The organism is Ruegeria sp. CG1, assembly GCF_056537265.1.
Genome location: NZ_JBQFRF010000005.1, coordinates 337,295 through 394,035 on the forward strand (window position 1 = coordinate 337,295; position 56,741 = coordinate 394,035).

Consider the following 56,741-nt stretch of genomic DNA (forward strand, 5'->3'; position numbering starts at 1 on the left):
CATCTGGCCGTAAATACCTCGGAGCGCGAGGCAGAGCCTCGCAAAATTCCTCGGGCTACAAAAAGCCCTTTCCAAACCAACTGAATCAAGCTAAGGACGCGGCTTCACGCGGGCATACAGCCTTGGAGGATGCCCGCCCTAACATTGGAGAATTATCATGGCTGGAGAGATTCCTGATCTCGTAGCTCTGGAACGGACGGGGACAGGCAAGGGCGCCGCTCGTCAAGCACGCCGCGATGGCATGGTTCCGGGCATTGTTTTTGGTGGCGATAAAGAGCCGCTGCCGATCCAGATCCCGTTCAACGTACTGTTCAAGCGCCTGAAAGCAGGCCGGTTCAAGTCGACCCTGTGGAACCTGAAAGTCGAAGGTCACGAAGACGTGCGCGTCATCTGCCGCGATGTCCAGCGTGACGTTGTCAAAGACCTGCCGACCCACCTGGACCTGATGCGCCTGCGTCGGACCACCAAGATCGCGCTGTTCATCCCCGTTGAATTCATCAACGAAGAAGAAGCCCCCGGTATCAAAAAGGGTGGCGTTCTGACCGTTGTCCGCCCCGAGGTTGAACTGCTCTGCACCGCCGGTGACATTCCTGAGAAGATCACTGTTGATCTTACTGGCATGGAAATCAACGACGTTGTCACCATCTCTTCGGTTGTGCTGCCCGAAGGCACCAAGCCCACCATCGATCGTGACTTCGTGATCGCCAACGTCTCGGCACCCACCGGTCTGTCGACCAGCGACGACGAAGAGGGTGATGAGGAAGAAGTGGCTGCAGATGAAGTTGAAGTCATCGGCCAGGAAGAAGAATAAATCCGGATCAAATCCAGATTTGAAACGGGGCGCCATCTGGGGCCCCGTTTTCTTTTGCGTGTACGGGGCTGGAAAACATCCCCTGATCCATGCAATGAGATAACGACGCGAGACTGTAAGGGACAAAGCGATGAAACTGTTTGTCGGTTTGGGAAATCCGGGATCAAAATACGCTCGCAACCGGCACAATATCGGCTTCATGGCGTTAGAGCGAATTGCCGAAGATCACAACTTTGGTCCATGGAAGTCCAAGTTCCAGGCTGAAATTGCCGAAGGACGTCTAGGCAGCCAGAAAGTGCTGCTAGTCAAGCCGCAAACCTTCATGAACCGCTCTGGCCAGTCAGTAGGAGAGGCAATGCGCTTCTACAAGCTCGACTCGACGGACGTGACCGTCTTTCATGATGAGCTGGACTTGGCACCCGGTAAAGTGCGCGTTAAGGCAGGCGGTGGCCACGCAGGCCATAACGGGTTGCGGTCGATCCACGACCATATCAGCCCGGCCTATGATCGCGTGCGGCTGGGTATCGGCCATCCGGGCCGCAAAGAAATGGTCTCGCCTTATGTTCTAAGCGACTTTGCAAAGGCGGATGCGGACTGGCTGGATGACGTGCTGCGCGGCGTCTCGGACGGTGCCACTTATCTTGCCGATGACGAAAGCGGGAAATTCATGAATGCCGTTGCCCTGCGCACTGCTCCGCCCAGATCATCGAAGCAGCCCACTAAACCTGATACGCCCCCCAAAGCTGCCGCCGAAGCCGTTTCAGCGCCCGATGAGCGTTCGGCCATGCAAAAGCTGCTGGATAAATTCAGATAATCATTCCGCAACGTTGCGCTTGCGCAAAGCCTCAGGCCAAAGTCCAATGTCAGAGGAAAAGAGAGGTGTCGAATGAAAACAGCGCTCAGATGGCTGCTGCGTATCCTGTTGACCTTGGCATTGGCAGCGGCGGTTGTCGGATTTTGGAAACGCGAGGAAATCCAGCGCCTGATGGCGGTGAATTCGCTGTTTTCAGAAGAAAAGATCGTCCACAACTTTTCGCATATGGACGAAGCCTTTCTTACGGTCACTCTGTCGCGTGGCAATGGCCCGACCTGGGAGCTGCCGTATGGGCCTGGTTTCGATCTTCCCGATGGAACAGACCAGTGGATCGAAGATCGCTCGGTAACATCCCTGTTGGTGATGCAGGACGGAGAAATTCGCTTCGAAGAATACTATCTGGACACCGGGCCGGATGATCGCAGGATCTCGTGGTCAATTGCTAAAAGCTATCTGTCTGCCTTGTTCGGTATTTTGCTGGATGAAGGCGCGATCAACTCGCTCGACGATCCGGTTGTGCAATACGCACCTGACCTCAAGGGCAGCGCCTATGAGACCGCCACGATCCGCAACGTGTTGAACATGGCCAGCGGCGTGACCTTTGACGAGGATTATTTGGACTATAATTCCGACATCAATCGCATGGGCCGCGTCGTGGCGCTGGGAGGTGAACTGGACGACTTCGCGGCTTCGTTGAAGGACAGTTTCGTCGCGCCGGGTGAAACATGGCAATATGTGTCGATCGATACTCATGTGATCGGAATGGTCATCCGGGGGGCAACAGGACGCAGCGTTGCAGAGTTACTGACCGAGAAAGTGATCGCACCGCTGGGGTTGGAGCGAGAAGGTTATTACATCACCGATGGAGCAGGCGTTGCATTTGTTCTGGGTGGTCTCAACTTCACAACGCGCGATTTTGCCCGGTTCGGGCAGTTGATTTTGCAGGATGGCGAACGCGATGGACGGCAGATTGTACCCGCGGATTGGATCGACGCAGCTACTTGGCCAAGCGCACCGACCGAACCGGGCAAGATAGGGTATGGCTATCAATGGTGGATTCCGATCGGTGCCCATGAAGGTGAATTCATGGCGCGGGGCGTGTATGGGCAGTACATTTACTTCGACCAGCCACGTGGGGTTTTGATTGTCACGACGGGCGCAGACCGAAAGTTCCGCGATCCCGGTGTCGGTGAGCAGAACATAGAAATGTTCCGCAAAATTGCGCGAAGCCTGTAAGATACCATCATGCAGAAGCAAGACAGCATCAATGTTCTGGGCGGCGTGCTCGCGCCTTGCTCGCGCAAACCATTAACCGGTTTCTTTCGCGACGGTGCCTGCAACACCTGCCCCGAGGATCAGGGAAGCCATACGGTCTGCGCCGTGATGACGGCAGAGTTTCTGGCTTATTCGAAATATGTCGGAAATGACCTGAGCACACCCCGGCCTGAATTCGATTTTCCTGGGCTCAAGCCTGGTGATCGCTGGTGCTTGTGTGCGGGGCGCTTTTTGCAAGCCCATGACGAGGGATGCGCGCCCAAGGTGCACCTTGAAGCCACGCACCAGAGGGCGCTGGATATCGTACCTCTCCATATTCTAAAAATGCAGCGCGCTGAAGACGAGCACTAGATGGCGATCGCCCGATATCCGCGAGACGTGCGCGACGGCGGCCCGGTTGGAAAGCCATGCTCGGCCTGCAGATCCCAGCCCGAACGCGCGAGCATCTCCGCCACAATATCCGGTCGATAGGTTCGGTGCCGCCATTGGAACCAGATGATCGCATTACACCAATGTGGCTTGCTGACTACCAACCAAAGCGTTGCACCCGGTTCAGCCAGATCGCGCATGCGGCGCAAAGCATCTATCGGATCAACGCAATGCTCCAGAACATGCGCAGCCAACAGGCAGTCAAAACGGGATGCCGGATGGAACTCTTCCAAGCGCGATTGGACAGTCTCGGCGTTTCCACCGCGCCGTTGCAACGCTGACCCTGCCAGTTGCAGCATTCGGGCCGAAGGTTCCAAAAGCGTCACATGCCCTTCGCGCCGAATCACGGCGCGTGCTTCGGCAAAGGCTCCCGTACCGCACCCGATATCCAGTGCGTTACGGCCCAATTCGACCTGCGGGTCCGAGGATAGAAAACCCAGATAGGCATCGAAATACCCCAGCAGACGCATCTTGTCTGCCCAGCCCGGGGCGGCCTGATCGTATTTCTGGTCAAGTCGGTCGGGTCCGGCCTTTGAGGAAACACTGCACATGCAATGCAAACTGGCACAGTTCCTCAAAGGCGCAAAGCCTGTTGGGCCTGATCAGTCCGCTGCGCGACCTTCGGTATCCGACATATCAAAGTTCAGGTACCGTGCGACGGTCTGCACATCCTTATCCCCCCGGCCACACATATTCATGCAGATCAGGTGGTCCTTGGGCAATTCCGGCGCGATTTTCATAACATGCGCCAGCGCATGGCAGGGCTCCAGCGCAGGGATGATACCTTCGGTGGCGCAGCACAACTGGAACGCTTCAAGCGCTTCTTTATCCGTGATCGAGACATAGTTGGCGCGACCGATGTCGTGCAGCCAGGAATGCTCGGGGCCAATGCCAGGATAGTCCAGACCGGCCGAGATCGAATAGCCTTCGAGAATCTGCCCGTCATCATCCTGCAGCAGATAAGTGCGGTTGCCGTGCAGCACGCCCGGACGACCTCCGGTCAATGAGGCGCAATGCTCCATCTTCTCGTTCACGCCCTTGCCGCCCGCTTCAACACCGATGATATTCACATCCTTGTCGTCGAGGAACGGGTAGAACAGGCCCATCGCATTCGAACCACCTCCGATGGCGGCGATGATGGTGTCGGGCAAACGGCCCTCGGCCTTTTGCATCTGTTCCTTGGCTTCCTTGCCGATGATCGACTGGAAGTCGCGTACCATCGCCGGGTAAGGATGCGGGCCAGCAACGGTGCCGATGCAGTAAAAGGTATCGCGCACATTGGTCACCCAGTCGCGCAGAGCGTCGTTCATCGCATCTTTCAGCGTACCCCTGCCGGATGTCACCGGGATCACTTCGGCTCCCAGCAGGCGCATACGGAACACGTTCGGGGCCTGGCGCTGAACGTCATGGGCACCCATGTAGACAATGCACTTCAGGCCGAATTTGGCGCAGACGGTGGCTGTGGCCACGCCGTGCTGCCCTGCCCCGGTCTCGGCGATGATCCGGGTCTTTCCCATGCGCCGCGCCAGAATGATCTGGCCCAGCACATTGTTGATCTTATGCGCGCCGGTGTGGTTCAGTTCGTCACGCTTCAAGTAAATCTTTGCGCCGCCCAGATGTTCGGTCAGGCGTTCCGCGTAGTAGAGCGGCGAAGGGCGACCCACGTAGTTTGCCCACAGATCGTCCATCTCGGCCCAAAATGTGGGGTCATCCTTGGCTTTGTCATATTCCTCTTCCAGTGACAGGATCAGCGGCATCAGCGTTTCGCTGACAAAGCGCCCGCCGAAGATGCCAAAGCGGCCTTGTTCATCGGGGCCGGACATGAAGGAATTAAAAAGATCGTTGGCCATGGAAGTCTCCCTCGTCGTACCCGATGTTCATAGGAGGTGATGGAGTGATTTGCCATCGCAAAACGTATCATTCCGCCGCCTGAGCGCGCTGTTCCCACACCTGAAGTGCCTGAACTCGACTTGGAACAGCAATGCAGGGAAATTGACAGAACACATTGATATCGGCCAGACGGGTCGACGCGCGTACTACACGGCGATGAGGGCCGGAATATGCGAATGTCAGCATAGCTTCGACATCATGCCAGACTGTGTATGAAAAATAACAGCCTTGACGCACAAATACCTCGGCATGCAGGCACAGCGCGTCACCGCGTGCCTGCCGCAAGGATTGATGAGCGCGCCAGAAGAACTCGGGCCCGTGATACCATCGTTTAAGTGAAACTCCGCCGATCACTGCCAGCATGCTCTCCCCCATTTTGAGGAGATACGCAGGTTCGCGCAGATCAGATCAACTTGCCGCGTCGATAAAGGCGCGGATCAGCCCGGCATCCTTTACACCCGGAGAGCTTTCGACGCCGGATGAGACATCCACCTGCTGTGCGCCGGTCATTCGCACCGCTTCTGCGACATTGTCAGGGGTCAGACCTCCGGCCAGCATCCATGGCCTACGCCAGTATTTACGACCTGCCAGCAGGCGCCAATCAAAAGACAAACCGTTACCACCAGGCAGCTCCGCGTTTCGCGGTGGCTTTGCGTCGATCAACAGCTGATCCGCCACATCTGAATAGAGATCGATGGCCGCGAGGTCTTCGGCCTCGGCCACACCAATGGCCTTCATTACCGGCAGGCCGAAGCGGTCACGCACTTGCTGCACACGCTCAGGACTTTCTTTGCCATGCAGTTGCAACATATCCAGAGGCACGATCGAAAGAATGTGGTCCAGATCCTCGTCCGTCGCATTCACTGTCAGCGCCACCTTGGCGACGCCCGCAGGCACCTGCTGTGCCAATGTCGCAGCTGTCTGGGGCTCAACATGGCGCGGGGATTTGGGGAAAAACACAAAACCAACATATCCCGCACCCGCATCCACAGCAGCGCGCACGTGGTCAGGGGCGGTCAGGCCGCAGATTTTAACTCGGATATCAGCGGGCATCGTAGGGCCTCAGCTTGCCTCATCCAGAATGGCCAGCACATCATCCTGACCTTCATTCTGCTTTTTCTTGAGCTTCTTAACTTCACGCTCAAGCTTGCGCACTTCGCCTTGCTTCACGGTCACATCCTTGCGGTGTTTATGCTCGCGCAGCCATTCCCACAGGAAGCCGATGACCAGGCCGGCAACAACCCCACCCAGCACGACCAGAAACAGCGGCAAGGAGGTTGACAGGTTGAACCCCAGCAACTCGGACAAAGCATCCGGCATAAGCTTAAGTTCAACAATTTGGCGATTGGCCAGCGAAACCGAGACCAGAACGATCCCCAATGCAGCCAGAAAAGCATAACGAATGTAGCGCATCATGAGGCTAGGCTTTACCGTTCAAACGGTCCCTTAGCAACTTGCCAGTTTTGAAAAATGGAACACATTTTTCTTCAACCTGCACAGTCTCACCAGTGCGAGGATTGCGGCCTACACGTGCGTCACGCTTTTTCACCGAAAACGCGCCGAAACCGCGCAGCTCTACGCGGTCGCCGCGTGCCATGGCGTCGGTCACTTCTTCAAAAACGGTATTCACGATCCGCTCGACGTCGCGTTGATAGAGATGCGGGTTTTCGTCGGCAATTTTCTGAATCAATTCTGAACGGATCATACGCAATACCCTCCCAGGCGGACGATGTGACAAGCCTATTGTTCTGACAGTATAGGAAAAAACCCGGATCGGGGGAACGGATACTCTGCCAGCAAAGGCGGCATTTTGCGACAATCTCACGCGAATTTTTGCCCGTTGGCCTGATTTCCACACTTCATGCGCGAACGATAGGCAAATTAAGCCGACTATTTGGAAGATATTGATTCGCAACAAAAACGGCCCCGCACCATGGTGCGAGGCCGAATTTCATGTTTGGGATACGCCCCGGAATTAGTCGCCCGACTTCAGTGCTGCACCCAGGATATCGCCCAGCGACGCGCCCGAGTCGGAAGAACCGTACTGTTCCACGGCCTCTTTCTCTTCGGCGATCTCGCGTGCCTTGATCGACAGGCCCAGACGACGGGTCTTGCTGTCGACGTTGGTGACGCGGACGTCGACCTTGTCGCCGACCGAGAAACGCTCGGGGCGCTGCTCAGCACGGTCACGCGACAGGTCCGAACGACGGATGAACGACTTCATGCCTTCGTACTCGACCTCGATGCCGCCATCTTCGATCGCGGTCACTTCGACGGTGATGACCGAACCACGCTTCACGCCGCCCACGGCTTCAGCGAACTTGTCACCGCCCAGGGCTTTGATCGACAGCGAGATACGCTCTTTCTCAACGTCAACTTCCGAGACGACGGCCGAAACCATGTCGCCTTTGCGGTAGTTCTGGATCGCATCTTCGCCACGCTCGTCCCAGGACAGGTCGGACAGGTGAACCATGCCGTCGATGTCGCCTTCGAGGCCAATGAACAGACCGAATTCGGTGATGTTCTTGACTTCGCCTTCGACCTCGGTGCCCTCGGGGTGCGTTTCTGCAAACACTTCCCATGGGTTGCGCTGGGTCTGCTTCAGGCCCAGAGACACGCGACGCTTGGCGCCGTCGATTTCCAGAACCATGACGTCGACTTCCTGGCTGGTCGAAACGATCTTGCCGGGGTGGACGTTTTTCTTGGTCCAGGACATCTCGGACACGTGAACCAGACCTTCGACACCGGCTTCCAGCTCGACGAACGCGCCGTAGTCGGTGATGTTGGTGACGCGACCCTGATGGACCGAGCCCAGCGGGTATTTCGCAGCAACCAGATCCCACGGATCTTCCTGCAGCTGCTTCATGCCCAGGCTGATGCGGTGGGTCTCTTTGTTGATCTTGATGACCTGAACCTTGATGGTTTCGCCGATCGTCAGGATCTCGGACGGGTGGTTCACACGGCGCCATGCCATGTCGGTGACGTGCAGCAGGCCGTCAACGCCGCCCAGATCAACGAATGCACCGTATTCGGTGATGTTCTTGACGACACCCTCGACGGTCTGACCTTCGGACAGGTTGCCGATGACTTCGGCACGCTGTTCGGCACGCGATTCTTCCAGGATAGCGCGACGCGAAACAACGATGTTGCCACGGCGGCGGTCCATTTTCAGAATCTGGAACGGCTGCTTCAGACCCATCAGCGGGCCAGCGTCGCGCACGGGGCGAACGTCAACCTGCGAGCCGGGCAGGAACGCAACTGCGCCACCCAGATCGACGGTGAAGCCACCTTTGACGCGACCAAAGATTGCACCTTCGACGCGCTGGTCGTCGGCATATGCTTTTTCCAGACGGTCCCATGCCTCTTCACGGCGGGCCATCTCGCGCGAGATGACGGCTTCGCCACGGGCGTTTTCTGCGGCGCGCAGGTACACTTCGACCTCGTCGCCTACAGCGATTTCAGGGGCTTCGCCGGGATTTGCGAATTCTTTCAGATCAACGCGGCCTTCCATTTTGTAGCCTACGTCGATGATGGCTTGGCCGGCTTCGATCGCCAGAACCTTGCCTTTGACAACAGAACCCTCTTCGGGCGTGTCCATTTCGAAGCTTTCATTCAGGAGGGCTTCGAATTCCTCCATGGATGCGTTAGCCATGTGGCGTTGTTTTCCTTTACATAACGTTTTTGCTGGCCGAGCGGTTGTCTCCGCCGGTCTTGTTTCATGGTGCCTGAATGCGTGATCCAGAACGCGCCCGAGCTAACAAACACAAAGGGCCGAGGTAACCCGGCCCTGCTCAGATACGTCATCCGGACGTTAACCGCCCTTGTTCAGACAGCGCGCGTATAGGCGGATTCCGTGTCATGTGCAAGAGCAAAGCCCTTAAACACTGGCCAATCCCACAAAATCCGAACATCGGGTCCGGGCATCGAAGCAAACGCGATCCGATCCCCGGCCTTCTTTGTCAGTTCTGCCGAATGATACCATGCGGCGCTAGAACAGTTGCAGATCCTTCTTGCCGCTTTGAATCTCAGCGAGGTTTGGCATGTTCTCGATCACCACGGGTGCCGGTTTCGCGCCCGGCATTGCGACAGTCGGCTGCCCCATTGCGGCCTTGCCAAAGGCAGGCTTCTCCAACTCGCCCCGGATATCTCGCAGCAGGGTTTTGTGATCCGGCATGGTCTTGAGGATCTGCGCAAGGTCCATTTTTGCCCCCTTCCACCACTGGAACCAAATCGGTTTCTTCAGCGGTCGCAGACGATCACGGATACCTTCGCCATAGCCCGTATCATACACCTGTTTGCCCAGAAGAACCGTCTGATAGACGCGGAAATTGAACAGCGTCGCAAACTCGATATCGTGTTCCATCGGCAGACGATGCTGCCACAGCTCAAGGTTCTCGGCCAACCGATCCGGAATCTTCATCTCGGTGCGGGCGTCGATCCAATATTGATCATCGGTGCGGTTACCCAACCGGTAGTGCAGGCAGATAAAATCCAGTACCTCGTCATAAAGCTTGTTCATCTGCCGGTTATATCGGTTGCGCAGCGCGGGCTCGATATCGCGGGTCGGCAGATGCTCGGCAAACCAGCGGATCGCGTGATCGATCATGTGGATCGCGGTACTTTCAAGCGGTTCGATAAATCCACCAGACAAACCGATCGCCAAGCAGTTCTTAACCCAGGCATTGCGGACACGACCAACACGCATGGGGATCACGCGCGGTGTCAGCCCCTTGCCGCTGTCGCCCAACCAGTCAAGATATTCGTCCGCCGCCTGATCATCGGTCCGATGCGCGGATGAATACACATATCCCGTACCTACACGATTGTAGAGCGGCACACGCCACGTCCAACCCGCACCAAGCGCGGTCGAGCGTGTAACGCTTTCGATCTTTTCGGGGTTAGGGTGCTCGATCTGCAAGGCCATGGCACGGTCGTTGGGCAAGTAGTCCGAGTAATCCATGAACGGCTCGCCCAACGCTTGATTGATGATCAACCCCCGGAAGCCGGTGCAATCTATGACCATCTCAATGTCATGGCGTCCCTTGCGCTCTAACATCAGGTGACTGACATTGCCCTGCTCGTCCAATTCGACCGATTGCACTTCGTCTTGAATATGCTCTACGCCGCGCTTGGCGCAGACCTTTGTTAGCATGCCCGCAAACTTCACGGCATCCAGATGATAAGCATAGCCAAACCGCTGCTCGAATTCAGGTGCACCCAAAGGACGCGCACCCTTGCACAACCGGGCCAGATCATCATGCGGTGAGATTGACTGCGTGAAATCCCGATCCCCGTTACCAAAACGCAGAAAATACTCGGCAGCCTCCAACCCCTCCAGCAATTGACCATGGGCAAACGGGTTTACGTAGTCGATCCGATTGCCCTTGGCGTCGTTGTTCCAATTGCAGAACTTAACTCCCAACTTGAACGATGCGTTGGTTTCGCGGAAGAAATCCCGCTCTGATATGCCCGCCTGACGGAGCGTGACCGGCATACGCGGCACCGTCGCTTCACCGACACCCACAGTCGAGATGTTGGGGCTTTCGATCAAGCAAATGCGTGGGCGATCCTTGGGTGCTGACGTGCGGGAGAACACCATGTCCAGGATGAGCGCAGTCATCCAACCCGCCGTACCACCACCCACGATGGTGATCTTACGCAAACGATTATTCATATTTTTTGTCCCTGTTGGCTTGGGATTTTGTAGCTGCCTCCCCTTTTTTTTGAGTGTTGGGGATTTAACAGCAGCTTTCCCTTATTTAGCTGTGGGAAGACTATAACAGCTTTCAAGCATCCAGCTAGAGCCTATGACACCCATGGTCGCAGGCACATTCGTCATCAGAATTCAGGCTATGCGCCTACTTTGGACAAGTGTCAGATTTCCTCACCCTTCTTCAGAAGTTCTTCGATCAGCTCACGCTGCAGATCATGGCTGTCGCCCCCTCCGAATTCCGCCGCGCCACCGGTGTACAATGTGCCATAGGTGTTGGCGATATTCACAGTCTGGGCCAGCCCCGAGATCAACTGATCCCTTTGCAACAGCGAAAGCGGGTGAATGAACGCTGCCCATAAGGTGCCATTTGCGATCGCATAGCGCGCATCCAGCGTGCTGTCGAAATTTGCCTGCATCATCCGTTGCAAATCGGCTGGCGACAAATCCGCAGCACTGCCAATCGCGACCATCGCCCGCATGCGATCAGCATTGGTATCGGTGACAACCAGCACCGTCACATCAGATATCGTCAACTCAAACCCCGGCCCGATCGGTTGCGCCTCGGGATCTAGCGCAAAGATGATTTTTCCCAGACGCTCGTAAGTCATCGGAGGTTCGGCCTCGGGCACCGGCGTATCTGATTGCTGCGCAGCTACGCTACCTGCAAGAAAGAACAAAAACAGGGCTAGTCTGATCATGGGCCACTCCTACGGTTGTCCAACAAGCTTAGGCGGCCATCGGACAGGTGGCCAAACAAAGCTATGTGATCAGTTTTGCGAAACGCCCTGATCTACGAACGATCTGCAAAGTATTGCGGCCTATCTGCGATTACCCGTCCGAGGAGCCTTTCCTAACTTAGTGACATTGGCTTGGGGCGGACCCGAGCCTTGAACCAAAATGGAAAGGATTCCTGCTATGAAATCGCTCGCACTTACTGCATTAGCCGCAACTCTGGCCCTGGCAGCTCCGGCTTTTGCCGCAGACGAAATCAACGTCTCCAAAGGCCTGTCGGCGGCTGGTGCACCCCTGGCAGCCCATGGCGTCGATCTGGTCGCGCTTGTCAACAATGGCAATCCGGTAGAAGGCTTCGCCAATCATTCGGCGACTTATGATGGCGCATCCTATTACTTCACCAGCGCGGAAAACCTTGAAGCGTTCGAGGCCAATCCGGCGGCTTACTTGCCCCAGCACGGTGGCTATTGTTCGTTCGGGGTGTCTGTTGGCAAAAAGTTCGACGGCGACCCGGATCAGTACCTGATCGCAGACGGCAAGCTGTATCTGTTCCTGAATGCTGATACCCGCGCTGCTTTCCTGAAAGACGTCACCAGCACCGCTAAAACCGCAGATGACCAGTGGGCCAATATCAAGAGCATCGCAGTTGGTGAATTGTAACTGACGGACCCTTGTCCGCAGCCACTTCAGGCTGCGGGCAGGTTCTGTTCTATCGTTTCGAGCGCCCGTGCCAACGCGGCCTCGATGCTCAGGTTTGACGTATCAAGCTGCACGGCGTCATCTGCAGGTTTCATCGGTGCAGTGCTGCGATCCGCGTCACGTGAGTCACGCTCTTTGACATCCGCAAGCACCTGTTCGCGTGACACGTCCGAACCTTTGGCCGAAAGCTCAAGATATCGCCGTTCCGCCCGGACTTCGGGACTGGCGGTGACAAACAGTTTGACCTCAGCGTTTGGGCAAATCACGGTTCCAATATCGCGCCCGTCCAGCACGGCGCCTCCGGCGCGACGGGCAAACGCCCGCTGAAAATCAACGAGTGCGCTTCGGACTTCAGGAATGACCGCAACTTTCGAGGCCGCCTGTGCGATCTCAGCCGTACGCAGATCGCCCTGCTGCAATTCTTCTGCTGTCAGGGACCCAGCCGCTGCAACCGGTTCGTCACCTTGCAGCATACGACGCCCCACTGCGCGATAGAGAAGACCGGTATCCAGATGCGCAAACCCGAAATGCGCGGCAACGCCCTTGGAAATCGTCCCCTTGCCCGCCGCCGCAGGGCCGTCGATAGCTACGGTGAATCTCATGTACGCTCGACCTTGGCACCGAGCGCGGCCATCAAAGGCTCAAAAATCGGGAACGACGTTGCGATCGGTCCGCCGTCATCCACCGAAACCGCCTTTTTAGCTCCCATCCCCATGACCATGAACGACATGGCAATGCGGTGGTCCAAGAAGCTTTCGCAGGTCCCACCACCGGGCACACCGCCGATGCCGAGACCGTCGACTGACCACCATTCGTCACCCTCGTTCACGGTCACACCGTTGGCGCGCAGGCCACGGGCCATTGCGTCGATCCGGTCACTTTCCTTGACGCGCAGCTCTTTCACGCCGCCCATCAATGTTGTGCCGGTCGCATTTGCGGCCACAACAGACAGCACCGGGTATTCATCGATCATCGACGCCGCGCGTTCGGGCGGGACGTTGATCCCCTTCATGTTGGGCGAGTATTTTGCACGCAGATCGGCAACCGGTTCACCCCCCTCTTCGCGCTCGTTTTCGTAGGTCAGATCGGCACCCATTTCGCGCAGCGTGGTGAACAGGCCTGCGCGGGTCGGGTTCAGGCCGATACCGGGGACCAACACGTCCGAGCCCGGTGTGATCAGTGCGGCACAGACGGGGAAGGCCGCACTGGACGGGTCGCGCGGCACGGCGATGACTTGTGGCTTCAGCTCGGGCCGACCGGTCAGCGTAATAACGCGCCCTTCATCCGTGTCCTCGACCGTGATTTCTGCGCCGAAGCCCGCAAGCATCCGTTCGGAATGATCGCGAGTCGCTTCTTTCTCAATCACGATGGTCTTGCCGGGGGCGTTAAGCCCTGCCAGCAGAACGGCGGATTTCACCTGCGCCGACGGCACGGGCACCTCATAGCGCACCGGGGTGGGGTCCGCAGCACCGATAATGGTCATCGGCAGACGTCCACCGTCTCGGCCGACAGATTGGGTTCCGAACAGCGCCAGCGGATCGGTGACGCGCGCCATCGGACGTTTGTTCAGGCTCGCATCTCCGGTGAAGGTCGCTGTGATCGGAGAAGTCGCCATCGCCCCCATGATCAGGCGCACGCCAGTGCCCGAATTGCCACAATCGATTACCTGATCTGGTTCGGAAAAACCACCAACGCCCACGCCATGCACCGACCATTCACCACCGCCATGATCCGTTACTTCGGCCCCAAAGGCACGCATGGCCTTAGCGGTGTCCAATACGTCCTCGCCTTCCAGCAGGCCCGATATCTTGGTTTCTCCCACAGCCATTGCCCCCAGGATCAGGGACCGGTGCGAGATCGACTTGTCCCCGGGCACCTCTGCGGTGCCTGTCAGCGGGCCGCAAGGCTGCGACGTCATCGGGATGGGCGTGCCGTGTCCGGACATGGGGGCTCCTGTTTTCGCTATCAGTCCTCAGGCCGATTAGCGAATTGGGGCCGGTTGGTCCAGCGACAATCAGTCTTTGCGGCGGAAGGTCAGGTAATGGGGTGTACGGCCTTCGCGCAGCGCCTTCTGTTCGTAGCGCGTGGAAATCCAGTCATCCCACGGCTCACGCCAGTCGGCGGGACGCTCGGCCAACCATTCGAAGCCTGCCCGCGGCACCTCTTCCAGCGTTTGGCGCACATAGTCAGGGATGTCTGTGGCAACGCGAAAGATTGAGCCTGGCTTCAACGCGCGCGCCAAAGGCTCCAGATGTTCAGGTGTGACAAACCGACGGCGGTGATGCCGTGTTTTGGGCCATGGATCGGGATAGAGCAGAAAAGCGCGCGATATGCTGGCTTCAGGCAAAACGTCGAACAAGTCTCGCGCGTCCCCGGGATGTACGGCAAGGTTTTCAACACCGGCCTGACGGATTTTACCCAACAGCATCGCAACACCATTGATATAGGGTTCGGCTCCGATGATGCCGATATCCGGGTTTTGCTGAGCCTGATGCACCAGATGCTCGCCGCCGCCAAAGCCGACCTCAAGCCAGACAGGCTTGCCTCTGAATAGACCGTCGAGATCGAGCGGATCGCGCTCAGGATTACCGTCCCAATCCACCGTACCGGGGGACAAGGCAGCAAGATCTTCCGACAGATAAGTCTTTTGACTGGGCTTCAGGGTTTTGCCCTTAAAGCGGCCATAAAAATTTCTGCGCGGGCGTTGTGGGGTCTCTGTACTCATGGCGCAGCCCTTACTGCGGGGCTGAAATTGTTGCAAGTGGTCGCCGACTTGCAAAAAAACGCGCCGAAACCGGCGCGTTTTTCTAATTGTTGATCAGACCGCCTGTTTCAGCGCGTCCACCAGATCGGTGCGCTCCCAGCTAAATCCGCCGTCCGCATCGGGTTCACGACCAAAGTGGCCATAAGCAGCGGTCCTCTGATAAATCGGCTTGTTGAGTTGCAGATGTTGGCGAATTCCGCGCGGAGTCAGGTCCATCACCTGCCCAACTGCTTTTTCGATCACTGCATCGGCAATCTGGCCAGTTCCATGCGTGTCGGCATAGATCGAGAGGGGCTTTGACACCCCAATCGCATAGCTCAACTGAATGGTGCAGCGCTCTGCCATCCCTGCAGCAACGACATTCTTGGCCAGATAACGCGCTGCATAAGCCGCCGAGCGGTCCACCTTGGTTGGGTCTTTGCCCGAGAATGCGCCACCACCGTGAGGTGCTGCACCGCCATAAGTGTCGACGATGATCTTGCGACCGGTCAGACCCGCATCACCATCCGGACCGCCGATGACGAACTTGCCGGTGGGATTCACGTGCCATTCGGTTTCGGCGGTCAGCCAGCCGTCAGGGAGGGTTTCACGGATATAGGGCTCGACAATGGCGCGAATATCACCCGAGGTCAGCGCCTCATCCATGTGCTGCGTCGACAGCACGATTGAGCTGACACCGACTGGCGTGCCGTCGCGATAGATAACAGACAACTGTGATTTTGCATCCGGGCCAAGGGCGGGTTCACTGCCATTTTTGCGAACTTCAGCGAGACGGCGAAGGATAGCATGCGAGTATTGGATCGGCGCAGGCATAAGCGCTGGCGTCTCGGTCGTGGCATAGCCGAACATGATGCCCTGATCGCCTGCACCTTCGTCTTTGTTATCGGCAGCATCCACGCCTTGCGCGATATGGGCCGACTGCTCGTGCAACAGGTTCGTCACTTCGACGGTTTCGTGGTGAAACTTGTCCTGCTCGTAGCCGATATCTTTGATACATGCCCGCGCGATATCGTCGATATGCGCCATATAATCATGCAGCTTGTCCTGATCCGACAGACCCACTTCACCGCCGATTACCACGCGATCCGTGGTGGCAAAAGTTTCGCAGGCAACGCGGGCCTCGGGTTCTTCGCGCAGGAATGCGTCTAGTACTGCATCGGAAATACGATCGCAGACCTTATCCGGGTGTCCTTCGGAAACGGACTCCGAAGTAAAAGTATAATTCTGTCGGGACATGAATGTGCTCCATTAAGTTTACCCCACCACGTCAGGAAGCCGTTGTGACAGGCGTGCGACCGAATACGCTTAGCGTTTGACAGGGTCAATCGGAATTTGGTCGTTTACGCGCCGGGCGTGCCGACATAGCAGCGCAAATAGCACCAACAAAGCTAAAAGTACCGGACTGTCTCCAATTCGAGAATAAACGGTCGGGGCATGAGGACGCGGCAATTCGGCGTCGATAAACCCCGCTTGCCCAAGCGCCAGCGCCTCGGTGATCCGCCCCAATGGGTCAATCATTGCCGAAACTCCGGTATTGGCCGAGCGCAACATCGGCAGGCCTTGTTCGATTGCACGCATCTGCGCCTGGGCGAGGTGCTGATACGGGCCGGAACGCGTTCCGAACCAAGCGTCGTTTGTAATCTGCAAAAGAAAATCCGCACGATCCGGCGCGGATAAAATATCCTGCGTGAATACCGCCTCGTAGCAGATCAGCGGCAGCGCCTTGCCAAGCACGCCTACATCCATCAATGCGGCACCTGGCCCCGCGCTAAAGCCATTCCCTGTGGTTGCGGCCATCCCGTAGATACCGAAACGTGCCATCACTTCACCAAATGGCACGTATTCCCCAAAGGGCACCAGGTGATGTTTATCGTATAGCCCGTCTTGCTGACCCTCCTCATTTAGATAGATCATCGAGTTATAGATCTGCTGCCCATCGGCACGCTGAATGCCCAGGACTACCGGGGCGCCCTGTGCCGCTTCGCCAATTGCTGAAAGATAGGGCTGCGCGCTGCCCAACCATGCCGGGACCGAGGTTTCCGGCCAGACGATTAGGTCCGGGCGGGGCTCGGCCGCTGTGAATTCAAGTTGGCGTGCAAAAAACACTGACGCATATGCAGGATCCCATTTCTGGTCCTGGGGTGCATTGGGTTGAATCAGCCGCACGATATGACCAGAGGGCATGACTGGAGGTCGGTTCGCTGCATAGATCAAAGCCAATACCGCACAGCCTGCGGTCAACGCGATCGGTACAACGATGCCGCTTCGGGTCCGATCACTGAACAAGGCTGCGCCCAATGGCACAGTGGCGAACAGTGTCAGCGTCCCCAAACCATAGGGGCCGACAAGCGACAGGATCTGGGCAAATGGCGTATCCACCCAAATCTGCGCGATGCCAGCCCAAGGGAACCCGGTCAGAATGTAGCCGCGCGCAAACTCGACCAGTGCCAGCGTCACAGACAGCAAAGCCGCCTGCAAGACGGGTGCTCCACCGATGCGTTTCGTAACTCCAAAGGCCAACGCCCAGAACAGGGCTAACCCGCCGGATAAAAAGATCAGCGCAAAAGGGGCCATCCACGCATGGCGTTGGGCATCAACCAGAAACGGCTCGATAATCCAGCTTAACGCGTGTGCGAAATAGCCCGTTGCGAAGACCCAACCCAGCAAAGCCGCCCGGCGAATTGTCTCAGCGCTCAGAAACAACGGCGCTATTAGCACCAGCGACAGCACGGTTACCGGCCAATACCCTAATGGAGCAAGACCACAGGCCGCTGCAACACCCAACAGCGCCGCCAGCACCAACCGCAGCCAAAAGGGCCACCCATCGGCAGGGTTCATGCAACAATATCCGGCAGCATGACACGCAGCCGTTTTATCCGGCGCGGGTCTGCATCAATGACCTCGAACTCGGGCCCTTCGGGGTGGCATACAACCTCACCACGCGCCGGGACCCGCCCCGAGAGCATGAAGACCAGACCGCCCAAAGTGTCGATCTCTTCTTCATCTACATCTTCGTGGCTGGTCAGTGAGCGGCCAATCTCGGCCTCGAATTCTTCAAGCGGCACGCGCGCCTGCACGACGTAGCAGCCGGGTTTCTCTTGTATCCATAGCTGATCTTCGTCGGCATCATGTTCGTCGGCGATCTCACCCACAACCTGTTCAATCAGGTCCTCGATGGTCAGCAAACCATCGACCCCACCGTATTCATCGATCACCAAAGCCATATGGCGACGCTCGGTCTGCATCTTGGTCAACAACACGCCAATTGGCATCGATGGCGGCACGAACAGCAAAGTCCGCAGCATCGACTTCAGATCAAAATCGGACGAGTTGCCGTTAAAGCCATGGGTCAGCGCGAAGTCCCTGAGATGCACAAACCCCAGTGGCGTATCCAGCGTGCCATCGTAAACCGGGATGCGAGACAAGCCGCTGTCGCGGAAAATCTGCACAAGCTCGTCTTTTGGGGTTGTCGAGGGGACCGAGACGATCTCGGCTGTCGGGATCGCAACATCTTCGACCCGCATTCTGCGCAGGTTGATCATGCCCCTTGGCTGAGCGCTGACGACCTCGGCCCCGTTTAGCTGGCTGGTCTCTTCGCCCTGAGAAGAAAATGCGTCGATGAGTCGAGAAAAAAGCCCGCCTCTTTCGTCGCTGTCATTGTTGCTGTTCTGAGAATGCGCGCCATGCGCCGCCCTAGAACTGCCGTCTGTTTCGCCCATTATCCTGTTCCAAATGATCGGGCAAAGGTGCCCATGTCATACATTATATGGGTCATCTATACCCAGTTTGCCAAGTATCTCGACCTCGACCCTTTCCATCAAAGTGGCGTCGAGGTCACGAATGTGATCATACCCCAGCAAATGTAGTGTACCGTGAACGATCAGATGCGTCACGTGATCGTCGGTGCTTTTGCCGGCTTCAGCTGCTTCGCGCGCGCAGGTGTCATAAGAGATCGCAATGTCGCCCAGCACGATTTCGCCAGTAAAGTCAGGTTGCGGAGCCGGCGGAGTGTCTCCCGCCCGATCCGGGGCCAGTTCTTCGGCAGGCCAGCTGAGGACGTTGGTCGGCGTGGATTTTTCACGAAATTCAGCATTCAATTCAGCGATCCGTGCATCATCGCAGCCCAGCAAGCTGATTTCGCATTGATCCGCCTCAAGATCGCAATACTCCAGAACAGCAGCAATTGCGCGCGTGGCCAAAGGCTCCAGCCCGCGCCAGCGATCATCCTCAAGCGTGATTTCCAGATTCATACCTTTGGCTCCGAGCCCAGCTTCAATCGGCGCCTTGAAAGTTATCCGGTTTCGCGCCCCGCATCGGCCTCATACGCCTCGATAATGGCGGCGACAAGCGGATGGCGGACGACATCTTTCGAGGTGAAATAGTTGAAGCTGATATTCGGGATCGTTTTCAGCAACCGTTCGGCATCCTTGAGACCCGACTGCACACCGCGCGGCAGATCAACCTGAGACCGGTCGCCGGTGATAACCATCCGGCTACCTTCACCAAGCCGAGTCAGGAACATCTTCATCTGCATCGTTGTGGCATTCTGCGCTTCGTCCAGCACCACAAATGCATTTGCCAGCGTACGACCGCGCATGAAGGCAAGCGGAGCAATCTCGATCCGCTTTTCTTCGATCAGCTTGGCAAGTTGTTTTCCGGGCAGGAAATCATTCAGCGCGTCATAAAGCGGCTGCATGTAGGGATCGACCTTATCCTTCATGTCACCGGGCAGGTAACCGAGCTTTTCACCGGCCTCGACCGCCGGACGGCTGAGAATGATGCGGTCAACGTGCCCGCCAATGAACATGGACACCCCGACCGCAACGGCCAGATAGGTTTTGCCGGTGCCCGCGGGACCAATGCCAAAGGCCAGTTCGTTGTTGAACAGCGACTGTACATAGGCCTTCTGGGCGTCGGTGCGCGGTTCGACCAGTTTTTTGCGTGTCTTGATCTCGACCGTGCCACCCTTGAACATCTCAAGCTGGTCACCATCGCGCGTGCCAGTTCCGACCTCGGAATTGCCCATGCGCAACTCGCGGTCGACATCTGCGGCTTCCACATCACGCCCACCTTCGAGCCGTGTATAGAGGGCCTGTAGAACCTCAATCGCCTGCTTTTGCGAATCCTCGTCGCCCAGCACGACAAGCTGATTGCCGCGTCGCACAATCTGCACCGAGAGCTTCTGTTCGATATCGGTCAGGTTGCGGTCATATTCACCGCATAAATCGATCAATAATCTGTTGTCGGGGAATTCAACAAGCGCCTCACGCTGGGGCATGTCATCTTGCGGTGGGGTCAGGGCACCGATGGCCAATCCGTTCTCCTGTCTTGGCGTTTCATCTTGAGCGTAGACAAACTGTAGAGGTAGACGCAAGCGGCAGTTTCAAAATTTGCACACCGCATGACAAATGCGCCGATGAACGCTGAAACAGCCATCTATGAACGCCAATCGCACGGGTATCAGAATGTATAATTCAACCCGATCCGTAGTCCGCGATAGCTTGGCGTCGATTTGGTCGAGAATGACGGACCCAGTTCGACCGTTTTTGATTCGAACTGCAGATACTCGATCTCGCCGGTGATCGACCAATTTTCGTTCAGTTTGTGTTCAGCGCCCAAGCTGGCCGAGAAACCTTGTCGGCGGTCCTCGCTCTCAAATCGGCTGGTCCCGCTCGCATCAGTTAGTGAGCCTGACGTGGTGATATCGCCGCGGACATAACCCACAGTCACGAAATATAGGACACTGCCGCTGCGGTTCGTCAGCCCGTTCCGTAAGCGGATGGACAATACATCCGAGATCGCGGATCTGCCGCTGACCTCTGCCCCACCGGATCGGGACGAGGTGATGTCATCGAGCGTGCCAAAGTCATAGCCGACTTCCAGCCCATACACATAGTCGCGCCCACCTCTGGCTGGCAGAATGCCGCGCCAGCCACCGCGAAAACCTGCGAAATTTCCGCTTGGCTTAAGGTCGCCCGCAGCAAACGTGTCTCCGTCGTTCACGCGCAGGCCAAACTCGTCCGAACCGCCCGAGGCATGTCCGGCGCTGACCCCCAGATAGAACGCATTGACGTCGCGCGCGAAACGCTGAGACGAGATTACGTCGGGCTCAGTGACTTCCCCGACGACATCGCCGGCCAAAGTCGGGGCAGCGCAAGATAGAAACACGACAGTCGCCGACAAAACACGGGAAAGGTTTACACTCGGAAAACGTATCCAGCTCACTACTCGTACCCTCCGCAAAGGCGGGCCGTCAGGCGGGGTCGGTGCGTTTGTCGACACCCAAAATTCGGCCCAGAAAAATCTAGCCTTCCTCGGAACATAGTTCCAAGCCATAAATCAAGGGTTAAATTTCAAGGCGAAAACCCTTTGCGGGCCAGCCACAAGGGATCAGACCAACTCACCACCCAGCGAGTTCGCGCCAGACGATTTTATCCTTACCTTACGTAAGTCGCCGCTCGCGATATCAGCGTCCGCGACGTGAACCGCATGCAGATACTCGGATTTTCCAACCATCTGGCCCGGTTGCCGCCCAGGCTTTTCAAACAGGACATTAACTGTCTTTCCGACCATCGAGTCCTGAATCTCGCGCTGGTGGCGCGTGATCAACCCTTGCAAGCGCTGCAGGCGTGCATCCGCCACTTCGGCCTCGACCTGTGGCCGTTCTGCTGCAGGTGTGCCGGGTCGCGTCGAGTATTTGAAGGAATAGGCGTAGCCGTATTTGACCTCTTCGACCAAATCCAGAGTAGCCTGAAAATCCTCTTCCGTTTCTTCCGGAAAGCCCACGATGAAATCGCCGGACATCAGAATATCGGGGCGCGCTTCTCGGATACGCTCGATCAATCGCAGATAGCTTTCAGCCGTATGGCTGCGGTTCATCCGCTTTAGAATTTTGTCCGACCCCGACTGCACCGGCAAATGCAGATATGGCATCAACTTCTCACAGGTGCCATGCGCTTCGATCAGCGCATCATCCATGTCGTTCGGGTGCGAGGTGGTAAAGCGTATGCGCTCTAGCCCGTCGACCTTGTTCAATTCCCAGATCAGACCGGCAAGGGTCATGTCTCCGTCCGGTCCAGCCCCGTGATAGGCATTTACGTTCTGCCCCAGCAGCGTGATCTCACGCACACCGCGTTCAACCAGATCGCGGGCCTCACGCAGGATGCGATCTGCCGGGCGGCTGACCTCGGCCCCGCGTGTATAGGGCACAACGCAGAAGGCACAGAACTTGTCACACCCCTCCTGCACGGTCAGAAATGCCGTCGGTCCGCGCTTGGCCTTGGGGCGGTTCTTGAGCTTTTCGAATTTGTCTTCTTCGGGGAACTCGGTATCCAGCGCCTTTTCACCCGCGCGCGTCTTCGCCTCCATCTCGGGCAGGCGATGATAGCTTTGCGGCCCCACCACCAGATCGACAAGCGGCTGGCGGCGGATGATTTCCTCGCCTTCGGCCTGAGCGACGCAACCTGCGACACCGATTTTAAGGTCCGGCTTTTCCGCCTTGAGGCCCTTGAAACGGCCCAGTTCGGAATAGACTTTCTCAGCTGCCTTTTCTCGAATGTGGCAGGTATTTAGCAGGATCATATCCGCATCATCGGGCGATTTGGTCTCGACATAGCCCTGTCCGCCCAGCGCTTCGGCCATGCGTTCGCTGTCATAGACGTTCATCTGACAGCCATAGGTCTTGATAAACAGCTTTTTCGGTTCAGACATGGGTTGGCCTTTGCAGTCGCTGGGTCGGCGTCGTCTATACGTATCGAACGCCGCTTGCAATGCTGGCGCAATTACCCGAATTTGGCGAGAATTTCCAGCAAGGCGGCAACGAAACCAACGATGCAGTACGAATCCCTTGATCACCTTCTGAAATCCGATCGGTCGATCCTGAGCAAGGGACCCGTGGCACTGATATTTGCCGAAGATAATGTCGAGCTAGAAGGGACGCTGCACCATCATTTGAAGCTGGGGTTCAAATCCGTGATCACATTCCTGCCCCAAGAATTCACGCTGGATGAAGCGCTGGAGGAAAGGGTTCATCGAGTGACGATGACCTGCGCGCCCAGAACCGTCGTATTTGAGGCCGTCAATCGGATCATTCAGGCGGCTCAGGGTGCATGGGTATACTACTGCTACAACTCTGAATATCTGTTCTACCCTTTCTGCGAGACCCGCTCGGTCGGAGAGTTACTGGCCTTCCATTCTGAAGAACGGCGCCAGGCCATGCTGACCCATGTGATCGATCTGTATGCGAATGATCTGACGGCCTATCCAAACGGAGTGGCCCCCAATCACGCAATGCTGGACAAGACCGGATACTACGCCCACACGCGGCATGACGCATCTGGCAAGCCGCTAGAGCGGCAACTGGATATGTCCGGTGGTCTGCGCTGGCGGTTCGAAGATCATATCCCGTATGAACGACGCCGGATCGATCGGATTTCGCTGTTCAAAGCAAAACCCGATCTGAGACTTCTGCCTGATCACACTTTCAATGAGCCGGAATATAACACCTACGCCTGCCCGTGGCACAACAACCTGACCGCGGCGATCTGTTCGTTCCGGGCGGCCAAAGCATTGAAGACGAACGCCGGATCGACGTTCGATATCTCCAACTTCTGCTGGAACCATTCAACTCCGTTCGAGTGGGATTCGCGCCAATTGCTGGATCTGGGCCTGATCGAATCGGGCCAGTGGTTCTAGGTTCTAACGCTGTAGCAGAACTGGGAACCAGTCCTCACGCAGCCTTTGCCCAGGCACCATTTCATGTCCCGGAAATGGCGGCGAAGTCCGGCCTGGACGCTCGACATAACGTGCATCATCACCAACCAATCGCAGCGAAAATGCCCTGCGTCGGCTATCGGAAGTATTGCCTCGGGCCCCGTGTAGCGTGCGATAGTTGAAGGCCACTGCATCACCGGGCTCCATTTCAAATTCTACAATCTTCATCCTTTCGGCATCTGGGTCCGGAATCGGCATGTACTGGCCCTCGTCAGGGAAGAAACCTTCTTCCGAGACCCAGCGGGTAGGTAGCACTTCTTTTTCCCAGCGGTGCGAACCGGCAACGCAGCGCAAGGTCGCTTGTTTCACCGGATCCAACGGTGACCAGAAGCTGATATTCTGTTGACCATCCACAAAATAGTATGGCCCATCCTGATGCCACGGCGTTGCCATCGAGGTTCCGGGTTCCTTCACCAGAACATGGTCATGGAACATCTGCACAGATTGCGACTGCATGAGGTCGGCCGCTACTTCAGCAGCAGGAGATTTTTCGATCACTTCACGAAACTGCGGGATACGGGACCAGTTGCAATAGTCGTCAAAAAAACGGCCGGTTTCGCCATCTTTCCTGTTCTCCGAAGCATAAGGACCCGGCTCGGCCATATTCGCGGCAACCCCGGCCCGTAGGGTTTCAATATGATCGGCGAACAGGCCTTTAACCAACACAACGCCGTCCGTCTGGAAGTTGTCGATCATGGCCTGAGAAACAAGAGAGTGAGTCATTGCGGTCTCCTTAGATTTGTCGCCCGATCTGCGCATGAATAAGACATCTGTTCAAATCATATCTTTCAATTTAGGTATTAACTCTATGTTATACCTCACTCTGCGCCAATACGAATATGTTTGCGCCATCGGTCGGCATGGCAGCCTGTCTGCTGCGGCACAACGCCTAAATGTCTCGCAACCTGCCTTGTCCAATGCGCTGACCCGGGTCGAATCACGTTTGGGATATCCACTGTTTGCCCGAAGACGGGGTGCCGCGATGGCGCTGACCCCGCAGGGCCGCAAATTCATCGAAGAGGCCGAGGCCTTGTTGAAGCGAGCTGCGCTTTTGGAACAGTCAAAGCAGCCGATAACCGGCGAACGCCGATTGCGCCTGGGATGCTTTGTCGATCTGGCACCCTTTCTTCTGGCCCAATCTCTGCACCGCCTGCAAGAAGCTTTGCCCGACGTCGCCCTGACACACGGGGTTGAGACGTTCGAAGGCCTGATTTCCGGCTTGATCGATGGCAGATACGATTTTGCACTCACCTATGACCTCGGCATGGATGCCGGTTTTTCCTGCAAGAAGTTGTTCGACAGCACCCCACACGCACTGCTTTCACCTGATCATACACTGGCGGCGGCCAATCAGCTCACCCTGACCGAGCTAGCGTCATATCCACTGATTCTGTCTAAAGAGGGTTTGTCTGCACAGCATGTACTCGCGCTTTTCAGACGCAAAGGTTTGAACCCCACAATCTCGCACCGAGCGGAATCATTGGAGCTTTCGCGCAGTCTGGCCGCTCATGGGGAAGGCATCGGGATAAGCTATACCAGCCCTAAAAACGGCTTCAGTTATGATCAGGTCCGCGTGATAAGCCTGCCGATCACCGATCCAGATGCAACCGAATCTGTTGTATTGGCACGGCATGGCACGGGGCCGACTGATCCGCTGATCACGCAGGCTGAGCATGCGTTGGTTACGTTGTTATTTAAGGATTAGAGGTTACTTCTTCCGCAGGCGGATCACCACATCGACCGATGCGATTTCGACGCCTTCAGGAGCTTCCGGCAATTGTTGGATTACCAATTGATCGGATGGTGCATCGCTCAGACGGCTTTCGTCTTCCCAATAGAAATGCGGATGGTCATGCGTGTTGGTGTCGAAATAGCTTTTGGACCCGTCAACAGTGATCTCTTGAAGCACCCCGGCATCGCAAAACGCCCGCAATGTGTTGTATACGGTCGCCAGCGAAACCGCGTCACCTTTGGCTTTTGCGGATTCAAACAGGCTTTCCGCTGTCACATGACGATGCAGACCGTCGCCCACAAGCAATTCGGCCAAAGCAACCCTTTGGCGCGTGGGGCGCAAACCTGCGTCAACCAACCAATTTGCAGCGATCTCACGGCTCTGAGGTGTCATGAATCCGATACCTGTGTTTTGCTGCCCTTAATATAAGTGCGCCCTGCCTGCAATTTCAAATGAAATTCATTCGCAAAGAATATTGTAGTCACAACAAGATATGGAGTGCTGGTCTTGCAGGACCTTGCATACGGGTGATAGACGAGGCCAGATGTAATAAACGGACCCAGGCAGGAGAGGCGGCAGAATGGCCCAATTCCCGAGCAGTTTTGACAAGGACGATCTGCTGAAATGCGCCCGCGGCGAACTATTTGGCCCTGGCAACGCGCAGTTGCCGGCTCCGCCGATGTTGATGATGGATCGCATTACCGAGATTTCCGGCGACGGTGGAGCGCATGGCAAGGGTCATGTGCTGGCCGAATTCGATATCACACCTGAGCTTTGGTTCTTTGACTGCCATTTCCCTGGCAATCCGATCATGCCCGGCTGTCTGGGCCTGGACGGTTTGTGGCAACTGACCGGCTTCAACCTCGGCTGGCGCGGCTGGCAAGGACGTGGCATGGCCGTTGGCGTCGGAGAGGTCAAGTTGACCGGCATGGTGCGCCCGGACCGGAAGATGCTGACCTATAAGATTGATTTCAAAAAGGCGATCCAGACGCGCCGCCTGACCATGGGTGTGGCAGATGGCATCGTCGAAGCCGATGGCGAATTGATATACGACGTCAAGGATATGAAGGTCGTTCTGTCAGACGCCTGAGCCTGACCGGCCGCAATAAGGAGTACGCACATGCGTCGAGTAGTCGTCACCGGTCTGGGGGTTGTGTCCTCGATCGGGAACAATGCCGAAGAGGTGCTCGCCTCGCTCAAAGCAGGCAAATCCGGCATCGTAGCAAGCGAACAGATGGTCGAGCACGGCTTTCGCAGCCAGATCGCCGGTTCGCTGAAAATCGATGTGGCCGATCACGTGGACAAGCGGACCCTGCGGTTCATGGGTCCGGGTGCTGCCTATGCCCATATCGCGATGAATCAGGCCATCGCGGACGCCGGGCTGACCGAAGATCAGGTTGTCAATCCGCGCACAGGTCTGGTGGCAGGTTCGGGTGGACCATCGACCAGCGCGATGTTGACTGCGCACCAAACCGTGCTGAAAACCGGCGCAACCAAACGGATCGGCCCGTTTGCAGTGCCAAAGTGCATGTGTTCGACGATTTCTGCGAACTTGGCGACCGCGTTCAAAATCAAAGGTATCAACTACTCGATCACCTCGGCCTGCTCGACCTCGCTGCACTGCATCGGCAATGCGGCTGAACAGATCATGCTGGGAAAGCAGGATGTGATGTTCGCAGGTGGAGGAGAAGAGCTGGACTGGACCCTGTCCTGCCTGTTCGACGCGATGGGTGCGATGTCGTCCAAGTACAACGACACACCTGATAAAGCCTCGCGCGCATTCGATCAGAACCGCGACGGATTTGTGATTTCCGGCGGTGGCGGCATCGTGGTTCTGGAAGACCTCGAGCATGCGCTGGCGCGCGGTGCGAAAATCTATGCCGAAGTAACCGGCTATGCCGCGACATCTGATGGGCACGACATGGTGGCACCATCCGGCGAAGGCGGCGAGCGCGCGATGCGTCTGGCGCTGTCGACCGTGCCCGAAGGCCGCAAGGTCGGCTATATCAATGCCCACGGCACCTCGACCCCAGTGGGCGACGTCGGAGAAGTCGAAGCCGTACGCCGTATCTTTGGTGAAGGCAGTGTGCCTCCGATTTCATCGACAAAATCGATGACCGGTCACGCGCAAGGCGCAGCGGGGGCGCTTGAGGCGATCTTCTGCCTGCTCATGCTGGAACATGATTTCATTACTCCGTCGATCAATGTCGACACACTTGCCGACGGCATCCTGCCCGGTGAAATTGCAACTCAAGTGGTTGAAAACGCAGGCTTGGACAGCGTGATGACCAATAGCTTCGGCTTTGGCGGCACCAACGGATCCATGGTTCTGTCGAAGTATAACGGGTGAACAAGATGTCGGATATTCTCAAGGGTAAACGCGGCCTGATCATGGGCGTGGCTAATGACCGCTCTATCGCGTGGGGCATCGCCAAAGCCATGCACGAAGCGGGCGCTGAGCTGGCTTTCACCTATCAGGGCGAGGCGTTTGGCAAACGGCTTGAACCGCTGGCCCAAAGCTTGGGCAGCGACTTCATGGTCGATGCGGATGTGACCGATGATGATTCACTGGATCGCGCGTTTGGCGAGTTGTCCGCCCGCTGGCCAACAATAGATTTTGTTGTCCACGCTATCGCTTATTCGGACAAGTCCGAACTGACCGGTCGATTCTTGAACACCACGCGGGCAAACTTCAAACACTCGCTGGATGTGTCGGCCTATTCGTTCATCGAAGTTGCCCGTCGCGCCTATCCGCTGATGAAGGACAATGGCGGCACATTGTTGACACTGACCTATCAGGGATCGAACAAGGTTGTACCAAACTACAATGTCATGGGCGTCGCCAAGGCTGCGCTGGAATCGGCGACGCGCTATCTGGCGAACGATCTGGGCCCTGAGGGTATTCGCGTGAACGCCATCTCGCCCGGCCCGATGAAAACATTGGCGGGTGCGGCTATTGGTGGTGCACGCAAGACCTACAAGTTCTGCGACCAGAACGCACCGATGCGTTCGAATGCCACGCTGGAGGCCGTCGGAGGCACCGCCGTTTATCTTGCGTCCGACGCCGGCAGCTATACTTCGGGTGAGATCATCCGCGTCGACGGCGGGTATCATATTCTGGGCATGCCCCAGCCAGAGGCCATGTGACTATATCTTTCCCTGCGGGTGCCAAGATTTGAACATCTTTGCCCCGCAGGGATTACGATATGAGCAAACTTGAACAGATCCTTGCGAGCAACACGCGCTCGCCAGCTTTGAAACGCAAATCAGGAAGCGGACGTGCGCGTCTTTTGCTGCTGATTCTCACATCGCTGCTGATTGCCTTTGTGTTTCTGACCCAACCGCCCGTGCGCGATGCGATTGAGCCGTTGTTGTCACATATCCCGGGCCTTTGATCCAATCAGCATCAGTTGATCGAAACGATTTCGATATCGAAGACCAGATCTTGCCCCGCTAGTGGATGATTTGCATCCAAGGTCACTGTCGCCTCATCTACCTCGACGACAGTCACTGGCAATGCCTGACCGTCAGGAGTTTGCATCTGTAACTGCGTGCCGGGTTCAAGCGGAATGTCATCCGGGATGCCTTCACGCGGGATCTGCTGCCGCATGCCCGGATTGATCGGGCCATAGGCGTCAACGCAATCGATCTCGACACGCTTCTTCTCGCCAATCTCCATGCCCGGCAGGGCAGCGTCCAGACCGGGTATGATCTGCCCGGAACCAACCGCAAACTCCAACGGATCGCGCCCCTCGGAACTGTCGAAGACTTTGCCGTCCAGCAGAGTTCCGGTGTAGTGGATGCGAACCGTGTCGCCTTGTTTGATTGCGGTCATGATGGCCTCCGGCCTGAAAAGAAATGAACGGCGCAGCCTAGAGGCTGACACAGCATTGTAAACCCTGCCCTCTTTAACCCCGGAACCGGTTGTGATTACCTGCGCCCGATCAGGGGAGGATCGGATGGCTATCACCACGTGTGTATTCGACGCTTATGGTACTCTGTTTGACGTGGCCGCCGCCGCCAGGCAGGCCGCAACAGAGCCCGGATTTGAAGCGTTGGCTAGCAAATGGCCCGAGTTGGCCAATCACTGGCGTCTGAAGCAACTGCAATATACATGGTTGCGTGCTGTCGCTGATGCGCATTGTGACTTTTGGGATGTCACGCAAGATGGGCTGGATTGGGCCTTGGAAGCGGTAGGCCTTCAGGGGGATAACACCCTTCGGCAGCGTCTGCTCGATTTGTATTGGGAGTTGCAGGCCTATCCCGAGGTCCCCGATATGTTGAAGGCGCTGAAGGCCGGTGGGTTGCAGACCGCCATCTTGTCCAACGGTTCACCCCCGATGCTGAACGGGGCGGTGCAGTCTGCCGGGATCGGTGATGTGCTGAATGATGTTCTGTCGGTCGAAAGCGTGGGGGTCTTCAAACCCCATGCCAGCGTATACGATCTGGTGCAGAACCGCTTCGGCTGCGCGCGCGATGAAGTGCTGTTCGTCAGCTCAAACGGGTGGGACGCTGCCGGGGCAAGCGGCTATGGATTTGTCACAGCTTGGGTCAACCGCGCTGGCGAGCCAATGGACCGTCTGCCGTGGAAACCTGCACATGTGCTGCCAGACCTGACGACGATCCCTCAATTGGCAGGGCTTTGATGGCATATTTCACCACCTCGGACGGCAAACGCCTGTACTATGAAGATACCGGCACGGGCCATCCTCTGCTTTGCTTGGCTGGCTTGACGCGCAACTGCCGCGACTTTTCATTTCTTGCGCCACATATGCGTGATCTTCGTATGATTGCGATGGATTATCGCGGGCGCGGCAAGTCCGATTTTGATGCGAACTACATGAATTACAACATCCTGCGCGAGGGGCTGGATGCGGTTGATCTGCTGGATCAACTGGGCTTGAAGAAAGTGACTCTGTTGGGCACATCACGCGGGGGGCTGATCGCCATGGCCTTGGCCGCCAGCCATCCTGACCGGCTGGCAGGTGTGATATTAAATGACGTTGGCCCGGTAATCGAACCCGCCGGCATTGCCAAGATTATGGACTATGTCGGCAATCCCCCAAGTTCACAATCCTATGATGAGGCTGCGCAGGTCCTGCAAACGATGATGGCGCCACAGTTCCCGGGCATCGCTCAGGACGTCTGGAAACTGCAGGTAGAACATCAATACATTCAAACCGATACCGGGCTACAGCTGCGTTATGACCCCGCATTGCGACAAGCGCTGATCGAGCAGGCCGCCATCACCCCGGCACCGGACCTGTGGCCTTTGTTCGACGCCCTGCGTACGATCCCCACCGGTGTGATCCGCGGCGCAAATTCCGACTTGTTGAGCAAAGCCACGGTGCAGAAGATGCACGCACACCACCCCGAATTGATCTCGACCGAAGTGCCGGACCGAGGACATGTCCCGTTCCTGAACGAGCCTCAATCCCTAGACCTGATCCGCAAAATACTGGACGCCAAATGAGCAACATAGACATGATCGAAGCCGCCGCCGAGCGGCTGAAAGGTCACGTGCGCGAGACGCCGCTTCTGTCGTCGCCTTTCCTGGATGAAATCGCGGGTCGCCGCGTTCTGATCAAACCCGAATGCCTGCAACACACCGGCAGCTTCAAATTTCGCGGCGCGTGGTCAGCTATTTCGGCACTGGATGAGGCGGCGCGCAACCGGGGCGTCATCGCCTACTCCTCGGGCAATCACGCACAGGGTGTTGCCTATGCAGCGGCTCAACATGGAATCTCGTCCGTCATCGTCATGCCCTCGGATGCGCCGAAGCTGAAGATTGAAAACACCCGCGCGCTGGGCGGTGAGGTCGTCCTTTATGATCGCGCCAGCGAAAGCCGCGAAGACATCGGCGAGGCATTGGCTGCCGAGCGCGGTTTGACTTTGATCCGGCCTTATGACGAACCGCAAGTGATCGCTGGCCAGGGAACAACGGGACTGGAGCTGGCACGTCAGGCACGGGCGCTGGGCGTGACCGAAGGTGACGTTCTGATCTGCTGTGGCGGCGGCGGGCTGACATCTGGTATCGCGCTGGCGTTAGAGCGTCACGCGCCCGGTCTGCGCCCTCGTCCATGCGAGCCTGAAGGGTTCGAAGACGTGAAACGCTCGCTGGCAAGCGGGACGATCCAAAGCAACGACGCTACTTCGGGAAACATCTGCGACGCAATCCTGACGCCACAGCCGGGGCAGATTACCTTTCCCATCCTGCAGCGGCTTTGCGGCCCTGGTCTGTCGGTATCTGAACAGGAATCCCTACGCGCCATGGCCCTTGCGTTTCTGCGTCTGAAGATCGTGCTGGAACCCGGAGGAGCGGTTTCGCTGGCCTCTGCCCTGTTTCGCAAGGATCAGATTGATGGAAATGCGGTGATCGTAGTCGCCTCGGGCGGCAACGTGGATCCGCAGATCTTTGAACGGGCGTTGGAATTCCTTACCTGACAATCGCTTAAAGCCGGTGCAAAATCCGGTCGTAGTCGTTTTAACCGACACCCTGAGCAGACGGGGACGCTAAACATGCATATCGCTGACCTCAAAGATGTTCGGATACACTACCGAATTGATGGCGACGCCGCTGGCGCCCCTATCGTGTTTGCTAATTCACTGGGCACGGATATGCGGCTGTGGGACCCGATATTGCCGCTACTGCCCAAAGGCCTGCGCATCATTAGGTACGACAAACGCGGGCACGGATTGTCAACAGCACCCTCAGCGCCCTATTCCATGGGAAATCTGGTGCGCGACGCCGAGCAATTGCTGGATTATCTAGAGGTCAAGGATTGCGTATTCGTGGGTCTGTCCGTCGGTGGCATGATTGCGCAGGGTCTGGCGGTCAAGCGTATGGATCAGATCCGCGCGCTGGTGCTGTCGAATACGGCCGCCAAGATCGGCACTCCCATGATGTGGCAGCAGCGTATGGATGCTGTCCGTAAAGGCGGGATCGAGGCACTGGCGGATGCCACCATGGATCGGTGGTTCTCGAAATCATTTCGGGCCAGCGCCGAGATGACGCTTTGGCGCAACATGATGGTCCGACAACCGGTCGATGGCTATCTGGGCTGCTGCAGTGCAATTTCTGGCACCGATTTCTATACGCCAACCAGCGGATTGCGCCTGCCGACCTTGGGGATTGCGGGCAGCGAAGACGGCTCAACCCCGCCCGATCTGGTGCGCGAAACGGTCGATCTGATCCCTGGTTCACGCTTTGCGCTGATCCGAAAGGCAGGCCACCTGCCCTGCGTCGAGCGCCCTCAGGACTTTGCCCAATTGATTGGTGATTTTCTGACCGAGATCGGACATATTTGAAGGAGGGATTGTTGGCAGATTTCTTGCTTGTACATGGCTCTTGGCACGGTGCCTGGTGCTGGCGCGATCTGATCCCGGAACTGACCACTTTCGGACATACCGCCCGCGCCATCGATATGCCAAGCCACGGCTCGGACCCGACGCCTATCCGCGATGTCACCCTTGGAACGTGCAGAGATGCCGTGCTGAAGGCTTCGACACCAAAGACCATCATCTTAGGGCACTCGTGGGGTGGATATCCCGTAAGTGCGGCTGCCGAGACCGACCCGAACGCCATGCGAGGTGTGATTTATCTAAGTGCCTATGTTCCGAAATCCGGGCTATCTATGGTCGAAATGCGCAAACGAGCCCCACGCCAACTGATCGGAAATGCCGTCGAAGTATCCGGCGACGGGTTGTCGTATTCGGTGGTACCGGATCAGGTGCACGACCTGCTTTATCACGACTGCGCGCGCGAGGTGGTTGCCTATGCATTCGCGCGCCTGTGCCCTCAGGCGATTGCACCGCAGACTACCCCCCTAGACGTCGGCGATAACTTCGCGCGCGTTCCAAAAGGGTACATCAGAACTACCGATGACAGAATCGTTCCGACCGAATATCAGGCCGAGATGGCGGGCTGCGCGGACCCTGATATGCACCTTACGATAGACAGCTCTCACTCGCCGTTTTTTTCGCATCCTGAGCATCTTGCCGGGTTGATGCACCAGATCTCGCAACGAATGTAGCGAGCCACCGTCGATGTCCCGACCCCGATACGCCGTGCGCCGATCTGTTTGGTTGTCGCACACTGAACCGATGACCCACACAATGCTTATCAATAGGTGGATTCTTTTGCGTCTACCCCACTTTGGCAGAACAACGACACATCCGTGACGGTTTCCACCTTGCAGGTCCCGCCGGGACGGGTCACCGTGATCCCGTTAGGGAGCGGGAAAACACATGCAAACCATCAAAGCAGCCGTATGCCGGGCCTTCGGCGAACCTCTGGTCATCGAAGACATCCTGATCGCACTACCCGGCATGGGCGAGGTCGAGGTAACGCTGGATGCAGTGGCGATTTGCCATTCGGACATTTCCTTTGCAAGCGGCGCATGGGGCGGCCACTTGCCCGCGGTTTACGGGCACGAAGCGGCTGGCATCGTTTCTGCTGTTGGCGAAGGCGCAGGGGATTTCAAACTTGGTGATCCCGTTGTGGTAACCTTGATCCGCGCCTGCGGGTCCTGCCCGTCCTGTGCCGGTGGCATGCCCACCATTTGTGAAACACCTTATGACACGGTGAAAGGTCCGCTGCAGACTGCCGACGGTGATGCGCTGGAACAGGCCATGGCATGCGGGGCCTTTGCCGAAAAGGTAGTTGTCAGCCACCGACAAATCGTCCGCATTCCCGAAACGCTGCCCAAGGACCTTGCCAGCCTGCTGTCCTGCGGGGTGATCACCGGTGTTGGTGCAGCAGTCAACGCCGCCCAGCTTCGCCCCGGGCAGGACGTGGTTGTCATCGGCGCCGGGGGCGTCGGCTTGAACGCAATCCAAGGCGCACGTATTGCCGGAGCTCGCCGTATCGTTGCGGTCGATATGACACAGGATAAGCTGGATATCGCAATGGAGTTCGGCGCGACCCATGGTGTTTTGGCCAGCCAGAAAGAGCCGTGGAAAAGCGCCTACAAGGCGCTGGGCGGACGTGGCGCAGACGCCGTCTTGATTACTGTTGGTGCAATCCCGGCCTATGATCAGGCCCCGCGTTACCTTGGTCGGGGCGGCAAGGCGATCATGATCGGGATGCCCCATTCTGGTGACATGTCCAGCTACGAACCCGTCGTGCTGGCCGCGCTTGGCCAGGGCATGGTGGGCTCAAAAATGGGCGATGTAGTGATCCAGCGCGACATCCCGTGGATGATCGATCTGTATGAACAGGGGCGGCTGAAACTGGACGAGTTGATCTCGGGTCGCTGGACCCTGTCGCAGATCAATGAGGCCATCGAAGACACCAAGTCCGGTGCGGCCAAACGCAATGTAATCTTGTTTGATCGCGACTGAACCCCGCAAAAGGAACACCCGATGAAACTGCAAGATCTCGATGTCATTGTCACTGCGCCTCCGGCACCGGGTTGGGGTGGGCGCTATTGGATTTTGGTCAAGGTCACCACGGATACGGGCGTGATCGGTTGGGGGGAATGCTACGCGTCCTCGGTTGGTCCCGAAGCCATGACCCATGTCATTCGCGATGTATTCGAACGGCACATGCAGGGCGAAAACCCCGAGAATATCGAGTTGATGTTCCGCCGCGCCTATTCCAGCGGCTTCACTCAGCGACCAGACCTGACCGTCATGGGTGCGTTCTCGGGGCTCGAAATCGCCTGCTGGGACATTTTGGGCAAGGATCGTGATCGTCCGGTCTATGCGCTGCTGGGTGGGCGGATGAACGACCGTATCCGGGCGTACACCTATCTCTACCCACTTCCTCAGCATAACCTGACGGACTTCTGGACTTCACCTGAGCAGGCCGGAGAAAGTGCTGCTGAAATGGTCCGGCGCGGCTATACCGCCGTCAAGTTTGATCCCGCCGGGCCTTATACGATCCGCGGTGGACACATGCCCGCGATGTCCGATATCTCAATGTCGATAGCGTTTTGCAAAGCGATCCGTGAGGCAGTTGGAGACAAGGCCGATCTGCTGTTCGGTACTCATGGCCAGTTCAACACAGCCGGAGCTATACGTCTGGGCCAAGCGCTGGAACCCTTTTCGCCGCTGTGGTTCGAAGAACCCACACCCCCCGACATGATCGAGGATATGGCCCGTGTGGCGCGCAATGTCCGTATCCCTGTCGCAACCGGTGAACGGATGACAACCAAAGCGGAATTTGGCGCGGTCCTGCGCGCCGGGGCCGCCGAAATCCTTCAGCCTGCGTTGGGACGCGCTGGCGGTATATGGGAGATGAAGAAAGTCGCCGCAATGGCCGAGGTTTTCAACGCCCAGATGGCACCCCATCTGTATGCGGGACCGATCGAGTGGGCGGCGAATATTCATCTGGCGGCGTCGATCCCGAACCTGCTGCTGCTTGAAAGCATCGAGACCCCATTCCACGATCAACTGATAAAGGGAAGCATCCGCGTCGAGAAGGGGTTCGTCGCTCCTCCGACCGAGCCCGGCCTTGGTATCGAGGTCGATGAAAGCCTTGCCCGAGCCCATCCCTACAAAGGTGACGGGCTGCACCTACAGATGCAGGAAACCCCATGTGACTATGCAAATGGGAATGCGTTTCAAGGCGGTGCACCCGCAACCGAAGGGTAACAATCGACAGGCGAGCAAGCCGATCAGTTCGAGACATACCCCGCGATGACCTGCAACAGTTTAAAGGCTGTGGCTGCATCGTTCTCGACGACCGCCAGAAATTCCTCTTCACCGATCCGTAGGCAGGACAGTTCCGTTTCAGCCACCATGCTCAACGCCCGAGGCTCTTTTCGGATCAACCCCAGCTCTCCCACCAACGCGCCCGCACCAACCGTAGTGATCAGTTGATCGGCCTCGCCCGAACGCGGCAGGTACAATCCTGCCTCGCCCTCAAGGATGACATAGGCGCCATCGGTTGGCTGATCATCCTTCAGAAACACCACCTGGCCGGGTTTCGCTTCGAACCAGCGCGCACCAAAGGCCAGCAGTCGAAGCTGGCGACGGTCGAGCCCAGAGAACAACGGGGTCTGCTCAAGCGCACGCAATTTGCGTACCAGATCGGCAGACGCCGCACCGTCGCCGTCGACGTCGGTTGGGCCTTCACCCGTCACGACCCGGCCCTGACGGATTTCAACATACATGTCGAAAACATCTGGATTTTCGAACGCATCATTTAGATAGATTACAGTAGTTTCGGGCAGCAATTCACGCAGATTTTTATAAACTGCGACCTGTGTCTCCATATCATAGCTGGCAAGCGCGGTTTCCAAGATCAGAATATCTGGCTTTTTGATCGCAGCGCGGGTAAAGGCCAGCGGTTCGGCAAATACCGCAGGCAAGTTCTGGCCGCCAATCGAGACCGGAACATCATAGATCAGTTCCACCACCATCGGTCGCGCCCCGTTCTCGGCCAGAACATCGACGATCAGTTTGCGCGCCTCGTCGGTCCGCGCACCGCCGATCTGGCTGACCTTGCCAAACAGTGCGTTTTCCATGACCGTCAAACCGGGTGCAAAGGCATCCTCATCCAACGGGACGAATACATCGTGCAACGGTTCCAGCAATTTGGCCGAGTGGCTGTGGCGAAGCTCAAGAATGCGGTTCTTCAGCTCATCCGAAAACGCCGGGCCAATCTGCTCGGCCGAGATCACAAATGGCACCGAAAGCAAGCTAGCCAATTGTTCGTCATCCAGCCCGTTTGCGCCTTCCTTCCGGGTTTGCTCGACCAATTCAACCGCGGCCTCGTAGGTCTGGGCCTCAAGCCCCAGCTTGCGAAACAAAGGATGATCGGTTCCATCCAGCCCAAAGATCTGACGCAGCATCTCAATTACGTCGCGTGTCAGGCTGATCAGGGTTTCATCCAACCCCAACTCGCGCAACTGGCCCAGAAACACGGTCTGCTGTGCCAGCAATTGTCGCGTCACTGGAACGCAGGGGGTGGCAAACAACAGGTTTTCAGCAACGGGCAGCGCAGAGTTATAAGCGCACCGATCGAAAATCAGCGCCTGCTGGTCAAGCCCGGCCTCGCGCACCGCCTTCTGAACCCGAGGGCGCAATTCGACCAGCTTTGCTGCCAGTTCCGGGCGCTCATTTGCATCAAACACCTGCTCGGCACCGCGCTGAAACAACGCCGCGCCCGAGCCCATGCCATCGATTAGTTTCAGCCACCAATCGCGCAGCCGTGCTGTATCGTCAAAGCCTGCCGATCCTGGGTCTAGCCATTCGACATGGAATGGATCAGCACTGTTACCTGCCCTCAGCGTCTCGGGGAAATCCGGATCCTCGGTGGACTTGGACAATGGATGTGACCGCATCGGCATCATCACATTTTCACCCAACGTGCCCTGAAACATTATGGGGCGCGAGGTTGCTAGACCTATTCGTTGGGCAACAACGCTTTGATGCAGGCCAGCCATATTGATGCCACCGATTTCAATACGGCCAGAGGTTGGCAGTATCTCGCGGGTCAGCAACTCGGTCAGCGCATGGCGATCTTCCTCGCTGGTGGCCGAAATGCCGACCGTTTTACCTGCTGGGAACGTCAGGTCCAGATCATCCAAAACCTGATTGCCGTCGATATCACGAACCGAGACTTGATTCAGTACGATATCGCCATTCAGATGTGGACGATCCGCTGGCTCTCCGTCAAACAGGGCCTCATCAATCATTCCATCCGGTGCGAAACGATCAATCACAACATCCCATCGCAGCGACATGTCCTGCGTTTGATTATAATAGGTCAGCAGTTCTTTCCAGGGTGAGCTCAAGTCTTTGTAAGCCGCCAGCGCAGCCACCAGAGCACCCAGCGAAACAGATCCCTGCAATACCAGCAGGCCACCGACAAGGTAGAACATGAATGGCGTCAGCTGCGATATGAAGTTGTTGATGAACTTCATAAAGAATTTCTTCTGATAGATCTCAAAGCGGATGGCGAACAGCCGTCCCAGTTGGTCCGAGATCATCGCCCGCCGATAACGCCAACCGCCATTGGCGCGCAGGGTCGAAGCACCGGCAGCGTTCTCGCCGATCTGGGCAGCCAAAACGCGTACCTCTTGAATGCGCTTCTTGTTCAGAAGATTGATCTGGCGTTGCAATCGCGGGATCAACCAGGCCTGCAGCGGGATCAACGCCACCGCGGCCAGTCCGAACCAAACGCTTTGGAGGAACAGAAAGGACAGGATCGTGATCATTTGTCCGGCCTGCAGCACGGGCTGACTGATCGCATCCCCCATCAGCCCACCCATCGGTTCGCTTTCAGCGGTTATCATCGAGACCATTTCGCCCTGACTGACCCGCTCAAAATATGGTTGTGGGAAGCGAAGCGCGCGGTTGATCAACTGATAGCGAAAGCGACGCAGCATACGCTCACTCAGAACACCCTTCATGGTGTTGATACGCATCTTCATCAGCCCGTGCGCCAGCACCGCAGCCAGAAAGGCAAAGCACAGGATCATCAGAAAAATGGTCTGCGTCAGGCTATAACCCCAGACATCGACAATCTGACTTGTCGCGCCGATTGCGTCATTGATGATGCGCTTGGGCAGCTCCAACGTCAGGTAAAGCAAAGGAAACAAGGTCGACGTCACGGCCAGCAAAATCAACTGGTCGCGCTTCGAGTATTTCCAGATGAACTGAAAGATCGATCGTTCTATTGAACCCGCCCCTACTAACGATCCGCCGCTCAAATCACTGATTTTGGCGTGAATACAACGGGCCGAATTTACCGCAATCGTATCCTCGGAAGCAAATGAATTTCCGATTTGCGCCTAATTTGCGTTGTGTGAACAAGTTCATTTGCGCGTTTCGCGTTTACCCCCTAATCTCCTGATTCAGGACGATATCGGGAGGATTCATTTGCCTGCCAGCTTTGGCGCTGTGTTTCTGTTGCTGTGCCTGCTTCAGATCAAACACATGTTCGCCGACTATTATTTACAGACGCCCAAGATGCTTTCCGGGCGAGGCACGTATTTCCACATGGGGCGCGCGCAACATGCTGCTGTGCATGTTGTGGGTTCGGTCGTGATTTTCGCGCTCTTTCGCGCCCCGATTGAATTCATACTGATCATCGCTGCGTTGGAATGGATCGTGCATTTCCACATCGACTTTGCCAAAGCCAACTATTCTGACCGCAAACAGTTGCAACCCAATCAGGCCGCTTTTTGGCGTGCCGCTGGTCTGGATCAGTTGTTTCACAACCTTACTTATATTGGCATGGCCTGGGCTTGGGTGGCTTTCGCGGCTTAAGCTTCAGGGTACCACCGGTCGGTTCCGCTTGATCGTCCGCAGCACGACATTCGTTTGCGCGCTGGCGACGGCGGGCAATCGAAACAAGAAATCTTCCAGAAACGTGTTGTAAGCCGACAGATTCCTGCACAATACACGCAGATGATAATCCGCCTGACCTGTCGTGGCGTAGCATTCCTGCACTTCGGGGCTGATCTCGACGGCCCGGATGAAGTCGACAATCTTGTCCGGGTCATGCCGGGTCAGGTGAACATGCACGATTGCTTCGAACGTCAACCCCATCTCGGCAGGATTCACCAAAGCGCCGTACCGTTCGATCACCCCAGCCTCTTCCAGCGCGCGCACCCTGCGCCATAGGGCTGAGGCCGACATGCCGACTGCATCTGCCAATTCGGCATTTGAAACCCGGCTGTCATTTTGAAGCAGCGTCAGAATGCGGCGGTCCCGATCATCAAGAGTGGCCATCTTGGAAAGATTCATCCGTAACTTTAACTAAATCTGGTGAATCCTATCATATTTTGCAGAACTCGCACAAACTCTGAAACAGAAATTCACCTGCGGGGGGTTAAAATAACCGAACACCAAGGACAAAAACCCATGGACGCGCAGCAATGAGCCACCACGAACCCTCTCCCCGCACCTATCGGCTTGAAGACCGCTATACCCTGACGCAGGGCCGGGTTTTTCTAACAGGCACGCAAGCCTTGGCGCGGATTATGATGGACCAGGCCCGACGCGACCGTCAGGCCGGGCTGAACACGGCGGGGTTTGTCTCGGGCTATCGCGGATCGCCACTGGGCGGGCTGGATCTCGAGCTATGGCGCGCAAAGGACCGGCTGAAGACGGATCGCATCACGTTCATGCCCGCCGTGAACGAAGACCTCGGCGCAACGGCGGTTCTGGGTGCGCAACAGGCCATTTTGGACCCGCATTGCGAGGTCGAGGGCATCTTTTCGATGTGGTACGGTAAAGGCCCCGGTGTCGACCGATCAGGCGATGCATTGAAACACGGGAATGCATATGGGTCTGCGCCAAAAGGTGGCGTGCTGGTCGTGGCAGGCGATGATCATGGTTGCGTCAGTTCTTCGATGCCGCATCAGTCGGATGTGGCCTTCATGTCGTGGTTCATGCCGACATTGAACCCAGCCTCGGTCGAGGAATATTTGGAATTCGGCGAGTACGGGTTCGCTCTGTCCCGTTTCTCAGGCACGTGGGTCGGGTTCAAGGCGGTCTCGGAAACGGTCGAAAGCGCACGGTCCGTCGATCTGCACCCGGATCGCAGCTTTTCCCTGCCGCAGATCGACTTGCCCGAACTCGGTTTGCACGTCCGCACCGCCGATTTGCCCTCGCCCGAGATCGAGACCCGCATCCAACACAAGTTGCGCGCCGTTCGGGCCTTTGCCGAAGCAAACCCCATCGACCGGCGTATTTATGACATCGACAGTGCGAAGTTCGGCTTCGTGACCACCGGCAAGGGGCACCTCGATCTCATGGAGGCGCTGCGTTTGCTGGACCTTGATGAAGCCGCCTGTCGCCGCTTGGGGATCGACATCTACAAGGTTGGCATGGTCTGGCCGCTAGCCCGTCGCAACGCGTTGCGCTTTGTGAAAGGCAAGGCCGAGGTTCTGGTCGTCGAGGAAAAGCGCGGCATCATCGAAAGCCAATTCAAAGAATATTTCTATGACTGGCCCGGCGACAAACCCCATAAGATGGTAGGTAAATATGACAGCCATGGCGAACCGCTGATCCCATGGACCGGGGAACTCAGCCCTTTGATGCTGGCCCCTATTGTTGCCGCCCGACTTAACACGTTCTTCCCTGAAGAAAACCTGCCTGCCAAAGCGCGTGCACTGACTGAGACAGAACCTTCCGTGATCAACGTCCCGGGCGCAACACGGACACCCTATTTCTGCTCGGGCTGCCCGCACAATACATCAACCAAAGTTCCAGAAGGCTCTACCGCTGCCAGCGGCATTGGTTGCCACGTAATGGCATCTTGGATGGATCGCGAGACGGTCGGGTATGCACAGATGGGAGGCGAAGGCGTACCCCATGTGGTGGCCTCACAATTCAATGGCGGAAAGCATATCTTCCAGAACCTTGGCGAAGGGACGTGGTACCATTCTGGATCACTCGCGATCCGTCAGGCGGTCGCGGCAGGGACAAATATCACCTATAAAATCCTCTACAATGATGCGGTCGCAATGACCGGAGGGCAACCAGTGGATGGACCTGTCAGCGTTGCAGGCATTGCCCAAACCTGCCGGGCTGAAGGCGTTGCGCGGATCGCGCTGGTCTCGGACAACATTGCCAAGTTTCACCGATCCGATTTCCCGGCTGGCACCACATTCCACGACCGGGCAAAGATGGACAGCCTGCAACGCGAACTGCGCGACATACCCGGAGTCACGGTCCTGATCTATGAACAGACCTGCGCCACCGAGAAACGCCGCCGCCGCAAGCGTGGGACAATGGAGGACCCCTCGACGTTCGTCTGGATCAATGATCTTGTCTGCGAAGGTTGCGGCGATTGTTCGGTGGCATCGAATTGCCTGAGCGTTGAGCCGCGAGAAACCCCGCTGGGGCGCAAGCGCAAGATCAATCTAAGTTCGTGCAACAAGGATTTTTCGTGCTTGAACGGGTTCTGTCCGAGTTTTGTGACCGTTGAGGGCGCAACCCGACGAAAGCGCGCCATCGAAATGGACTTCAATGCGCTTGAAACAGGCCTGCCGGACCCAAAGCTTCCATCTTTGGACACACCGTTTGATCTGCTTGTGACAGGCGTGGGTGGCACTGGGGTTGTCACGGTTGGGGCCCTGATCACTATGGCCGCGCATCTGGAAGGCAAAGGTGCCTCGGTCCTGGATTTCACCGGATTTGCGCAGAAATTCGGCACGGTACTCAGTTACATCCGCCTTGGCGCAGCTCCGGATGCGCTTAACCAAGTACGCATAGATCAAGGCGCTGCGGATTCGGTGATTGGCTGTGATGTGGTGGTGAGTTCGGCCCCCAAAGCCTCAACTCATTATGCCCGCGGGACACGCGTTGTGCTGAACAGGGCTGAGATGCCCACCGGCGATCTTGTCCTGCGTCGCGATGCCCAATTGCGGGTCGATAAGCGGGAACAGGCGATCGCAGATGTGGTTGGGGTGGACAATCTCGCCAGCCTTGACGCAAATGCAATAGCTGAGGCGCTACTGGGGGATTCCGTCTTCGCCAACGTCATTTTGCTGGGTTATGCATGGCAAAACGAGCTGGTTCCGGTATCGCACCTTGCATTGGCTCAGGCCATCTTGCTGAACGGTGTTGCCGTCGAAAAAAACCGGCTGGCCTTTGCTCTTGGGCGTTGTCTGGCGGCTGACCCCGACCGCATTCACGGGCTGGCACTACCCGAAGAGGCAAACGGCACCTTGGATCAGGTGATTGCGCGTCGGGTGGCGTTTTTGACAGATTATCAGGATGCCGCATATGCGGATCGCTATGCGCAACAGGTTGAAGCAATCCGCGCGTCGAACCCGAAAATATCCGACGATATTCTAGAATCCGTAGCCCGTAACCTGTTCCGCTTCATGGCCTATAAGGACGAGTTCGAAGTGGCCCGGCTGCAAACGTCCCAAAACTTCGACAACGAACTGAAGCAACAGTTCGAGGGAGATTTCAAAACCAGTTACCACTTCGCCCCGCCAATGCTCAGCTGGCGCAAGGACGAACGGGGCCGCCCCCTCAAGTTTGCACTGGGCCCATGGATGCGCCCGGTTCTGCGGGGACTGTCCCGTCTACGTGGTTTGCGCGGCTCGGTCCTGAACCCCTTCGGCTATCACTCCGAAGCGCGACTGCATCGAGATATCCTAAACTGGTACCAATCGCTGTTGGACATGTATCTGACAAACCCCTCCGCCCATTCCGAGGCCGAGTGGCTGGACGCGCTGTCAGCTGCGGACCAGATACGCGGTTTCGGTCCAGTACGGGAAGAAAGCTATGAGAACGCGCGCGCGATGGCGCGTTAACCAAGCACCGAGAAACTGCTATCGGTATTGACCGGTCGCTTGCGGGAATAAAAACCGGTGTCGATTGTGCGTCCAATGTAAGGCAGTTCAAACTGCATCGGCTTGTCGTCATGATCCGCACCGCCTTCGACGTAGTCGATCAGTTCAGCCATCATTTTGCCTGCAATCGGCGCGTTCTTGTATTGGTTACCGCTGGTGCCGCAGGCCATGTAAAACCCCGGCAGGCTGGACTTGTCATAGATCGGAATCCAGTCAGTCGAGGCATCATACAAATCCACCACCCCACGGGTTCTGGAGGGTATCCCCAGGCTAGGGACCCGTTGGGCATAACGCATGGCCTGCGTGGTCCATTGATCCGTAAAATCGTGGTTATAGCTTACATCATCTTCGCACCATTGATGCGGATCACAAGCCGGATCCTCGGAACCGATCAGAATATGATTGCCATGTTCTGGACGGCAATACAGCGCGATATCACTATCCGAGACAATTGTTCCTTGCGTTTCGAAATCAAATCCTTCGGGCGCGGGTACATGCACCACCTCCTGCCGCAGCGGGCGGGTTTGAATGGTCATGTCACCCAGAACCCCGGCCATTTCGTTGACAAGCGCTGACCCGGGACCGGCAACATTCACCACCACTTTGGCGTGGATTTCTTCACCAGAGGCAAGTCTGACACCTGCGACGCGCCCCTGCTGCGACAGGATTTCGCGTACGTCTGCGCCCGTTCGCACTTCGGCACCATGCAGCTTGGCGGCATCCATCAGGTTTTGCGCCGACAACGCCGGATCGGTCACATAACCTGCTTTCGGCCAGAATACTGCGCCCTGAATCCGATCTCCGTTCGGTTGGCCGAACTCCGGATCATCCATGCGCCGCGCCGGGGCAAAGCTGTCCAGAGAATAGATCGGCAGACGTTCGGTAATCCGCTCAGGTGTCCATTCTTCAAACGGACAATCCAGTTCGGCGCTGTACTTCTTATGTTTCTCAAGAAACCCATTGGACTCGGTCTTGACGACCAAACAACCGGTCTCACGAAACTGCGCCAAATCGGCTGTGTCGGGCAAGCCCAGATAGTTCGCCCAATCACGCCAATAGTGATAGCCTTCCCAAGCGAACGCGGTTCCATCGAGGGTCGAATAATGCATCCGAATTATCGCGCAAGAGCCTGCGGTCGAGCCATGCCCAACCTGCGCATTGCGATCCAACGACAGAGTTTTCCAACCGGCCTTGGACATCTCGAACGCGATGGCGGCTCCGATCACACCGGTGCCAATGATGATTGCGTCAGGTTGGTTCATGTCCTGCCCCTTCCCAGAAACGTTTCGCATACGCGCTGAACTCGGTGATTTCCTCGGGTCGCGGTTCGACCCCTGTAAAAACATAAAGGTAGTGTGGAACCATCGACAGCCTGATCGCCAGTGGTTCGTTTAACTGCGCCAGATCATATCCGATTTGCATATAATATAGCACCCGCGCCCGCGTCTCTGCCTCGGTCTCATCATAGTTGAACCGGATGAACATCGCGCGCAGCGCGGCCAGGCGACGGGCATCGGACTGGTCCAGCATACGCCGCACCTTTCCCGATCTTCGTGCCCAATCCCGCACAGCAAAATCAAGCGCCGTATCAAATAGTTCGGTATTCACAACGCAGCGCTGCACATTGCACACCGCAGCCGTGATCGTTTCAGCAGGCAATTCGGATTGCGCGATCAAGGCCGCCGTATTTGTCGCCTGCCATCGCGCCAGCAGCGCATCCAGCAATTCCTGCCGCGACTTGAAGTACCAGTAGAATGATGAGCGCGAGACCGCCATCCGCTCGGCAAGGTTCATGACTTTCACCTGCTCGACCCCGTCCGAAATCAGGACGTCCATGGCCACGTTCAGCCAATCATCGCGCGTGACCTTGACGTTACCAATCAGTGGTTCAGCTTCAGGATCGTCCCGGTGCAGGATGGGTTTGGTGTTCATTCAACTCTCCGGCGGTGCGCCGCCCTCTTCTGTACGGCGCGCTATGAAATCCTTCAACGCACCAAGGCGATCCGTATCTGATGCCGGTGCTTTGAAATTTGCCAGGATTTCCTTCCAAACACCGGTCGCGCGGTGGTTGGCGTCGATCGCGCCACGCTCGGTCCAGGTGCCGAAGTTGGCGTAGTCATGCAGGTGCGGTTCATAAAACGCGGTATTATAGCGCTCCATTGTTTGGCTCGTGGCGAAGAAATGTCCGCTGGGTTCAACCTCGCTCAGCGCTGAGTCAAAGCCGATCTCAGCCCCACGGGCCTGCGCCCCAGCACAAAGCTCGGCCACCATGTTCAACACCTCGGCATCACAGATCATCTTCTCGAAAGATACGGTCAGGCCACCTTCGAGCCATCCGGCCGAATGAATGATGACCGTCGCCCCGGCCATCAGGCAGCCCCACAGGCCGAACTGGTTTTCATTGGCGGCCTGAACGTCGTTGATATTTGCCGCAGACCCCGCCGCAGACCGCCAGGGCAGGCCCAGATACCGGGCCAACTGGCCCGCCGCCAAAGACGCCTGAAAATGCGAGGGTGTCCCGAATGCAGGCGCCCCTGATTTCATGTCGACATTGCTGGTAAAGGTCCCATAGCACACCGGCGCACCGGGGTTGGTAAGCTGGGTCAGCGTCAAGGCCGCAAGCGCCTCGGCATGGGACAGCGTGATGGCCCCGGCCACCGTGATCGGAGCCATTGCGCCCATCAGGGTAAAGGGTGTGATGATCGACATCTGACCATGGCGCGCAAAGTCGATCAGCCCCTGAGCCATTGGAATATCCAGCGTCCGCGGGCTGTTGGTGTTGATAATCGTGTAACAATGGGCGTTAGCGCGGAACTCCTTGTCAGACAGACCTCGCGCCGTCGAGAGCATCTCGAAGCAGTCCATCACTTGCGGCGTGCCTCGCGAGAAGAAGAACGGGAACTTATCCGTCAGCTCCATCTGCGCTTGTGTGGTGAAATAGTGCCGCACATTGGTTGGCACGTCCTGCGGTTCGACCTGCGGTGAGATCATCTGGAAGACATCAAAGTGATGAGTGAGCTTTAGGAACTCCAGATAATCCTGCCCACTCGCTGGCCGCCGACCGCGTTCCAGATCGGTCGCGTTTGGAGCGCCAGCCCCGGGTTGGAACACCAAAGAGCCCAGCTCCAAAGTGAAATCCCGGTGCCGCGCGCCCGCCCGGCAGCCGATGGATTTCGGAGCTGAGGCCACCGCAGCCTCAACCATATCCCGCCCGATGAAGACCATTTCGCTGTCTTCATCCACGCGGGCGCCACCCTGCGCGTAGATTCGCCGCGCTTCGGGCAATAGAACTTTCACGCCCAACTCTTCCAGTGTGCGCAATGCGGTGTCGTGCATATCTGCAATCTGATCCGTCGGGAACACTTCCATCTGTGGAAACGGATTGCGCAACTGGCGATAATTCACCTCGCGACTAGATTGCGGGGCGGCATCGGTCCCGCGCCCGCGCCGTCGGCGTCTTTGGCCCAAGTCCGACATGGTCAACCTCGCATCGCTTTGCCAAGCGGGTCATAGGGCGACGGCGCAATCACGCGGGCCGGGCGTTCGACACCGACCACATGCACCGACAACTCGGTGCCTGGTTCAGCCTTGTCGCGGTCGACCAAAGCCATGGCCAGCGACTTGCCCGTGTAGTGGCCATAGCCACCCGAAGTCACAAATCCAACGCGCTCTTCCCCGGCCCAAATCGGTTCATACCCGCTGGCATCGGCATCCAGCGCGTCAACCTCAAGCGTCACTTGAACTTGCGCCGGACCGTTGCCATCGCGTTCAGCCAGCGCAGCCTCTTTGCCAACGAAATCCTTGTTCCAGTCGATCCAGCGATCCATTCCGGTCATGCCTGGCGTGTAAAGCTGAGTGAATTCTGCAGACCAGATACCAAAGCTCTTCTCAAGCCGCGTCGACAGCATCGCGTTGAATCCGCATTCGCGGATACCGTCCCCGGCCCCGGCCTCTAGCAGCATCCGGCGCAGTTTGATGTGGTCGCCATAGCGGCAGTTTATCTCATACCCTTTTTCGCCCGTCACAGACATACGCGCCACACGGGCACGCACCAGACCGATATCAAAGTCGCCACAGCCCATGAATTTCAGGCCCGAGATATCCTGTTCGGCCAGTTTCTCGACCACAGCCTGCGATTTCGGCCCAACCACGGCAAAACCGCAATATTCCTCGCCCAGATCGCGGATATTCACGGCGTCCATCATGTGATCATTGAACCAGCGCATATGCCATGCGCGCAGATAATAGCTACCCATGATCCACCAGGTCCCGTCGCCCCAGTTCAGCACGGTCAGATCACCCTTGAGGCGACCGTTTTCACCCAGCATTGGAGCCAGTTTGGCACGCCCCGGTGCAGGCAGTTTCGACGCCATGATCCTGTCCAGCCAAGCCTCGGCATTTGGCCCAGTGACCTCAAAGCGCGAAAAGCCCGAGATATCCAGTAGTCCCACGCCTTCGCGGATGGTTTTGCACTCCTCAGCCACGATGTCGTGCGCATTCGAGCGTTTCAGCGTCGGCGTCTCTTCAAAGCCTTCGGGCGCAAAGTAAAGCGGCACTTCCAGATCCCAACTGACGCCCCATTTGCACCCCGCCTCGGTCATTGCATCATGGGCTGGGGCCATCTTCAGCGGGCGACCTGCGGGCAGTTGCTCGTTCGGGTAAGTCATCACGAAACGACGGGAATAGAACTGACCGGTTGTTTCGCGGATGTAGCGTTTGTTCTGAGCGAAATCGCCATAGCGCGCCACGTCCATAGGCCATGCGTCGGCCTCAGGCTCGCCATGGATCATCCATTCGGCCAGCGTCTTACCAACGCCGCCACCCTGCAGGAATCCGGCCATCACCGCACAAGCTGACCAATAACCGCGCTTGCCTGGGACCGGACCGACCAGCGGGTTGCCATCGGGTGAGAAGGTGAACGCGCCGTTCACCCATGTTTTGATGCCAACATTCTGGATCGACGGGTACCGTTCAAAGCCCAGCGTCAGCTCGTTCTCGATCCGGTCGAGCTGTTCCTGGAACAATTCTTCACCGTAATTCCACGGCGCACCGTCCATAGCCCAGTGCTCGTGATCGACCTCGTAGATGCCCACCAGAACGCCCTTCTGGTCCTGTCGCATATAGGTGAAGCCTTCAAGATCAACCGTCATCGGCATCTCGAAATCCGCCTCGGCCACCTCAGGCACCGTATCGGTGATCAGATAGTGGTGTTTCAGCGGCGAAACCGGCAGCTCCACTCCGGCCATGCGCCCCACCTGTTTGGCCCAGAGGCCAGCAGCGTTGACCACATGTTCACAAGTGATAGTGCCTTTGTCGGTCACAACTTCCCAACCATCCGCAGTCTGTGTCAGGCTTTCGACCTTGGTTTCTTCGTAGTATTCCGCGCCACGTTTCTTGGCCGCAGTTGCATAAGCCTGAACCGTACCGGTTGTATCGATGTAACCTTCGCGATCCGCCCACATTGCGCCCAGCACGCCGTCGGTGGACATGATCGGGCAGCGTTTCTGCGCCTCCTCTGGCGACAACAACTCACAGTCGTCAATGCCGATGGACTGAAAAATGCGGTAGTTGGCCTGCAGCCACTCCCACCGTTCGGGCGTGCCCGCCAGCGTCAGGCCGCCGGTCATGTGCAGGCCGATATTCTGACCCGACTCTTTTTCGATCTCGCTGAGCAGATCAATCGTATAGGCCTGCAGCGACGCCATGTTCGGATCTGCGTTCAGCGCATGGATGCCTCCCGCCGCGTGCCACGAAGACCCCGAGGCCAAACGCCGCCTTTCCAGCATGACCACATCTGACCAGCCAAACTTGGCGAGATGGTACAGAACCGAGGCGCCGACAACGCCGCCACCGATGACTACGACACGATACTGAGATTTCATCCTGCGCTCCCCTGCATGACTCGCAGAGGACGCTAGAGGCACTGTTCACTTCTGTCTAGACATTTCTGTACAGTTCGAGGGACAGCACCCGGATCAGCTTAAAGCCGGGCGCTCGGGCGTGTCTGAACGGCATCAAACCAGGCGCGTGTGGCCGTGTTCTCTTCTGGGATACGCATCTTGATGACACGTGCGAAATCGACAAACACAAATGTGGTGATATCGGCCAGTGAAAACATGTCACCCGCAACGAAACCGCTCACTTGCAGACGGGCCTCAAGCAAATCGAAGAAGGCACGCACCCGCTCAGCCCCCCGCTGCGCTAGTTCAGGGATTTGCGCGTGGTTTGCAGGCCCGGTAATCGCGCGATCTTTGAACGAAGGATGGGTGTTGCGCAATGTTTCCGCGATTGGTGCGCCACATTGTTGTTCGGCGATGGCATTCCACATCAGAATTTCGCCTTTTTCATCCGGCGTTTGCCCCATCAAGGCAGGTTCCGGAAAGCGCGCCTCGAGATAGGCGGCGATGCCAAGATTTTCTGTGAGCGTGGTACCTTCATCCGTAACAAGCACAGGAATCGTTGCACCGGGGTTCACGGTCCGGAAGGCATCACTAAACTGTTCACCCTTGGCGATTGAGATATGGCGGGTTTCAATCTCCAGCCCCTTTTCCGCAATAAACATCCGGGCACGGCGCGGGCTTGGCGCGGTTGAACAATCGTAGAACAGCATTTTTGACGGTCCCCTCCAAAGCTTCACGCCTCAGACGTTAGACCGGCCCGGTACTACAGCGCGAGTCGGATCTCACAGTGACCCTACGGCAGATCAACGCCGATAGATGAAACAGCGCCCGTCGACCGCCCCTTCTGGCAGCGGCACCTCGGTCAGTGTTTCGAAATACATACGATCGCTGGAAACCATCAGTCCGTCCCGCGCCAGAAGCGGTTCGATCAAAGGTGAGACGAGGCGGGCAAAAGCATCATTCTTTTGCCGGTTGTGTCCCCCAAGATCGGCATGGATCAGACTGGCTGACGCGCCAAATCGCGTGACCGAAGCAGGCAATGTTTCGCGCACATCACCGAGAATCACCAGATCATCGGGCGGTGTCGAATCGGGATGAGACGCAACGGCCCGTTCAAAAACATAAACGGGACGGTCCTGAATGTGCTTAATCATGTGGTGATATGTGCGCCCATTTCCCAATCCCAGCTCAAAAACCGGACCAGGCTGCCCCGTGGTCTGCGCGATGGCAAAGTCCAGACAAGCACGTTGCGAGACCATTCGGTCAATGAACAGATCCAATCGGCTTTGTTGCTCGGACACGGGGCACCTCTTTCAAAATCATTCGACACCAGTCAGGGAGCGATTGCGCCTTTGATGGCAAAAACTCAAGACTTTGTGTAGCCATACGGCCCGAGTTTCACGATTCCGCGACAATTCGGGTGAAGAAGGTGTTTGACTACGCCGCCCCAACCGCGCGAAACTGCTCAAAAAAGACAGGGAGTTCACAAAGCCGATGTTTTCTAGCGGCCAGACGGGTGGAAAACCCGCATGAGTGCGTTGTTGTCCGTTCGGGATCTCAGCATCGGCTTTGGCACGGGTCCATCCGTTGTCCAAGATGTCAGCTTCGAGGTCGAACCCGGGCAGACACTTGCATTGGTTGGAGAATCCGGTTCGGGCAAAACGATTTCCTGTCGCGCTGCACTGCGTATTCTGCCGCGTACCGCCCAGATCCGTAGCGGAACGATCACGCTGAACGATTCCAAAGGCACCGCTAATCTGATCGAACTGAGTGAAAGACAGATGCGTGGTATTCGCGGCAATCGGGTTTCTATGATTTTTCAGGAACCGATGCGATCTCTGTCACCGCTTCACAAAATCGGAAATCAGGTCAGCGAAGTTCTTTGGTTGCATCGCGGCGCATCCGATGCACAGGCCCGCAAAGAAGTTCTGACCCAGTTTGAGAGGGTTGGTTTCCCCGACCCTGCCCGCGCCTACGACAGCTATCCGTTCGAGCTGTCCGGCGGCATGCGCCAGCGTGCCATGATTGCCATGGCCATGGTGTCCAAGCCCGAATTGCTCATCGCGGACGAGCCGACAACAGCGCTGGATGTTACCACCCAAGCGCAGGTTCTTGGGCTGATCAAAGAGCTGCAGCGCGAGACCGGTATGGCGCTGATCCTTGTCACCCATGACCTGGGTGTAGTTGCTAACATGGCCGAGCGGGTGGTCGTCATGCACAAAGGCCGCGTGATGGAAGCTGGCCCGGCAGCACCAATTCTGAACGATCCGGCGCACCCCTATACGCAGCAGCTGTTCGACGCTGCACCTGAGATACCCGATCAGGATGCCGTCGGCATACCGATGCCCGACGAGGACCTAATTCTGCAGATGACCGGGGTCTCAAAGACCTACACGATGCGATCGAGCAAAGGTTGGAAAGCCGACAAACTGATCCATGCCTGCCGGGGCGTAGATATGAAGCTGGCGCGCGGCAAGACGCTTGCAATCGTTGGCGAAAGCGGGTCTGGCAAAACAACCGCCGCCAGAATCGCTCTGGGCGCTGAACTGCCCGACCCGGGCGGCGAAGTTCTGTTCAGAACAACAAGGGATTCCGAACCGATAACGGTTCACAGTATGACACGGACCGAACGCACCGCGTTTCAGCGCAAGGCGCAAATGGTGTTTCAGGATCCCTATAGCTCTCTTAGCCCCCGTATGCGCATTCAGGATGCCATGACCGAGCCGTTGGAGATACACCGCCTCGGCACCGTGGCAGAGCAGCGCGACAAAGCGGCCGCGATGTTGCAGCGGGTCGGGCTGAATGCCGATATGCTCAAACGCTATCCGCATGCGTTTTCTGGTGGACAACGACAGCGCCTATCTATCGCCCGCGCGATGATGCTGGACCCGGCGCTGATTGTTTGTGACGAGCCAACCTCGGCGCTGGATGTATCCGTTCAAGAGCAAATTTTGACCCTGCTCGAAGAACTGCAGGACAGTCTGAACCTGTCTTACCTGTTCATCTCACATGATCTGGCCGTCGTCGCGCGCATTGCCGACGAGGTCGCCGTCATGCGCCGGGGTCTTGTGGTGGAACAAGCCCCACCCGAAACTCTGTTCTACAATCCACGTCATCCCTATACCAAGGCACTGATTGCCGCCCAGCCGGAACCAGATATCAATCGCCCGATTGATCTGAAACTGGTTGCGTTAGGTGCCGGTTCTCCCGACAGTTGGGATGACGCCTTTCGATTTTCCGACTCCGTGATACCTTCTTTGATAGAGTTGGAGCCCGGCCATAAGGTACGTTGCCATGTTTAAGACCACTCACCGATTGATTCTGGCCGCGTCGCTGGCCATCGCAGGAATGCTGCCCGCTGTGGCAGAAATTCCGTCTAATCTTCAGGAAAACGCGTTCTGGCAAACCGAGGTTGAAAGCGGCGACCTGCCACCGGTTGCTGAACGTATTCCGCAAGATCCGCTGATCGTGGACTTAGCCGCCAAAGGTCGCGAATTCGGCGTACCCGGCGGTACACTGCGCACGATGGTCACCCGGTCCAAAGATATTCGGCAAATGGTGGTCTATGGCTACGCAAGGCTTGTGGGCTTCGATCAGGATTACAACATCGTCCCGGATTTGCTGGCTTCTTTCGAAAACGAAGACAATCGCAAATTTACTTTGAACCTGCGACCCGGCCACAAATGGTCAAACGGATCCGCGTTCACATCCGAAGACTTCCGGTATTGGTGGGAGGATGTGGCCAACAACGAATTGCTCAGCCCCTCAGGCCCACCAGATTTCCTGCGGGTTGAAGGCAAAACACCCACCGTCACCTTCCCCGACGAAACAACGGTTGTATTCGAATGGGATGACCCCAACCCGAATTTCCTGCAATCACTTGCTCAGGCGCGGCCGCCCTTTATCTATCGACCGTCTGAGTTCCTTAAGCAATATCACGAGAAGTTTGCAGACCCCGAAGAACTGGCATTCAAGGTCGAAGATGCGCGGGTAAAAAGCTGGGCGGCGCTGCATAACAAGTTGGACAATCTATATAAGTACGACAATCATGAACTGCCGACGTTGCAGCCATGGCTCAACGCAAGTTCGGGCAAGAAAATCCGGCACAACTTTGTCCGTAACCCTTATTACCATCGGGTGGATTCAAATGGGGTTCAGCTGCCCTATATCGACGTAGTCGAAATGGAAATCGTCGCACCGGGTTTGGTCGCGGCCAAAGCAAATGCGGGTGAAACTGACTTGCAAGGTCGCGGATTGGCATTCCGCGATGCCTCGATCTTGAAAAAGGGCGAGGCTGAAGGTGGATACAAGACGCTTCTGTGGAAAACAGGCGTCGCGTCGCAGATCGCGATTTATCCCAATTTGAATTACACTGACGATGCATGGCGCGAGGTTCTGCGCGATGTACGTGTACGAAGGGCGCTGTCGCTCGCCATTGATCGCAAGACGATCAATCAGGCGCTCTATTTCAAGCTGGCCCAACCCGGCGCGATGTCGGTTCTGCCCGCATCGCCCTTCTACGACGAAGCGAATGCGCAGGCTTGGGCACAGTATGACGTCGACAAGGCGAATGCTCTGCTTGATGAGGCTGGGCTGACCGAGCGTGACAAAGATGGTATCCGACTGTTGCCCGACGGGCGTCCGATGGAGCTGATCATCGAAACCGCCGGTGAGCGGCAAGAGGTTGAAAATGCCCTGCAGATCGTCACGGATACCTGGCGTGAGATCGGAGTCGAACTGGTCATGCGACCATTGGATCGAGACATTCTGCGCAACCGGGTCTTCTCGGGCAATACAATGGCGTCGGTCTGGTTCGGCTGGGATGACGGCATTCCGCAAAGCCACACATCGCCGGCCTATCTCGCCCCGACCGATCAGGTCTTTCTGGCATGGCCTAAATGGGGCCAATACTATCAGACAAATGGAGGGTCGGGCGAACCACCAGACATGCCCGAGGCCGAACTTCTCATGAAGCTTGCCCACGATTGGGAAATCGCCTCCACGGATGAAGAACGCGGCGCAGTCTGGTCTGAGATGCTGAAAATTCACGCCGACCAGCTTTATGCGATCGGCATCCTGAACGGCGCACCGCAGCCTATTGTTGTGTCGAACCGCCTGCGCAATGTGCCTGAGCAGGCCATGTGGGCATGGGAACCCGGCGCACATTTCGGCATTCACCGTCCCGACGAGTTCTTCTTCGCCGACTAATTCAGGAGCAGCTAAATGGTCATGCTGCGCTACGCGGTGTATCGCTTTTTCACGATGCTGCTGACATTGCTGGTGGTGTCGGTTCTGATTTTCGTGATCATCAACCTGCCCCCCGGCGACTATCTCAGCAACCAGATCGCCGAACTGCAGGCTTCAGGACAGTCCGCCGGTGTCGCCAAGGCCGAGTTTCTGCGCAAGGAATACTCATTGGACCGGTCGTTGCCCGAGCAGTACCTGATCTGGATGGGCTTCTGGCCCGGACCGCATGGGTTCGAGGGCCTGTTACAGGGCAATTATGGCTGGTCCTTCGAATTTGACCGCCCCGTGCGCGAGATCGTGGGCGATACGCTCTGGTTGACGGTTGTGGTCAATCTGGCCGCCATTCTATTCGTCTATGCCGTTGCTCTGCCATTGGGGGTCATCGCTGCGGCCAGATCACGGACGTGGATCGACTATACCTCGGCCTTTGTAGGCTATCTGGGTCTTGCGACCCCGAACTTCCTGTTGGCGCTGATCCTGTTCTACTATGGCCATCGCTATTTCAACCTGCCCATCGGCGGACTGATGGACCCTTCCTTTGAGGGACAACCGATGAGTTGGGACAAGTTGAAATCCATCCTTGTCCACCTGATCGTTCCGACCTTCGTCATCGGAACCTCGGGTGCTTCGGCCATGATGCAGCGCCTGCGCGCCAATATGCTGGATGAACTAGGGAAACCTTATGTCGAAACAGCAATCGCCAAGGGCATGTCCCCATCGCGGATGCTGACGAAATACCCATTGCGCGTGGCCTTCAACCCGTTTGTCGCCGACATTGGAAACCTGCTGCCCTCGATGGTTTCCGGGTCGGTTTTGGTCTCGGTGGTTCTGGGTCTGCAAACAATCGGCCCGACCCTGCTGACTGCCTTGAAAACGCAGGACCAGTTCCTGTCGGCCTTCATTCTTATGTTCGTGGCTCTGCTGACGCTGATCGGCACCATGATTTCCGATATCCTGCTGGTCATGCTTGATCCGCGCATTCGTTACGAGGGGCGCGAAGCATGACCGAAAAACCCGATGGTCGCTATGTCGACGACGCACCATTTGACCCGCAGGCCTCTATTCAGCAGCTTGAGCGCGCAGATCTCGATGCCCCTAATTGGGTGCTGGTCTGGCGCAAGTTCAGGACCCACAAGCTGGGTCTGATTTCTGGCCTCTTCTTGCTGCTCTGCTACTTGATGCTGCCTTTTGCGGGCTTTATTGCCCCCTACGGCCCCAATGACCGGAACGGAGAACACCTGTACGCTCCACCCCAGTCGGTCAACTGGTTTCATGAGGGGAAGTTCATCGGCCCCTACGTTTATCCAATAGTTGCAGAGGCGGACCTTGAAACTTTCCAGTGGAAATTCGTCGCTGACACGGAAGACCCGCGCCCAATCCGGTTCTTCTGCGAAGGGTCAGAATACAAACTCGCAGGCCTGATAAAATCCGATACGCACCTGTTTTGCGCACCCGAAGGGGCCACGCTGTTTCTGTGGGGCTCGGACCGTCTGGGCCGCGATGTATTCAGCCGCATCCTATATGGCGCGCAACTGTCGCTGACAGTGGGCCTGATCGGCATTTCGGTATCCTTCTTCCTCGGCATCCTGTTCGGGTCAATGGCCGGGTATTTCGGAGGGCGCATCGACTGGACCATCAACCGTGTGATCGAAATCCTGCGCTCGCTGCCGGAACTTCCCCTCTGGCTGGCCTTATCC

Annotated in this window: 54 protein-coding genes and 1 riboswitch (1 of these 55 cut by a window edge); of the genes, 24 read left to right on the top strand and 30 right to left on the bottom strand. The window is 57.1% G+C overall.

Annotated features, from left to right (window positions below; translation table 11 throughout):
• Positions 1 to 157: 157 nt before the first annotated feature.
• The 4 genes from ACR0AU_RS16495 (at position 158) to ACR0AU_RS16510 (ending at position 3,251) form a co-directional block, all read left to right on the top strand.
• The gene (locus ACR0AU_RS16495) at positions 158 to 811 is read left to right on the top strand and encodes a 50S ribosomal protein L25/general stress protein Ctc (RefSeq protein WP_170397494.1); all 654 of its coding nucleotides are present in this window, start codon (positions 158 to 160) and stop codon (positions 809 to 811) included.
• A 130-nt stretch (positions 812 to 941) separates the two neighbouring features.
• On the top strand, positions 942 to 1,625 hold the full coding sequence (gene pth, locus ACR0AU_RS16500) for an aminoacyl-tRNA hydrolase (protein WP_480795966.1): 684 nt from the start codon (positions 942 to 944) through the stop codon (positions 1,623 to 1,625).
• A 72-nt stretch (positions 1,626 to 1,697) separates the two neighbouring features.
• Positions 1,698 to 2,861, top strand: a complete 1,164-nt coding sequence (locus ACR0AU_RS16505) for a serine hydrolase domain-containing protein (RefSeq protein WP_170636455.1) — start codon at positions 1,698 to 1,700, stop codon at positions 2,859 to 2,861.
• Between the two features lie 9 nt (positions 2,862 to 2,870).
• Positions 2,871 to 3,251, top strand: a complete 381-nt coding sequence (locus tag ACR0AU_RS16510; RefSeq protein ID WP_170397502.1) for a DUF2237 family protein — start codon at positions 2,871 to 2,873, stop codon at positions 3,249 to 3,251.
• Here the strand turns inward: ACR0AU_RS16510 and ACR0AU_RS16515 are convergent.
• The 9 genes from ACR0AU_RS16515 to ACR0AU_RS16555 all read right to left on the bottom strand — a co-directional run bounded on the left by ACR0AU_RS16515 (position 3,248) and on the right by ACR0AU_RS16555 (position 11,630).
• Complete coding sequence (locus tag ACR0AU_RS16515; RefSeq protein ID WP_170424383.1) at positions 3,248 to 3,880, bottom strand: class I SAM-dependent methyltransferase; 633 nt, start codon at positions 3,878 to 3,880, stop codon at positions 3,248 to 3,250. The genes ACR0AU_RS16510 and ACR0AU_RS16515 overlap by 4 nt on opposite strands.
• 51 nt (positions 3,881 to 3,931) lie before the next feature.
• Complete coding sequence (trpB, locus tag ACR0AU_RS16520; RefSeq protein WP_170397508.1) at positions 3,932 to 5,179, bottom strand: tryptophan synthase subunit beta; 1,248 nt, start codon at positions 5,177 to 5,179, stop codon at positions 3,932 to 3,934.
• 67 nt (positions 5,180 to 5,246) lie between these two features.
• Positions 5,247 to 5,582, bottom strand: coding sequence for a hypothetical protein (locus ACR0AU_RS16525; protein WP_170424385.1), 336 nt, complete (start codon positions 5,580 to 5,582; stop codon positions 5,247 to 5,249).
• 45 nt (positions 5,583 to 5,627) lie between these two features.
• The gene (locus ACR0AU_RS16530; RefSeq protein ID WP_480592078.1) at positions 5,628 to 6,272 is read right to left on the bottom strand and encodes a phosphoribosylanthranilate isomerase; all 645 of its coding nucleotides are present in this window, start codon (positions 6,270 to 6,272) and stop codon (positions 5,628 to 5,630) included.
• Positions 6,273 to 6,281: 9 nt separating this feature from the next.
• A complete protein-coding gene (locus ACR0AU_RS16535) occupies positions 6,282 to 6,632 on the bottom strand; it encodes a LapA family protein (protein ID WP_170397774.1) in 351 nt (116 codons plus the stop codon).
• Between the two features lie 7 nt (positions 6,633 to 6,639).
• Positions 6,640 to 6,924, bottom strand: a complete 285-nt coding sequence (ihfB, locus tag ACR0AU_RS16540; RefSeq protein WP_050603110.1) for an integration host factor subunit beta — start codon at positions 6,922 to 6,924, stop codon at positions 6,640 to 6,642.
• Positions 6,925 to 7,194: 270 nt separating this feature from the next.
• Positions 7,195 to 8,871, bottom strand: a complete 1,677-nt coding sequence (gene rpsA, locus ACR0AU_RS16545; RefSeq protein WP_039532111.1) for a 30S ribosomal protein S1 — start codon at positions 8,869 to 8,871, stop codon at positions 7,195 to 7,197.
• Positions 8,872 to 9,207: 336 nt separating this feature from the next.
• The gene (locus ACR0AU_RS16550; RefSeq protein ID WP_480592076.1) at positions 9,208 to 10,893 is read right to left on the bottom strand and encodes a tryptophan halogenase family protein; all 1,686 of its coding nucleotides are present in this window, start codon (positions 10,891 to 10,893) and stop codon (positions 9,208 to 9,210) included.
• A gap of 200 nt (positions 10,894 to 11,093) precedes the next feature.
• Positions 11,094 to 11,630, bottom strand: a complete 537-nt coding sequence (locus tag ACR0AU_RS16555) for a hypothetical protein (protein WP_170404529.1) — start codon at positions 11,628 to 11,630, stop codon at positions 11,094 to 11,096.
• Positions 11,631 to 11,847: 217 nt separating this feature from the next.
• Here ACR0AU_RS16555 and ACR0AU_RS16560 point away from each other — a divergent pair, with 217 nt between their 5' ends.
• Positions 11,848 to 12,324, top strand: coding sequence for a YHS domain-containing (seleno)protein (locus ACR0AU_RS16560; RefSeq protein ID WP_170511473.1), 477 nt, complete (start codon positions 11,848 to 11,850; stop codon positions 12,322 to 12,324).
• Positions 12,325 to 12,350: 26 nt separating this feature from the next.
• On the opposite strand, the gene cmk is transcribed toward ACR0AU_RS16560, so the two are convergent.
• From cmk to miaB, 10 genes are all read right to left on the bottom strand, one after another.
• Positions 12,351 to 12,965, bottom strand: a complete 615-nt coding sequence (cmk, locus tag ACR0AU_RS16565) for a (d)CMP kinase (protein WP_170404536.1) — start codon at positions 12,963 to 12,965, stop codon at positions 12,351 to 12,353.
• Entirely contained in the window at positions 12,962 to 14,308 is a 1,347-nt protein-coding gene (gene aroA / locus ACR0AU_RS16570) for a 3-phosphoshikimate 1-carboxyvinyltransferase (protein ID WP_480795967.1), read from the bottom strand. The genes cmk and aroA overlap by 4 nt, the downstream gene beginning before the upstream one ends.
• Positions 14,309 to 14,377: 69 nt before the next feature.
• Positions 14,378 to 15,088: a tRNA (guanosine(46)-N7)-methyltransferase TrmB gene (gene trmB, locus ACR0AU_RS16575; RefSeq protein WP_480795968.1), complete on the bottom strand. Its 711-nt coding sequence runs from the start codon at positions 15,086 to 15,088 to the stop codon at positions 14,378 to 14,380.
• 93 nt (positions 15,089 to 15,181) lie between these two features.
• Positions 15,182 to 16,363, bottom strand: a complete 1,182-nt coding sequence (metK, locus tag ACR0AU_RS16580) for a methionine adenosyltransferase (RefSeq protein WP_170511314.1) — start codon at positions 16,361 to 16,363, stop codon at positions 15,182 to 15,184.
• 5 nt (positions 16,364 to 16,368) lie between these two features.
• Positions 16,369 to 16,417: riboswitch (SAM-SAH riboswitch) on the bottom strand.
• 15 nt (positions 16,418 to 16,432) lie between these two features.
• Positions 16,433 to 17,965: an apolipoprotein N-acyltransferase gene (gene lnt, locus ACR0AU_RS16585; protein ID WP_170733295.1), complete on the bottom strand. Its 1,533-nt coding sequence runs from the start codon at positions 17,963 to 17,965 to the stop codon at positions 16,433 to 16,435.
• Positions 17,962 to 18,846, bottom strand: a complete 885-nt coding sequence (locus ACR0AU_RS16590; protein WP_170733296.1) for a hemolysin family protein — start codon at positions 18,844 to 18,846, stop codon at positions 17,962 to 17,964. Before ACR0AU_RS16590 ends, lnt begins: the two co-directional genes overlap by 4 nt.
• Positions 18,847 to 18,882: 36 nt before the next feature.
• Entirely contained in the window at positions 18,883 to 19,377 is a 495-nt protein-coding gene (gene ybeY / locus ACR0AU_RS16595) for an rRNA maturation RNase YbeY (RefSeq protein WP_170404552.1), read from the bottom strand.
• Between the two features lie 41 nt (positions 19,378 to 19,418).
• The gene (locus ACR0AU_RS16600) at positions 19,419 to 20,441 is read right to left on the bottom strand and encodes a PhoH family protein (RefSeq protein ID WP_170404555.1); all 1,023 of its coding nucleotides are present in this window, start codon (positions 20,439 to 20,441) and stop codon (positions 19,419 to 19,421) included.
• Between the two features lie 146 nt (positions 20,442 to 20,587).
• The gene (locus tag ACR0AU_RS16605) at positions 20,588 to 21,352 is read right to left on the bottom strand and encodes an outer membrane protein (RefSeq protein ID WP_170511305.1); all 765 of its coding nucleotides are present in this window, start codon (positions 21,350 to 21,352) and stop codon (positions 20,588 to 20,590) included.
• A gap of 165 nt (positions 21,353 to 21,517) precedes the next feature.
• Complete coding sequence (gene miaB / locus ACR0AU_RS16610; RefSeq protein ID WP_170647436.1) at positions 21,518 to 22,837, bottom strand: tRNA (N6-isopentenyl adenosine(37)-C2)-methylthiotransferase MiaB; 1,320 nt, start codon at positions 22,835 to 22,837, stop codon at positions 21,518 to 21,520.
• A gap of 120 nt (positions 22,838 to 22,957) precedes the next feature.
• Here miaB and ACR0AU_RS16615 point away from each other — a divergent pair, with 120 nt between their 5' ends.
• Positions 22,958 to 23,821 (top strand): hypothetical protein, encoded by an 864-nt coding sequence (locus ACR0AU_RS16615; RefSeq protein WP_170733297.1) that lies wholly within the window; start codon positions 22,958 to 22,960, stop codon positions 23,819 to 23,821.
• Positions 23,822 to 23,824: 3 nt separating this feature from the next.
• Here the strand turns inward: ACR0AU_RS16615 and ACR0AU_RS16620 are convergent, their stop codons facing one another.
• The gene (locus tag ACR0AU_RS16620; protein WP_170733298.1) at positions 23,825 to 24,622 is read right to left on the bottom strand and encodes a phytanoyl-CoA dioxygenase family protein; all 798 of its coding nucleotides are present in this window, start codon (positions 24,620 to 24,622) and stop codon (positions 23,825 to 23,827) included.
• 85 nt (positions 24,623 to 24,707) lie between these two features.
• Between ACR0AU_RS16620 and ACR0AU_RS16625 the strand changes: the two genes are divergently transcribed.
• Positions 24,708 to 25,604 (top strand): LysR family transcriptional regulator, encoded by an 897-nt coding sequence (locus ACR0AU_RS16625; protein WP_170733299.1) that lies wholly within the window; start codon positions 24,708 to 24,710, stop codon positions 25,602 to 25,604.
• A gap of 3 nt (positions 25,605 to 25,607) precedes the next feature.
• Here ACR0AU_RS16625 and irrA read toward each other — a convergent pair whose 3' ends face one another.
• Positions 25,608 to 26,024, bottom strand: coding sequence for an iron response transcriptional regulator IrrA (gene irrA / locus ACR0AU_RS16630; protein WP_170397577.1), 417 nt, complete (start codon positions 26,022 to 26,024; stop codon positions 25,608 to 25,610).
• A gap of 187 nt (positions 26,025 to 26,211) precedes the next feature.
• On the opposite strand from irrA, the gene fabA reads away from it, so the two are divergent.
• The 4 genes from fabA to ACR0AU_RS16650 are packed head-to-tail and all read left to right on the top strand — an operon-like array spanning position 26,212 to position 29,026.
• A complete protein-coding gene (fabA, locus tag ACR0AU_RS16635; protein ID WP_170397581.1) occupies positions 26,212 to 26,721 on the top strand; it encodes a bifunctional 3-hydroxydecanoyl-ACP dehydratase/trans-2-decenoyl-ACP isomerase in 510 nt (169 codons plus the stop codon).
• 30 nt (positions 26,722 to 26,751) lie between these two features.
• Positions 26,752 to 27,981, top strand: coding sequence for a beta-ketoacyl-ACP synthase I (gene fabB / locus ACR0AU_RS16640; protein ID WP_170397584.1), 1,230 nt, complete (start codon positions 26,752 to 26,754; stop codon positions 27,979 to 27,981).
• Positions 27,982 to 27,986: 5 nt separating this feature from the next.
• Positions 27,987 to 28,778 carry an enoyl-ACP reductase FabI gene (locus tag ACR0AU_RS16645; RefSeq protein WP_170397587.1) on the top strand — a complete coding sequence of 264 codons (792 nt, stop codon included), beginning with the start codon at positions 27,987 to 27,989 and terminating at the stop codon, positions 28,776 to 28,778.
• Between the two features lie 59 nt (positions 28,779 to 28,837).
• Complete coding sequence (locus ACR0AU_RS16650; protein WP_170397589.1) at positions 28,838 to 29,026, top strand: hypothetical protein; 189 nt, start codon at positions 28,838 to 28,840, stop codon at positions 29,024 to 29,026.
• Between the two features lie 11 nt (positions 29,027 to 29,037).
• Here ACR0AU_RS16650 and ACR0AU_RS16655 read toward each other — a convergent pair whose 3' ends face one another.
• Positions 29,038 to 29,466, bottom strand: a complete 429-nt coding sequence (locus tag ACR0AU_RS16655; RefSeq protein ID WP_170397592.1) for an FKBP-type peptidyl-prolyl cis-trans isomerase — start codon at positions 29,464 to 29,466, stop codon at positions 29,038 to 29,040.
• Between the two features lie 124 nt (positions 29,467 to 29,590).
• Here ACR0AU_RS16655 and ACR0AU_RS16660 point away from each other — a divergent pair, with 124 nt between their 5' ends.
• From ACR0AU_RS16660 to ACR0AU_RS16690, 7 genes are all read left to right on the top strand, one after another.
• Positions 29,591 to 30,277 (top strand): haloacid dehalogenase type II, encoded by a 687-nt coding sequence (locus ACR0AU_RS16660; RefSeq protein WP_170511492.1) that lies wholly within the window; start codon positions 29,591 to 29,593, stop codon positions 30,275 to 30,277.
• On the top strand, positions 30,277 to 31,104 hold the full coding sequence (locus tag ACR0AU_RS16665) for an alpha/beta fold hydrolase (RefSeq protein ID WP_480795969.1): 828 nt from the start codon (positions 30,277 to 30,279) through the stop codon (positions 31,102 to 31,104). Before ACR0AU_RS16660 ends, ACR0AU_RS16665 begins: the two co-directional genes overlap by 1 nt.
• Positions 31,101 to 32,075, top strand: coding sequence for a threonine/serine dehydratase family protein (locus ACR0AU_RS16670; protein WP_170596939.1), 975 nt, complete (start codon positions 31,101 to 31,103; stop codon positions 32,073 to 32,075). The genes ACR0AU_RS16665 and ACR0AU_RS16670 overlap by 4 nt, the downstream gene beginning before the upstream one ends.
• 75 nt (positions 32,076 to 32,150) lie before the next feature.
• Positions 32,151 to 32,939: a 3-oxoadipate enol-lactonase gene (gene pcaD, locus ACR0AU_RS16675; protein WP_170733304.1), complete on the top strand. Its 789-nt coding sequence runs from the start codon at positions 32,151 to 32,153 to the stop codon at positions 32,937 to 32,939.
• 11 nt (positions 32,940 to 32,950) lie between these two features.
• Positions 32,951 to 33,664 (top strand): alpha/beta fold hydrolase, encoded by a 714-nt coding sequence (locus ACR0AU_RS16680; RefSeq protein ID WP_170397608.1) that lies wholly within the window; start codon positions 32,951 to 32,953, stop codon positions 33,662 to 33,664.
• Between the two features lie 214 nt (positions 33,665 to 33,878).
• Positions 33,879 to 34,973, top strand: coding sequence for a Zn-dependent alcohol dehydrogenase (locus tag ACR0AU_RS16685; protein WP_480795970.1), 1,095 nt, complete (start codon positions 33,879 to 33,881; stop codon positions 34,971 to 34,973).
• Between the two features lie 21 nt (positions 34,974 to 34,994).
• A complete protein-coding gene (locus ACR0AU_RS16690) occupies positions 34,995 to 36,227 on the top strand; it encodes a mandelate racemase/muconate lactonizing enzyme family protein (RefSeq protein ID WP_170733306.1) in 1,233 nt (410 codons plus the stop codon).
• Between the two features lie 23 nt (positions 36,228 to 36,250).
• Here ACR0AU_RS16690 and ACR0AU_RS16695 read toward each other — a convergent pair whose 3' ends face one another.
• Positions 36,251 to 39,292 (bottom strand): ABC transporter transmembrane domain-containing protein, encoded by a 3,042-nt coding sequence (locus ACR0AU_RS16695; RefSeq protein ID WP_480795971.1) that lies wholly within the window; start codon positions 39,290 to 39,292, stop codon positions 36,251 to 36,253.
• A 169-nt stretch (positions 39,293 to 39,461) separates the two neighbouring features.
• Here ACR0AU_RS16695 and ACR0AU_RS16700 point away from each other — a divergent pair, with 169 nt between their 5' ends.
• Entirely contained in the window at positions 39,462 to 39,851 is a 390-nt protein-coding gene (locus ACR0AU_RS16700; RefSeq protein ID WP_170397621.1) for a DUF3307 domain-containing protein, read from the top strand.
• A 3-nt stretch (positions 39,852 to 39,854) separates the two neighbouring features.
• Here ACR0AU_RS16700 and ACR0AU_RS16705 read toward each other — a convergent pair whose 3' ends face one another.
• Positions 39,855 to 40,316, bottom strand: coding sequence for an Lrp/AsnC family transcriptional regulator (locus tag ACR0AU_RS16705; protein WP_170733307.1), 462 nt, complete (start codon positions 40,314 to 40,316; stop codon positions 39,855 to 39,857).
• A gap of 146 nt (positions 40,317 to 40,462) precedes the next feature.
• Here ACR0AU_RS16705 and ACR0AU_RS16710 point away from each other — a divergent pair, with 146 nt between their 5' ends.
• Positions 40,463 to 43,858 carry an indolepyruvate ferredoxin oxidoreductase family protein gene (locus ACR0AU_RS16710; protein WP_480795972.1) on the top strand — a complete coding sequence of 1,132 codons (3,396 nt, stop codon included), beginning with the start codon at positions 40,463 to 40,465 and terminating at the stop codon, positions 43,856 to 43,858.
• Here the strand turns inward: ACR0AU_RS16710 and ACR0AU_RS16715 are convergent.
• The 6 genes from ACR0AU_RS16715 to ACR0AU_RS16740 form a co-directional block, all read right to left on the bottom strand.
• On the bottom strand, positions 43,855 to 45,159 hold the full coding sequence (locus tag ACR0AU_RS16715; RefSeq protein WP_170733309.1) for an FAD-dependent oxidoreductase: 1,305 nt from the start codon (positions 45,157 to 45,159) through the stop codon (positions 43,855 to 43,857). The two genes, ACR0AU_RS16710 and ACR0AU_RS16715, sit on opposite strands and share 4 nt — an antisense overlap.
• Positions 45,146 to 45,829, bottom strand: coding sequence for a TetR/AcrR family transcriptional regulator (locus ACR0AU_RS16720; RefSeq protein WP_170397633.1), 684 nt, complete (start codon positions 45,827 to 45,829; stop codon positions 45,146 to 45,148). The genes ACR0AU_RS16715 and ACR0AU_RS16720 overlap by 14 nt, the downstream gene beginning before the upstream one ends.
• Positions 45,830 to 47,374, bottom strand: a complete 1,545-nt coding sequence (locus tag ACR0AU_RS16725) for a trimethylamine methyltransferase family protein (RefSeq protein ID WP_170424438.1) — start codon at positions 47,372 to 47,374, stop codon at positions 45,830 to 45,832.
• 2 nt (positions 47,375 to 47,376) lie between these two features.
• The gene (locus tag ACR0AU_RS16730) at positions 47,377 to 49,779 is read right to left on the bottom strand and encodes a GcvT family protein (protein WP_170733310.1); all 2,403 of its coding nucleotides are present in this window, start codon (positions 49,777 to 49,779) and stop codon (positions 47,377 to 47,379) included.
• A gap of 98 nt (positions 49,780 to 49,877) precedes the next feature.
• On the bottom strand, positions 49,878 to 50,507 hold the full coding sequence (locus tag ACR0AU_RS16735; RefSeq protein ID WP_223117627.1) for a glutathione S-transferase family protein: 630 nt from the start codon (positions 50,505 to 50,507) through the stop codon (positions 49,878 to 49,880).
• 93 nt (positions 50,508 to 50,600) lie between these two features.
• Entirely contained in the window at positions 50,601 to 51,098 is a 498-nt protein-coding gene (locus tag ACR0AU_RS16740) for a class I SAM-dependent methyltransferase (RefSeq protein WP_170647408.1), read from the bottom strand.
• A gap of 228 nt (positions 51,099 to 51,326) precedes the next feature.
• Here ACR0AU_RS16740 and ACR0AU_RS16745 point away from each other — a divergent pair, with 228 nt between their 5' ends.
• The 4 genes in view from ACR0AU_RS16745 to ACR0AU_RS16760 are tightly spaced (at most 15 nt apart) and all read left to right on the top strand, a layout consistent with a single transcriptional unit that may run on beyond the window.
• Positions 51,327 to 53,099 (top strand): ABC transporter ATP-binding protein, encoded by a 1,773-nt coding sequence (locus tag ACR0AU_RS16745; RefSeq protein WP_170404616.1) that lies wholly within the window; start codon positions 51,327 to 51,329, stop codon positions 53,097 to 53,099.
• Entirely contained in the window at positions 53,092 to 55,005 is a 1,914-nt protein-coding gene (locus ACR0AU_RS16750; protein WP_480795973.1) for an ABC transporter substrate-binding protein, read from the top strand. Before ACR0AU_RS16745 ends, ACR0AU_RS16750 begins: the two co-directional genes overlap by 8 nt.
• A gap of 15 nt (positions 55,006 to 55,020) precedes the next feature.
• On the top strand, positions 55,021 to 56,049 hold the full coding sequence (locus ACR0AU_RS16755; RefSeq protein WP_170397654.1) for an ABC transporter permease: 1,029 nt from the start codon (positions 55,021 to 55,023) through the stop codon (positions 56,047 to 56,049).
• Positions 56,046 to 56,741 carry the 5' portion of an ABC transporter permease gene (locus tag ACR0AU_RS16760; protein ID WP_480795974.1) on the top strand. Its footprint extends 459 nt past the window's final position, so only the first 696 of its 1,155 coding nucleotides appear in the window; the start codon lies at positions 56,046 to 56,048; its stop codon lies off the right edge, out of view. Before ACR0AU_RS16755 ends, ACR0AU_RS16760 begins: the two co-directional genes overlap by 4 nt.

What these genes read in the sequence shown, in the direction of transcription:
- ACR0AU_RS16495 (WP_170397494.1), top strand. Translation starts at nt 158, where the DNA reads ATGGCTGGAGAGATTCCTGATCTCGTAGCTCTGGAACGGACGGGGACA.
- pth (WP_480795966.1), top strand. Translation starts at nt 942, where the DNA reads ATGAAACTGTTTGTCGGTTTGGGAAATCCGGGATCAAAATACGCTCGC.
- ACR0AU_RS16505 (WP_170636455.1), top strand. Translation starts at nt 1,698, where the DNA reads ATGAAAACAGCGCTCAGATGGCTGCTGCGTATCCTGTTGACCTTGGCA.
- ACR0AU_RS16510 (WP_170397502.1), top strand. Translation starts at nt 2,871, where the DNA reads ATGCAGAAGCAAGACAGCATCAATGTTCTGGGCGGCGTGCTCGCGCCT.
- ACR0AU_RS16515 (WP_170424383.1), bottom strand. Translation starts at nt 3,880, where the DNA reads ATGTGCAGTGTTTCCTCAAAGGCCGGACCCGACCGACTTGACCAGAAA.
- trpB (WP_170397508.1), bottom strand. Translation starts at nt 5,179, where the DNA reads ATGGCCAACGATCTTTTTAATTCCTTCATGTCCGGCCCCGATGAACAA.
- ACR0AU_RS16525 (WP_170424385.1), bottom strand. Translation starts at nt 5,582, where the DNA reads ATGCTGGCAGTGATCGGCGGAGTTTCACTTAAACGATGGTATCACGGG.
- ACR0AU_RS16530 (WP_480592078.1), bottom strand. Translation starts at nt 6,272, where the DNA reads ATGCCCGCTGATATCCGAGTTAAAATCTGCGGCCTGACCGCCCCTGAC.
- ACR0AU_RS16535 (WP_170397774.1), bottom strand. Translation starts at nt 6,632, where the DNA reads ATGCGCTACATTCGTTATGCTTTTCTGGCTGCATTGGGGATCGTTCTG.
- ihfB (WP_050603110.1), bottom strand. Translation starts at nt 6,924, where the DNA reads ATGATCCGTTCAGAATTGATTCAGAAAATTGCCGACGAAAACCCGCAT.
- rpsA (WP_039532111.1), bottom strand. Translation starts at nt 8,871, where the DNA reads ATGGCTAACGCATCCATGGAGGAATTCGAAGCCCTCCTGAATGAAAGC.
- ACR0AU_RS16550 (WP_480592076.1), bottom strand. Translation starts at nt 10,893, where the DNA reads ATGAATAATCGTTTGCGTAAGATCACCATCGTGGGTGGTGGTACGGCG.
- ACR0AU_RS16555 (WP_170404529.1), bottom strand. Translation starts at nt 11,630, where the DNA reads ATGATCAGACTAGCCCTGTTTTTGTTCTTTCTTGCAGGTAGCGTAGCT.
- ACR0AU_RS16560 (WP_170511473.1), top strand. Translation starts at nt 11,848, where the DNA reads ATGAAATCGCTCGCACTTACTGCATTAGCCGCAACTCTGGCCCTGGCA.
- cmk (WP_170404536.1), bottom strand. Translation starts at nt 12,965, where the DNA reads ATGAGATTCACCGTAGCTATCGACGGCCCTGCGGCGGCGGGCAAGGGG.
- aroA (WP_480795967.1), bottom strand. Translation starts at nt 14,308, where the DNA reads ATGTCCGGACACGGCACGCCCATCCCGATGACGTCGCAGCCTTGCGGC.
- trmB (WP_480795968.1), bottom strand. Translation starts at nt 15,088, where the DNA reads ATGAGTACAGAGACCCCACAACGCCCGCGCAGAAATTTTTATGGCCGC.
- metK (WP_170511314.1), bottom strand. Translation starts at nt 16,363, where the DNA reads ATGTCCCGACAGAATTATACTTTTACTTCGGAGTCCGTTTCCGAAGGA.
- lnt (WP_170733295.1), bottom strand. Translation starts at nt 17,965, where the DNA reads ATGAACCCTGCCGATGGGTGGCCCTTTTGGCTGCGGTTGGTGCTGGCG.
- ACR0AU_RS16590 (WP_170733296.1), bottom strand. Translation starts at nt 18,846, where the DNA reads ATGGGCGAAACAGACGGCAGTTCTAGGGCGGCGCATGGCGCGCATTCT.
- ybeY (WP_170404552.1), bottom strand. Translation starts at nt 19,377, where the DNA reads ATGAATCTGGAAATCACGCTTGAGGATGATCGCTGGCGCGGGCTGGAG.
- miaB (WP_170647436.1), bottom strand. Translation starts at nt 22,837, where the DNA reads ATGTCTGAACCGAAAAAGCTGTTTATCAAGACCTATGGCTGTCAGATG.
- ACR0AU_RS16615 (WP_170733297.1), top strand. Translation starts at nt 22,958, where the DNA reads ATGCAGTACGAATCCCTTGATCACCTTCTGAAATCCGATCGGTCGATC.
- ACR0AU_RS16620 (WP_170733298.1), bottom strand. Translation starts at nt 24,622, where the DNA reads ATGACTCACTCTCTTGTTTCTCAGGCCATGATCGACAACTTCCAGACG.
- ACR0AU_RS16625 (WP_170733299.1), top strand. Translation starts at nt 24,708, where the DNA reads ATGTTATACCTCACTCTGCGCCAATACGAATATGTTTGCGCCATCGGT.
- irrA (WP_170397577.1), bottom strand. Translation starts at nt 26,024, where the DNA reads ATGACACCTCAGAGCCGTGAGATCGCTGCAAATTGGTTGGTTGACGCA.
- fabA (WP_170397581.1), top strand. Translation starts at nt 26,212, where the DNA reads ATGGCCCAATTCCCGAGCAGTTTTGACAAGGACGATCTGCTGAAATGC.
- fabB (WP_170397584.1), top strand. Translation starts at nt 26,752, where the DNA reads ATGCGTCGAGTAGTCGTCACCGGTCTGGGGGTTGTGTCCTCGATCGGG.
- ACR0AU_RS16645 (WP_170397587.1), top strand. Translation starts at nt 27,987, where the DNA reads ATGTCGGATATTCTCAAGGGTAAACGCGGCCTGATCATGGGCGTGGCT.
- ACR0AU_RS16650 (WP_170397589.1), top strand. Translation starts at nt 28,838, where the DNA reads ATGAGCAAACTTGAACAGATCCTTGCGAGCAACACGCGCTCGCCAGCT.
- ACR0AU_RS16655 (WP_170397592.1), bottom strand. Translation starts at nt 29,466, where the DNA reads ATGACCGCAATCAAACAAGGCGACACGGTTCGCATCCACTACACCGGA.
- ACR0AU_RS16660 (WP_170511492.1), top strand. Translation starts at nt 29,591, where the DNA reads ATGGCTATCACCACGTGTGTATTCGACGCTTATGGTACTCTGTTTGAC.
- ACR0AU_RS16665 (WP_480795969.1), top strand. Translation starts at nt 30,277, where the DNA reads ATGGCATATTTCACCACCTCGGACGGCAAACGCCTGTACTATGAAGAT.
- ACR0AU_RS16670 (WP_170596939.1), top strand. Translation starts at nt 31,101, where the DNA reads ATGAGCAACATAGACATGATCGAAGCCGCCGCCGAGCGGCTGAAAGGT.
- pcaD (WP_170733304.1), top strand. Translation starts at nt 32,151, where the DNA reads ATGCATATCGCTGACCTCAAAGATGTTCGGATACACTACCGAATTGAT.
- ACR0AU_RS16685 (WP_480795970.1), top strand. Translation starts at nt 33,879, where the DNA reads ATGCAAACCATCAAAGCAGCCGTATGCCGGGCCTTCGGCGAACCTCTG.
- ACR0AU_RS16690 (WP_170733306.1), top strand. Translation starts at nt 34,995, where the DNA reads ATGAAACTGCAAGATCTCGATGTCATTGTCACTGCGCCTCCGGCACCG.
- ACR0AU_RS16705 (WP_170733307.1), bottom strand. Translation starts at nt 40,316, where the DNA reads ATGGCCACTCTTGATGATCGGGACCGCCGCATTCTGACGCTGCTTCAA.
- ACR0AU_RS16710 (WP_480795972.1), top strand. Translation starts at nt 40,463, where the DNA reads ATGAGCCACCACGAACCCTCTCCCCGCACCTATCGGCTTGAAGACCGC.
- ACR0AU_RS16715 (WP_170733309.1), bottom strand. Translation starts at nt 45,159, where the DNA reads ATGAACCAACCTGACGCAATCATCATTGGCACCGGTGTGATCGGAGCC.
- ACR0AU_RS16720 (WP_170397633.1), bottom strand. Translation starts at nt 45,829, where the DNA reads ATGAACACCAAACCCATCCTGCACCGGGACGATCCTGAAGCTGAACCA.
- ACR0AU_RS16725 (WP_170424438.1), bottom strand. Translation starts at nt 47,374, where the DNA reads ATGTCGGACTTGGGCCAAAGACGCCGACGGCGCGGGCGCGGGACCGAT.
- ACR0AU_RS16730 (WP_170733310.1), bottom strand. Translation starts at nt 49,779, where the DNA reads ATGAAATCTCAGTATCGTGTCGTAGTCATCGGTGGCGGCGTTGTCGGC.
- ACR0AU_RS16735 (WP_223117627.1), bottom strand. Translation starts at nt 50,507, where the DNA reads ATGCTGTTCTACGATTGTTCAACCGCGCCAAGCCCGCGCCGTGCCCGG.
- ACR0AU_RS16745 (WP_170404616.1), top strand. Translation starts at nt 51,327, where the DNA reads ATGAGTGCGTTGTTGTCCGTTCGGGATCTCAGCATCGGCTTTGGCACG.
- ACR0AU_RS16750 (WP_480795973.1), top strand. Translation starts at nt 53,092, where the DNA reads ATGTTTAAGACCACTCACCGATTGATTCTGGCCGCGTCGCTGGCCATC.
- ACR0AU_RS16755 (WP_170397654.1), top strand. Translation starts at nt 55,021, where the DNA reads ATGGTCATGCTGCGCTACGCGGTGTATCGCTTTTTCACGATGCTGCTG.